Origin of the sequence: Rhizorhabdus argentea, from assembly GCF_037861105.1 — a bacterium.
GTDB classification, from domain to species: Bacteria; Pseudomonadota; Alphaproteobacteria; order Sphingomonadales; family Sphingomonadaceae; genus Rhizorhabdus; species Rhizorhabdus argentea.
On record NZ_JBANFK010000010.1, the window covers coordinates 56,805 to 114,475 of the forward strand.

Annotated in this window: 52 protein-coding genes (1 of these 52 only partly in view); 34 read left to right on the top strand and 18 right to left on the bottom strand. The window is 63.3% G+C overall.

What is annotated here, in order from left to right; translation table 11 throughout:
• Positions 1–44, top strand: partial view of a peptidylprolyl isomerase gene (locus tag AAC645_RS11260; protein ID WP_340316065.1) — the end only. 598 nt of this gene lie to the left of the window's left edge; only the last 44 of its 642 coding nucleotides appear in the window; the start codon falls outside the window, past its left edge; it ends in the stop codon at positions 42–44.
• A gap of 20 nt (positions 45–64) precedes the next feature.
• Here the strand turns inward: AAC645_RS11260 and AAC645_RS11265 are convergent, their stop codons facing one another.
• Complete coding sequence (locus tag AAC645_RS11265) at positions 65–1,558, bottom strand: malonate--CoA ligase (protein ID WP_340316067.1); 1,494 nt, start codon at positions 1,556–1,558, stop codon at positions 65–67.
• A gap of 314 nt (positions 1,559–1,872) precedes the next feature.
• On the opposite strand from AAC645_RS11265, the gene AAC645_RS11270 reads away from it, so the two are divergent.
• The 18 genes from AAC645_RS11270 to cobA all read left to right on the top strand — a co-directional run bounded on the left by AAC645_RS11270 (position 1,873) and on the right by cobA (position 21,900).
• A complete protein-coding gene (locus tag AAC645_RS11270; RefSeq protein ID WP_340316069.1) occupies positions 1,873–3,051 on the top strand; it encodes a zinc-dependent alcohol dehydrogenase in 1,179 nt (392 codons plus the stop codon).
• 11 nt (positions 3,052–3,062) lie between these two features.
• On the top strand, positions 3,063–3,692 hold the full coding sequence (locus AAC645_RS11275) for a hypothetical protein (protein WP_340316071.1): 630 nt from the start codon (positions 3,063–3,065) through the stop codon (positions 3,690–3,692).
• 35 nt (positions 3,693–3,727) lie between these two features.
• Positions 3,728–4,381 (top strand): hypothetical protein, encoded by a 654-nt coding sequence (locus tag AAC645_RS11280; protein WP_340316073.1) that lies wholly within the window; start codon positions 3,728–3,730, stop codon positions 4,379–4,381.
• Positions 4,368–4,763 carry a phage holin family protein gene (locus tag AAC645_RS11285; RefSeq protein WP_340316074.1) on the top strand — a complete coding sequence of 132 codons (396 nt, stop codon included), beginning with the start codon at positions 4,368–4,370 and terminating at the stop codon, positions 4,761–4,763. Before AAC645_RS11280 ends, AAC645_RS11285 begins: the two co-directional genes overlap by 14 nt.
• A gap of 8 nt (positions 4,764–4,771) precedes the next feature.
• Positions 4,772–5,533 carry a DUF3618 domain-containing protein gene (locus tag AAC645_RS11290; RefSeq protein WP_340316075.1) on the top strand — a complete coding sequence of 254 codons (762 nt, stop codon included), beginning with the start codon at positions 4,772–4,774 and terminating at the stop codon, positions 5,531–5,533.
• Between the two features lie 62 nt (positions 5,534–5,595).
• Complete coding sequence (locus tag AAC645_RS11295) at positions 5,596–6,075, top strand: DUF2231 domain-containing protein (RefSeq protein ID WP_340316076.1); 480 nt, start codon at positions 5,596–5,598, stop codon at positions 6,073–6,075.
• Positions 6,072–7,391 (top strand): PQQ-dependent sugar dehydrogenase, encoded by a 1,320-nt coding sequence (locus tag AAC645_RS11300; protein ID WP_340316078.1) that lies wholly within the window; start codon positions 6,072–6,074, stop codon positions 7,389–7,391. Before AAC645_RS11295 ends, AAC645_RS11300 begins: the two co-directional genes overlap by 4 nt.
• 92 nt (positions 7,392–7,483) lie before the next feature.
• Positions 7,484–8,065, top strand: a complete 582-nt coding sequence (locus AAC645_RS11305; RefSeq protein ID WP_340316079.1) for an ANTAR domain-containing response regulator — start codon at positions 7,484–7,486, stop codon at positions 8,063–8,065.
• On the top strand, positions 8,062–9,267 hold the full coding sequence (locus tag AAC645_RS11310) for a CmpA/NrtA family ABC transporter substrate-binding protein (RefSeq protein WP_340316080.1): 1,206 nt from the start codon (positions 8,062–8,064) through the stop codon (positions 9,265–9,267). The genes AAC645_RS11305 and AAC645_RS11310 overlap by 4 nt, the downstream gene beginning before the upstream one ends.
• Before the next feature lie 219 nt (positions 9,268–9,486).
• On the top strand, positions 9,487–10,791 hold the full coding sequence (locus AAC645_RS11315; protein WP_340316082.1) for a CmpA/NrtA family ABC transporter substrate-binding protein: 1,305 nt from the start codon (positions 9,487–9,489) through the stop codon (positions 10,789–10,791).
• A 23-nt stretch (positions 10,792–10,814) separates the two neighbouring features.
• The gene (gene ntrB / locus AAC645_RS11320) at positions 10,815–11,768 is read left to right on the top strand and encodes a nitrate ABC transporter permease (RefSeq protein WP_340316084.1); all 954 of its coding nucleotides are present in this window, start codon (positions 10,815–10,817) and stop codon (positions 11,766–11,768) included.
• A 13-nt stretch (positions 11,769–11,781) separates the two neighbouring features.
• Complete coding sequence (locus tag AAC645_RS11325; protein WP_340316085.1) at positions 11,782–12,585, top strand: ABC transporter ATP-binding protein; 804 nt, start codon at positions 11,782–11,784, stop codon at positions 12,583–12,585.
• Between the two features lie 83 nt (positions 12,586–12,668).
• Positions 12,669–13,955 carry an alginate export family protein gene (locus tag AAC645_RS11330; RefSeq protein WP_340316087.1) on the top strand — a complete coding sequence of 429 codons (1,287 nt, stop codon included), beginning with the start codon at positions 12,669–12,671 and terminating at the stop codon, positions 13,953–13,955.
• Positions 13,956–14,377: 422 nt separating this feature from the next.
• Positions 14,378–15,586 carry a nitrate/nitrite transporter gene (locus AAC645_RS11335; protein ID WP_340316089.1) on the top strand — a complete coding sequence of 403 codons (1,209 nt, stop codon included), beginning with the start codon at positions 14,378–14,380 and terminating at the stop codon, positions 15,584–15,586.
• Positions 15,587–15,634: 48 nt separating this feature from the next.
• A complete protein-coding gene (gene nirB, locus AAC645_RS11340) occupies positions 15,635–18,106 on the top strand; it encodes a nitrite reductase large subunit NirB (protein ID WP_340316091.1) in 2,472 nt (823 codons plus the stop codon).
• A gap of 5 nt (positions 18,107–18,111) precedes the next feature.
• Positions 18,112–18,468: a nitrite reductase small subunit NirD gene (gene nirD / locus AAC645_RS11345; RefSeq protein ID WP_340316093.1), complete on the top strand. Its 357-nt coding sequence runs from the start codon at positions 18,112–18,114 to the stop codon at positions 18,466–18,468.
• The gene (locus tag AAC645_RS11350) at positions 18,465–21,086 is read left to right on the top strand and encodes a molybdopterin-dependent oxidoreductase (protein WP_340316094.1); all 2,622 of its coding nucleotides are present in this window, start codon (positions 18,465–18,467) and stop codon (positions 21,084–21,086) included. Before nirD ends, AAC645_RS11350 begins: the two co-directional genes overlap by 4 nt.
• Positions 21,073–21,900, top strand: coding sequence for a uroporphyrinogen-III C-methyltransferase (gene cobA, locus AAC645_RS11355; protein ID WP_340316095.1), 828 nt, complete (start codon positions 21,073–21,075; stop codon positions 21,898–21,900). Before AAC645_RS11350 ends, cobA begins: the two co-directional genes overlap by 14 nt.
• 48 nt (positions 21,901–21,948) lie before the next feature.
• Here cobA and AAC645_RS11360 read toward each other — a convergent pair whose 3' ends face one another.
• Both AAC645_RS11360 and AAC645_RS11365 read right to left on the bottom strand, forming a co-directional pair.
• A complete protein-coding gene (locus AAC645_RS11360; protein WP_340316097.1) occupies positions 21,949–23,592 on the bottom strand; it encodes an AMP-binding protein in 1,644 nt (547 codons plus the stop codon).
• A gap of 79 nt (positions 23,593–23,671) precedes the next feature.
• Positions 23,672–26,014 carry a TonB-dependent receptor gene (locus AAC645_RS11365; RefSeq protein ID WP_340316099.1) on the bottom strand — a complete coding sequence of 781 codons (2,343 nt, stop codon included), beginning with the start codon at positions 26,012–26,014 and terminating at the stop codon, positions 23,672–23,674.
• A 352-nt stretch (positions 26,015–26,366) separates the two neighbouring features.
• Here AAC645_RS11365 and AAC645_RS11370 point away from each other — a divergent pair, with 352 nt between their 5' ends.
• From AAC645_RS11370 to AAC645_RS11400, 7 genes are all read left to right on the top strand, one after another.
• Positions 26,367–27,227, top strand: a complete 861-nt coding sequence (locus AAC645_RS11370; RefSeq protein ID WP_340316101.1) for a MurR/RpiR family transcriptional regulator — start codon at positions 26,367–26,369, stop codon at positions 27,225–27,227.
• Positions 27,228–27,414: 187 nt separating this feature from the next.
• The gene (locus tag AAC645_RS11375) at positions 27,415–28,611 is read left to right on the top strand and encodes a serine hydrolase domain-containing protein (protein ID WP_340316103.1); all 1,197 of its coding nucleotides are present in this window, start codon (positions 27,415–27,417) and stop codon (positions 28,609–28,611) included.
• Positions 28,612–28,926: 315 nt separating this feature from the next.
• On the top strand, positions 28,927–30,858 hold the full coding sequence (locus AAC645_RS11380; RefSeq protein ID WP_340316105.1) for a bifunctional 5-dehydro-2-deoxygluconokinase/5-dehydro-2-deoxyphosphogluconate aldolase: 1,932 nt from the start codon (positions 28,927–28,929) through the stop codon (positions 30,856–30,858).
• Entirely contained in the window at positions 30,855–32,690 is a 1,836-nt protein-coding gene (gene iolD, locus AAC645_RS11385) for a 3D-(3,5/4)-trihydroxycyclohexane-1,2-dione acylhydrolase (decyclizing) (protein WP_340316107.1), read from the top strand. The genes AAC645_RS11380 and iolD overlap by 4 nt, the downstream gene beginning before the upstream one ends.
• On the top strand, positions 32,687–33,580 hold the full coding sequence (gene iolE / locus AAC645_RS11390; RefSeq protein ID WP_340316109.1) for a myo-inosose-2 dehydratase: 894 nt from the start codon (positions 32,687–32,689) through the stop codon (positions 33,578–33,580). The genes iolD and iolE overlap by 4 nt, the downstream gene beginning before the upstream one ends.
• Positions 33,577–34,389 carry a 5-deoxy-glucuronate isomerase gene (iolB, locus tag AAC645_RS11395; RefSeq protein WP_340316111.1) on the top strand — a complete coding sequence of 271 codons (813 nt, stop codon included), beginning with the start codon at positions 33,577–33,579 and terminating at the stop codon, positions 34,387–34,389. The genes iolE and iolB overlap by 4 nt, the downstream gene beginning before the upstream one ends.
• Before the next feature lie 100 nt (positions 34,390–34,489).
• A complete protein-coding gene (locus tag AAC645_RS11400; RefSeq protein ID WP_340316114.1) occupies positions 34,490–35,338 on the top strand; it encodes an alpha/beta hydrolase in 849 nt (282 codons plus the stop codon).
• Positions 35,339–35,445: 107 nt separating this feature from the next.
• Here AAC645_RS11400 and AAC645_RS11405 read toward each other — a convergent pair whose 3' ends face one another.
• Complete coding sequence (locus AAC645_RS11405; RefSeq protein WP_340316115.1) at positions 35,446–36,714, bottom strand: MFS transporter; 1,269 nt, start codon at positions 36,712–36,714, stop codon at positions 35,446–35,448.
• A 572-nt stretch (positions 36,715–37,286) separates the two neighbouring features.
• On the opposite strand from AAC645_RS11405, the gene AAC645_RS11410 reads away from it, so the two are divergent.
• Both AAC645_RS11410 and AAC645_RS11415 read left to right on the top strand, forming a co-directional pair.
• The gene (locus AAC645_RS11410; protein WP_340316116.1) at positions 37,287–38,963 is read left to right on the top strand and encodes an AMP-binding protein; all 1,677 of its coding nucleotides are present in this window, start codon (positions 37,287–37,289) and stop codon (positions 38,961–38,963) included.
• Between the two features lie 147 nt (positions 38,964–39,110).
• Entirely contained in the window at positions 39,111–39,746 is a 636-nt protein-coding gene (locus AAC645_RS11415; protein ID WP_340316117.1) for a glutathione S-transferase family protein, read from the top strand.
• A gap of 144 nt (positions 39,747–39,890) precedes the next feature.
• On the opposite strand, the gene AAC645_RS11420 is transcribed toward AAC645_RS11415, so the two are convergent.
• From AAC645_RS11420 to AAC645_RS11450, 7 genes are all read right to left on the bottom strand, one after another.
• On the bottom strand, positions 39,891–40,760 hold the full coding sequence (locus AAC645_RS11420) for a TIM barrel protein (RefSeq protein WP_340316178.1): 870 nt from the start codon (positions 40,758–40,760) through the stop codon (positions 39,891–39,893).
• Positions 40,760–41,761, bottom strand: a complete 1,002-nt coding sequence (iolG, locus tag AAC645_RS11425) for an inositol 2-dehydrogenase (RefSeq protein ID WP_340316118.1) — start codon at positions 41,759–41,761, stop codon at positions 40,760–40,762. The genes AAC645_RS11420 and iolG overlap by 1 nt, the downstream gene beginning before the upstream one ends.
• 235 nt (positions 41,762–41,996) lie before the next feature.
• On the bottom strand, positions 41,997–42,377 hold the full coding sequence (locus tag AAC645_RS11430) for an SDR family oxidoreductase (RefSeq protein WP_340316119.1): 381 nt from the start codon (positions 42,375–42,377) through the stop codon (positions 41,997–41,999).
• Complete coding sequence (locus AAC645_RS11435) at positions 42,332–42,610, bottom strand: SDR family oxidoreductase (RefSeq protein WP_340316121.1); 279 nt, start codon at positions 42,608–42,610, stop codon at positions 42,332–42,334. Before AAC645_RS11435 ends, AAC645_RS11430 begins: the two co-directional genes overlap by 46 nt.
• A gap of 138 nt (positions 42,611–42,748) precedes the next feature.
• Positions 42,749–43,546: a crotonase/enoyl-CoA hydratase family protein gene (locus tag AAC645_RS11440; RefSeq protein WP_340316123.1), complete on the bottom strand. Its 798-nt coding sequence runs from the start codon at positions 43,544–43,546 to the stop codon at positions 42,749–42,751.
• Positions 43,547–43,556: 10 nt separating this feature from the next.
• On the bottom strand, positions 43,557–43,895 hold the full coding sequence (locus tag AAC645_RS11445; RefSeq protein WP_340316124.1) for a hypothetical protein: 339 nt from the start codon (positions 43,893–43,895) through the stop codon (positions 43,557–43,559).
• Positions 43,867–44,472: a TIGR03619 family F420-dependent LLM class oxidoreductase gene (locus AAC645_RS11450; RefSeq protein ID WP_340316179.1), complete on the bottom strand. Its 606-nt coding sequence runs from the start codon at positions 44,470–44,472 to the stop codon at positions 43,867–43,869. Before AAC645_RS11450 ends, AAC645_RS11445 begins: the two co-directional genes overlap by 29 nt.
• A 263-nt stretch (positions 44,473–44,735) precedes the next feature.
• Between AAC645_RS11450 and AAC645_RS11455 the strand changes: the two genes are divergently transcribed.
• Complete coding sequence (locus AAC645_RS11455) at positions 44,736–44,942, top strand: hypothetical protein (RefSeq protein ID WP_340316125.1); 207 nt, start codon at positions 44,736–44,738, stop codon at positions 44,940–44,942.
• A 543-nt stretch (positions 44,943–45,485) separates the two neighbouring features.
• Here the strand turns inward: AAC645_RS11455 and AAC645_RS11460 are convergent.
• Positions 45,486–45,944, bottom strand: coding sequence for a DUF6869 domain-containing protein (locus AAC645_RS11460; RefSeq protein ID WP_340316126.1), 459 nt, complete (start codon positions 45,942–45,944; stop codon positions 45,486–45,488).
• A gap of 423 nt (positions 45,945–46,367) precedes the next feature.
• The gene (locus tag AAC645_RS11465; protein WP_340316127.1) at positions 46,368–46,835 is read right to left on the bottom strand and encodes a hypothetical protein; all 468 of its coding nucleotides are present in this window, start codon (positions 46,833–46,835) and stop codon (positions 46,368–46,370) included.
• A 293-nt stretch (positions 46,836–47,128) separates the two neighbouring features.
• On the opposite strand from AAC645_RS11465, the gene AAC645_RS11470 reads away from it, so the two are divergent.
• On the top strand, positions 47,129–47,638 hold the full coding sequence (locus tag AAC645_RS11470; RefSeq protein WP_340316128.1) for a hypothetical protein: 510 nt from the start codon (positions 47,129–47,131) through the stop codon (positions 47,636–47,638).
• A gap of 117 nt (positions 47,639–47,755) precedes the next feature.
• On the opposite strand, the gene AAC645_RS11475 is transcribed toward AAC645_RS11470, so the two are convergent.
• Positions 47,756–48,172 carry a DUF4279 domain-containing protein gene (locus AAC645_RS11475; RefSeq protein ID WP_340316130.1) on the bottom strand — a complete coding sequence of 139 codons (417 nt, stop codon included), beginning with the start codon at positions 48,170–48,172 and terminating at the stop codon, positions 47,756–47,758.
• A gap of 577 nt (positions 48,173–48,749) precedes the next feature.
• Positions 48,750–49,076 carry a hypothetical protein gene (locus AAC645_RS11480; RefSeq protein ID WP_340316131.1) on the bottom strand — a complete coding sequence of 109 codons (327 nt, stop codon included), beginning with the start codon at positions 49,074–49,076 and terminating at the stop codon, positions 48,750–48,752.
• 239 nt (positions 49,077–49,315) lie between these two features.
• Here AAC645_RS11480 and AAC645_RS20450 point away from each other — a divergent pair, with 239 nt between their 5' ends.
• Both AAC645_RS20450 and AAC645_RS11485 read left to right on the top strand, forming a co-directional pair.
• Positions 49,316–49,609: an NTF2 fold immunity protein gene (locus tag AAC645_RS20450; protein ID WP_422785824.1), complete on the top strand. Its 294-nt coding sequence runs from the start codon at positions 49,316–49,318 to the stop codon at positions 49,607–49,609.
• A 100-nt stretch (positions 49,610–49,709) separates the two neighbouring features.
• The gene (locus AAC645_RS11485) at positions 49,710–50,006 is read left to right on the top strand and encodes a hypothetical protein (protein ID WP_340316132.1); all 297 of its coding nucleotides are present in this window, start codon (positions 49,710–49,712) and stop codon (positions 50,004–50,006) included.
• Positions 50,007–50,197: 191 nt separating this feature from the next.
• Here AAC645_RS11485 and AAC645_RS11490 read toward each other — a convergent pair whose 3' ends face one another.
• Positions 50,198–52,972: a hypothetical protein gene (locus tag AAC645_RS11490; RefSeq protein WP_340316134.1), complete on the bottom strand. Its 2,775-nt coding sequence runs from the start codon at positions 52,970–52,972 to the stop codon at positions 50,198–50,200.
• 467 nt (positions 52,973–53,439) lie between these two features.
• Positions 53,440–54,429 (bottom strand): restriction endonuclease, encoded by a 990-nt coding sequence (locus tag AAC645_RS11495; RefSeq protein WP_340316135.1) that lies wholly within the window; start codon positions 54,427–54,429, stop codon positions 53,440–53,442.
• Positions 54,430–55,095: 666 nt separating this feature from the next.
• Between AAC645_RS11495 and AAC645_RS20455 the strand changes: the two genes are divergently transcribed.
• Positions 55,096–55,242, top strand: coding sequence for a hypothetical protein (locus AAC645_RS20455; RefSeq protein WP_422785825.1), 147 nt, complete (start codon positions 55,096–55,098; stop codon positions 55,240–55,242).
• A gap of 163 nt (positions 55,243–55,405) precedes the next feature.
• The gene (locus tag AAC645_RS11500) at positions 55,406–55,879 is read left to right on the top strand and encodes a hypothetical protein (protein ID WP_340316136.1); all 474 of its coding nucleotides are present in this window, start codon (positions 55,406–55,408) and stop codon (positions 55,877–55,879) included.
• 215 nt (positions 55,880–56,094) lie between these two features.
• Here AAC645_RS11500 and AAC645_RS11505 read toward each other — a convergent pair whose 3' ends face one another.
• Positions 56,095–57,093, bottom strand: coding sequence for a hypothetical protein (locus AAC645_RS11505; protein WP_340316138.1), 999 nt, complete (start codon positions 57,091–57,093; stop codon positions 56,095–56,097).
• Positions 57,094–57,671: the final 578 nt, after the last annotated feature.

Below are 57,671 nucleotides of genomic sequence, written 5' to 3' on the forward strand. Positions count from 1 at the left end.
CCCCGGTCAAGATCATCAGCGCGCGGCGGGTCGTTACGAAGTAGCGGCCGGCGACGGACGCGCCCTATTGCAGCAGCGCCTTGTGCTGCTCGCGGAGTGCCGCCTTCTGCACCTTGCCCATCGCGTTCTTCGGCAGCGCGTCGACGAAGACGATCGCGCGTGGCTGCTTGAAGCGGGCCAGCCGGTCGGCCAGACTCGCCTTGATCTGCTCGCCATCGTTGAGGTCGCGATCACGCGGCACCACCACCGCCACCACCCCCTCGCCAAGATCGCGCTGGGGGACGCCGATCACCGCCGACTCATGGACCTGCGGCAGCTCGTCGAGGGCGGCCTCGACCTCGGCCGGATAGACGTTGTAGCCGCCCGAGATGATCAGGTCCTTTGCTCGGCCGACGATCGAGACATAGCCGCGCCCATCGACCAGGCCGAGGTCGCCCGAGATGAAATAGCCGTTGCGGAACTCCGCCTCGGTCTTCTCGGGCATCCGCCAATAGCCCTTGAACACATTCGGCCCGGCGATCTCGATCACCCCGACCTGTCCCTGCGGCATCTCCTTGCCGCTGTCGGGATCGGCAATGCGGATCGCCACGCCCGGCAGCGGCAGGCCGACCGTGCCGGCAATGCGGTCGCCGTCATAGGGGTTGGAGATGTTCATGTTGGTCTCGGTCATGCCGTAGCGCTCAAGGATGGCATGGCCGGTGCGCTCGCGGAATTCGCGGTGGATCTCGGCCGAGAGCGGCGCTGAGCCGGAGACGAACAGCCGCATGTGGCGGACGAGATCGGCGGTGAAGCCCGGCTCGTCGAGCAGCCGGATATAGAAGGTCGGCACGCCCATCATCGTCGTCGCGCGCGGCAGCTGCCGCAGAACCTCGGCGGCGTCGAAGCGCGGCAGGAAGATCATCGACGCGCCGGCCGCGAGGATCGCGTTGGTTGCGACGAACAGCCCATGGGTATGGAAGATCGGCAGCGCGTGGAGCAGCACATCATCGTCGGTGAAACGCCAGGCATTGCGGATCATGAAGGCGTTCGAGCCGAGATTGTCATGGCTCAGCATCGCGCCCTTCGAGCGCCCGGTGGTGCCCGAGGTGTAGAGGATCGCCGCGAGATCGTCGCCGCCGCGCTCCACCGTGTCGAAGCCCGCCGGGGCCGCCGCCGCGCCCTCTGCGAGCGCCGCAAGCGCCGCCACGCGCGGCACCCCCGCCGTCGCTGCCAGAGGAGCGATCCTGTCGACCGCGGCAGGATCGCAGACGAACAGCGCCGGCTCGGCATCGCGCATGAAATAGTCAAGCTCGCCCGGCGTATAGGCGGGGTTGAGCGGCAGGAAGACCGCCCCCGCGCGCAGGCAGCCCAGATAGAGCATCAGCATGTCGATGCTCTTCTCGGCCTGCACCGCGACCCGGTCGCCAATGCCGACGCCATGATCGCGCAGCACATGCGCGAAGCCGGCGGAGCGGGCCTCGACCTCGCCATAGCGGACGACGCTGCCATCGGGCAGGTGGGCGAAAGGACGATCCGGCTCCGGAAAGCCGCTGGCGAGACGTGCGTAGAGATTGGTCAATGCTGCCGCCTCCCGAACCGGCGGCGCAGCTTTACGATGCGGCCGCCGTCACGCCAAGCTTTGGCCGGCGCTTTCGCGTGATCGGATTGATCCGTTCCCGCGGTCTCTCCCGGCATCCCCGCGCCGTCGTTACGGGCGCAAGTGATTATTCTTAAAGGTGAACTTCGTCCGCTCACCAGCCGATTCCGCCACCCGTTGCGGCGTGGCGATGGAAGGAGCGCCGTGCGCAAAGCTGGCTAACCTAGTTGGTGGAGCCGCCACAGCGACTGCGCAAGATGCCGTGCAAGGGAGGGCGGCGAGTCAGGAGAAGGTGCATGAAAGCGTTGGTCTGGCACGGCAAGGAAGACATCCGGTGCGACACCGTATCGGATCCGGGTATCGAGCATCCCCGCGATGCGATCATCAAGGTGACGAGCTGCGCGATCTGCGGCTCCGATCTCCACCTCTTCCACAATCTCATCCCCGGCGGGATGCTGCCCGGCGACATCGTCGGTCATGAATCGATGGGCGAGGTCGTCGAAGTCGGCGACGAAGCCAAAAGCGCGCTGAAGAAAGGTGACCGGGTCGTCATCCCGTTCACCATCGTCTGCGGCGAATGCGAGCAATGCCGGCGCGGCAATTTCTCGGTCTGCGAAACCACCAACCGCAAGAAAGGCTTAGGCGACAAGGTTTTCGGCCACAGCACGGCGGGCCTGTTCGGCTATACCCACCTTACCGGCGGTTATGCGGGCGGGCAGGCCGAATATCTGCGGGTGCCCTTCGCCGACGCCACCCACGTCAAGGTGCCCGACGGCATTCCCGACGAGAAGCTGCTGTTCCTGAGCGACATCCTGCCGACCGGCTGGCAGGCGGCAGTGCAGTGCGACATCGAGCCCGACGACACCGTCGCGATCTGGGGCGCGGGGCCAGTCGGCCAGATGGCGATCCGCAGCGCGATCCTGCTTGGCGCGGAGCAGGTGGTTGCAATCGACTGCCTGCCCGAGCGCCTGTCGATGGCGCGGGCGGCCGGCGCGATCACGATCGATTTCACCAGCGAAAGCGTAATCGAGCGGCTGAACGAACTGACCGGCGGCAAAGGGCCGCAAAAGTGCATCGACGCCATCGGCACCGAAAGCCACATCAGCCTGTCGCAGCCGGACACCCTGCTCGACCGCGCCAAACAGATGACCTTGATGGCCAGTGACCGCCCCCACGCGCTGCGCGAGATGATCTATGCCGGCCGGCCGGCCGGCGTGATTTCGGTCATCGGCGTCTATACCGGCCTGATCGACAAGGTGCCGATGGGCCAGGCGATGAACAAGGGGCTGACCTTCCGCATGGCGCAGGCCCATGTCCCGCGCTGGACCGGTGATTTGCTGCGACGGATCGAAGAGGACCAGATCGATCCTTCGTTCGTTATCACCCACACCGCCGATTTGACGCAAGGACCTGAGATGTACCGGAAATTCCGCGACAAGGCGGACAGCTGCATCAAGGTCGTTCTCAAGCCCTGAAGGTATCCATCATGGCAACACTTGCAAATATCACCCATAAAATCGCCCGCTCTCCCGGAGACCCCCGGGTCCAAGCCAAGGGGCCCGGCTCGCTCACCACCTGGGATCAGCTGGCCCGCGGGCTCGGCTGGTTCAGCTTCGGCCTCGGCGCTGCCGAACTGGTGGCGCCGGGACGGCTTGCCAGATCGCTCGGCCTCGACGGCAAGGAAAGACTCCTCCGCGCCTACGGCGCACGCGAGATAGCGGCCGGCATCCCGACATTGTCGATGGACAAGCAGGTCGGGCTTGCGTCGCGTATCGCCGGCGATGCTATCGACCTCGCGACCCTGGCGCCGGCGCTGAGGCGCGACAATCCGAAGCGCAGGAACGCGATGATCGCAACCGCCGCGGTGGCGGCGGTCACCGCGCTCGACATAGCCGCCTTTGCCGGGGTGGTGTCGAGCCGTCGCCGCACCGGCCAGCCGCGCGACTATAGCGACCGGAGCGGCCTGCCCAAGGGCGTGGAAGGCTCGCGCGGCATCGCCCGCCGGGACTTCGAGACGCCGCCCGACATGCGCGCCGAGCCGGTCAATATGCCGCCTGCGCGCAACGCCGCGACGCGCGACCGCAGGACAGCACCGGAAACCGTGGGCACCGCTTGAGACACGACGGCTAACGAGAATGATGGAGGTCGAGGATGAACGAACCGGTGAACAATGGCGGCGGCACGGAGCAGAGCGGCGCCAACCAGACCAGTAGCCCCGGGGCAGGCAGCTCGCAGGCCTTCGGCGGGGGAACGGCCCCGATGCAGGCGGACCCGCTGCAGCCTCGCCAGACGCAGCTCGACCAGTCGGCTGGCACTGCGTCGCAGTTCGGCGGCAGCGATGCCGGCGCTGGTGGCGGCCCGCAACCGGGCGGCGGGCAAGCGGGCACGAACGGCGGCGGACGCGGCAACCTCGGCGGGTCGGTCAACCGGCTCGTCGGCGAACTGCGCGACAAGGCTATGTCGGCTGCCGATCAGCAGAAACAGGGTTTCGCCAGCCGCCTCGAAGGCATGGCGCAGGCCGTGCACCGCTCCGGAGAGCAACTGCGCGGGCAACAGGACTGGGCCGCGGAAGCGATCGAGCGCGGCGCGGACGAACTCCAGTCGATCGCCGGCAGGCTGCGCAATGCCGATGCCCGCGACCTGCTGGCCCAGTTGCGCGGCTTTGCGGATCGGCAGCCGGCGATGTTCGCCGCCGCATCGCTGGTGGCGGGGCTTGCGCTGGGCCGGCTCATAAAGCTTGCGGCGGCGGGCGGCTCGGGCGGCAACGCGCCGAGAGCCCCGGAGATAAGCTATGTCGGAAGCTGACGCGACGCCCTCGCCCGGACTGGGCGAAATCGCGAGCGGCCTCGTCGGCGATATGCAGGATCTGGTGCGTGGCGAGCTGGCGCTCGCCCGCGTCGAGCTGGACAAGAAGTCCCGGGCGCTACTCGCCGGATCGATCTCGCTGGTGGGGAGCGCACTGCTCGCCTTTGCGGGGCTGGTCGTGCTGCTCGAAGGTGTCGCGGCGGTACTGGCGCGGTGGATGCCCGCCTGGGGGGCGCTGCTGATCGTCGGCGCCGCCATCCTGCTGATCGGCGGACTGATCGCCCGGGCCGCTCTTTCCCGGCTATCGCTGAAGGCGCTGACTCCGGAACGAACGATCGAGAATGTTGAACGCGACGCTCGCATGATCAAGGAACATGCATGATGGCCGATATGCCCGAAGATCCAGAGAACATAGAGCGCAATCTCGCCGAGACCCGCGCCCGCATGGAACAGCGCCTCGACGAATTGCAGGACAAGCTGGCGCCCGCGAGGCTGGCGGACGACATCGCCCGCAACGTCTTGTCCGACGCCAAGGCCAACCCGATACCGCTCGCCCTGATCGGCATCGGCCTGGGCTGGCTGGCGCTGGGCCGTTCCGATCAGGCAAGGGCGGCACCGGCTGCTGACGAGAGGGCATCGGACGGCTGGATATGGACCCGTATTCGCGAAGCCGAGGCGCGCATCACCCGTGGCGAAGGCGAAAGCGACGCCGATTATCGCAGCCGGCTCGATCACGCCCGCGGCGAGATGCTGGGGGTCGCGCGCTCGCCTGAAGACAGCAATGGCTCCTACGCCTGGCAGGTTCGCAAGGCGATGGCCAAGGCGACATCAGGGCTCCAGGATGCCCGCCACCGCGTCGGCGACGCTTTGGGCAAGGTAGGCGAGAAGGTGGGGCTCAGCGCCTCGTTGAACGGCCGGGGCAGCCTGCGCAGCGGCGCCATGTCGATGCCGGCCGGCCTGGCCATGGGCGGGGTGGCCGTGGCGGTCGGCGCGCTGGCCGGCGGCCTGCTCCCGATCAGCCGTCAGGAAGAGGCGATGCTCGGCTCGACCGCGACCCGGATCCGCTCCGCCGGACATGACGCCACTCAGCACCTGCTCGACCGCAGTAGCGAGGTGGCGCAGGAGGCGCTCGGTGCGGTCCATCTGACCTGAACACCGCCGCGGAACCGTCCGCTGCCATGGGGGTTCGTCGCTCGATAAAGGAAGCGTACGCCATGTCCATCGACAGACACCGGCCAATCGAGGGAGACCGGACGCACCCCCGCTCGACCGCCAGCATCTTCGGTCATCCGATCCACCCGATGCTGGTGCCCTTTCCAATCACCTGCTTCATCGGCGCTCTGGTGACGGACATCGTTTATGCCAGCACCGCCAACCTGATGTGGCAATATTTTTCAATCTGGCTGATCACCGCGGGCCTGGTAATGGGCGCGCTCGCCGCCGTGGCCGGCCTGACCGACTATTTCGGCGATCGCCGCGTACGCGCCAAGCGGCCGGCGACATGGCACATGCTGCTCAACATCCTCGCGATGATCCTGTCGCTGCTGAACGCCTTCGTGCACAGCCGCGACGGATGGACGGCGGTGGTGCCGCAGGGGCTGATCCTGTCCGCCGTGGTCGTTGCGATCCTCGGCGTCAGCGGCTGGCTTGGCGGATCGCTGGTCTATCGGCATAGCGTAGGCGTAGCGGAATGAGGCGCAGCGCGGCGTTCGCCGCCACGCTGGTCTTGCTGAGCCTCGCGGCATGCGGCGATCCGCCGTTCGACGAGACGAAGCAGATCGGCCCCGATCCGCTGCTGCCGGAACCCAAGCAATATCTGCTGCCGCCCATCAACGTCTCGCCAGGCGAGGGCTGGAAAGCGGGACAGACGCCGGTCGTGGCGGCGGGGCTCAGGATCCAGCCGCTGGCGACCGGGCTGCTCCACCCGCGGATGGTCTATGTGCTGCCGAACGGCGACATCCTGGCGGTGCAGGCGAAGTCGCCGCCGCCGGAGCCGGTCAAGCGCCCCAAGGATCCGATCGTCGCGCTCGTCAAGAACAAGGCGACATCCTTCCCGGGCGGCCCTGAGGCCGCCAATCGCATCACCCTGATCCGCGACGCCGACGGCGATGGCCGGCCCGAGCTGCAGGTCACCCTGCTCGACAATCTCAACTCGCCGTTCGGCGTGGTCTGGGTCGACAATGCACTCTATGTCGCCAACACCGATGCGGTAGTCCGCTACCCGTTCGTGCCCGGCCAGACGCGGATGACCGCACCGGGCCAAGTCCTCACCGAACTGCCGGCTGGTCCGATCAACCATCACTGGACCAAGAGCCTGACCGTCAGCCCCGATGGCCAGCGTCTCTATGCGACCGTCGGATCGAACAGCAACATCACCGAAAATAGCATCGAGGCGGAAAAGGGCCGCGCGAGCGTCTGGGAGATCGATCGTGCCAGCGGCCGGGCGCGCGAGTTCGCGACCGGCCTGCGCAATCCCAACAGCCCGAATTTCTATCCCGGCACGAACACATTATGGGTGGTGGTGAACGAACGCGACGAACTCGGCCCCCATCTCGTCCCGGATTACCTCACATCGGTGCGCGACGGCGGCTTCTATGGATGGCCCTACAGCTATTACGGCCGGCATCTCGACCCGCGCGTCCGGCCGCAGCGCCCCGATCTCGTCGCCCGCGCGATCAAGCCCGATTATGCGCTGGGCAGCCATGTCGCCGCCCTCGGCCTGGTCTTCTACACCGGGATGGCCCTGCCCCCGCGCTATCGCGGCGGCGCCTTCATCGGCGAACATGGCAGCTGGGACCGCTATACGCCGTCCGGCTACAAGGTGACGTTCGTGCCGTTCCGCGACGGCCGCCCATCGGGCATGGCCGAGGATGTCGTCACCGGCTTCGTCGACCGGGAGCGCGGCAAGAGCTTTGGCCGGCCGGTCGGATTGGCGGTCGACCGCACCGGCGCGCTGCTGATCGCCGACGATGTCGGCAACACCATCTGGCGGGTCACCGCAGCGCGCTAGGCGATCGCCGAGAAGCCGCCGTACCGCATTGCAACGTAAACGCCGCTGTCGCATAGGCAGCGCTCGGCCTTCGGCGGCATGGAAGCGCAGTTTTGCGGATTGTGATCATCGACGACAGCGGACTGCGCGCCACCGTCCTGGAGGACGGGCTGCGCGAGGCTGGCTATGACGATATCCATGTCGTCCCGCCGCATGGCGCGTTCGTCGCCAAGCTCGAGCGCATGGCCCCGGATGTCGTGCTGATGGACCTGGGCAGCCCGAGCCGCGATACGCTGGAGGAAATGCTGGCGGTCAGCCGCGCGCTGGCGCGGCCGATCGCCATGTTCGTCGACCGCTCCGACGACCAGATGATCGGGGCGGCGATCGATGCCGGCGTGTCGGCCTATGTCGTCGATGGCCTGCGAAAGGAGCGGGTAAAGCCGATCCTCGACCTCGCCATCCGCCGCTTCAACGCTTTCGCCAAGATGCAGACGGAGCTGGACGAGGCGCGGTCCGCCCTGGCCGACCGCAAGACGATCGACCGCGCCAAGACGCTGCTGATGAAAAGCCGAAACCTGCCGGAGCCCGAAGCCTATGCGCTGCTGCGATCGACCGCGATGAACCAGGGCCGCAAGATCATCGAGGTCGCCGAGGCGCTGATCACGGCGCACAGCCTGCTCGGAGGCGGCGAATGACTCCGATCTCCATCGCCTTTCTTCCCCTGACCGACAGCGCGCCGCTGGTCGTCGCGCGCGAGAAGGGGTTTGCGGCCGAGGCCGGCATCGACCTGACCCTTCACAGGAACACGTCCTGGGCGACGGTGCGCGACCGGCTGGTCTATGGCCAGGTGCAGGCCGCCCATATGCTCGCGCCACTGGCAATCGCCGTAACGCTCGGTCTCAGCCAGCACCCTGCCGCACTGTCGGCGCCGTTCAAGCTGAACGTCAACGGCAACGCGCTGTCGATGTCGATCGAGTTCGCGGCGGCGCTCGACCCCGATCTCGCCAAGCGGATCGCCGATCCGGTGGCGGCGGCCCACGACTTCGCCGCGGCGATTGGCCTTCATCGCCGCAAGCCGATAATCGGCATCGTCCATCGCTACTCCAGCCATGCGCTGATGCTGCGCTACTGGTTGAGTTTCGCCGGGGTCGATCCCGACCGCGATCTTGCCCTGCGGGTGCTGCCGCCCTCGCTGATGGCGGAGGCGATGCGCAGCGGCGAAATCGACGGCTTCATTGCGGGCGAGCCCTGGAGCAGCGTCGCCGTCGCCGAAGGGCTGGCCGAGATCGTCGCGATCGGGTCGCGCATCTGGCAGCGCGGCGTCGAGAAGGTGCTCGCCTTCCGGACCGACTGGATGGAAGACAATGCCGAGACCACCGACCGGCTGCTCATCGCCATGGCGCGCGCCGCCGCCTGGTGCGACGACCCGGGCAACGCCGAGGAGCTCGCCGCGCTGCTAGGCCGTCCCGGCTATGTCGGCCAGCCGGCCTCGACGATTCTTCCGGCGCTGAGCGGACGCTTCGTGCTGCGTGCGGGCAGCCTACCGGTCGCGCTCGACGATTTCATGCTGTTCGCGCGCGAGGTCGCCAACTTTCCGTGGCGCAGCCAGGCGCTGTGGATCTATTCGCAGCTCGTCCGGTGGGGAATGGCAGAGGCAAGCCCCGCCAACGAACGACTCGCGGCGGACGTGTTCCGCTCCGACATCTTCCGCCGAGCCCTCGCAGACGCAGCATTGCCGATGCCCGGCGCCAGCATGAAGGTGGAAGGCGCGCTGTCGACTCCACTTGCGGTCGGTTCAAAGACCGGAACGCTGACTTTGGGGCCGGACAGATTCTTCGACGGGCGGATTTTCGACCCCTCGAAAATTCAGGAATATCTTTCCGGTTTCGATAGTTAGGAGCTTCTGGCGGCCGCAACATTCGCGATTGCAAAAATACTACTTGCGCCGCCGCCTCGAATCGCTTGTTATGTGTGCAGCGCACAACGAATGTGCGCCAAATATCCGGCAGCCTCCCCAATGACGGGTGAGACGCCTACATCGAACAGCAAAGCCGCTGTCGGCCCTCATCGGGGGTCCGATCGCGGCTTTTTTCATTTTTGCGCTTTGGGGGAAAACATGGCCGACGACATCGAAGACCGTAACGACGCAGCCATCACGATGGCGCGCCGCTCTTTCCTGAAGACCGGCGCCGCCGCAGCCGCCGGCATGGCCGCCGCCGGCCTGTCCAGCCCGCTGCTCGCCGCCGCGCCGGGCAAGCCCGAAGTGACCGGTGCGAAGCTCGGTTTCATCGCCCTGACCGACGCATCGCCGCTGATCATCGCCAAGGAACTCGGCCTGTTCGCCAAATATGGCATGCCGGACGTCGTGGTTGCCAAGCAGGCGAGCTGGGCGGGCACGCGCGACAATCTGGTGCTCGGCGCGGGCGGCGGCGGGATCGACGGCGCGCATATCCTGTCGCCGATGCCCTATCTGCTGACGCTCGGCGCCATCGGCAAGGCTACGCCGATGAGCATTCTTGCCCGGCTCAACGTCAATGGCCAGGCGATTTCGGTCGAGAAAGCCTATCTCGGCGCGCGCGCCGATATCAATTCGGCGCGAATGAAGCCGCTGATCGCGCAGCGCAAGGCCGCTGGGCGCAAGATCACCATGGCGATGACCTTCCCAGGCGGCACCCACGACCTTTGGATTCGCTACTGGCTGGCCGCGCAGGGCATCAATCCCGAGGTCGACGTCGAATTGATCACGATCCCGCCGGCTCAGATGGTCGCCAACATGAAGGCGAACACGATGGAGGCGTTCTGCGTCGGCGAGCCCTGGAACGACCAGCTGGTGGCGCAGGGGCTCGGCTACACCGCCGTGTCGACCGGCCAGATCTGGATGAACCACCCCGAAAAAGCCTTTGCGATGCGCTCGGACTGGGTCGCGGCCCACCCCAATGCGGCGATCGCGCTGACCGCCGCGATCATCGAGGCGCAGCGCTGGTGCGACGTCCCCGCCAACAATGCGAAGCTGGCCGAGATCGTCGGCGGACGCGATTGGCTCAAGGTGCCGGTCACCGACATCCAGGATCGTCTGCTCGGCAATTTCACCATGGGTGATGGTCGCGTCTTCAAGAACGCGCCGTTCAAGATGAAGTTCTGGGCGGCAAATGCCTCCTTCCCCTATAAAAGCCACGATCTCTGGTTCCTCACCGAGGATCAGCGCTGGGGCAAGCTGCCGGCCGACCTCAACACCAAGGCGGTGATCGCGAAGGTCAACCGCGCCGACATCTGGCGCAAGGCCGCGGGCCTCGCCAAGGTGCCAGCCGCGCAGATCCCGAAGTCGGACAGCCGCGGCGTCGAGCACTTCTTCGACGGCAAGGTCTTCGACCCCGCCAATCCGGCGGCCTATCTCGCCAGCCTGAAGATCAAGAAGGCCTGATCGGCCGCAAAGGAGCCTAGCGCATGTCGTCTCCTGTCCGCCTCGTCACTCCTTCGTCGGGCGCCTCCGAAAGCGGGGTTGCCCGCCCGGAGGCCGAGATCATCCCCTATCCGGGAGCCAGCCCCGCCGTGACAGACGCAAGCAAGCGCTTCGATTTCACGCCGCTGCTCGACAAGCTGCGCGGTGTCGCCCTCACCATCCTGCCGACGCTGCTGATGCTCGCCGCGCTGCTGATGGTGTGGGAAATCGCCTGCAGCGGCGAGGGCGCCACGCTGCCGAGCCCGTCCAAGGTGTGGACCGAGAGCCACGACGTCATCATGCACCCGCTCAAGGGCGTGGAGCTCGACGGCTTCGGGATCAAGATCCAGGACGGCGGCGACGTCGGCATCGCCGGGCATATCCTGACCAGCCTCGGCCGGGTCGCGATCGGTTTCAGTCTGTCGGCGACCTTCGGTATCGCGCTCGGCATCCTGATCGGCCAGAGCAAGTTCGCCTATCGCGCACTCGATCCGCTGTTCCAGATTTTGCGGACCGTGCCGCCGCTAGCCTGGCTGCCGATCAGCCTCGCCATCTTCCAGCAGGCGCAACCTTCGGCGATCTTCCTGATCTTCATCACCGCGATCTGGCCGGTGATCCTGAACACCGCCGCCGGCGTGCAGAACATTCCCGCCACCTACCGCAATGTCGGCCGGGTGCTGTCGCTCAACCCCTTCGAGTACTTTACCAAGATCATGCTGCCGGCCACCGTACCGCACATGTTCACCGGCCTGCGCATTGGCGTCGGCATGAGCTGGCTGGCAATCGTCGCGGCCGAGATGGTCCAAGGCGGCACCGGCATCGGCTTCTTCATCTGGGACAGCTACAACAGCTCGCTCCTCACCGACACGATCGTCGCACTCGTCTGGATCGGCCTGATCGGCTTCGCGCTCGACCGGATCGTCGGCTGGATCGGTCGCCGCATCGCGCGCGCCGCCTGAAGGAGGACATGGCATGAAGCATCGCAGCTATCTCGCGCTCGAGGGCATCGGCGTCACCTTTCCGACGCCCAAGGGTGCCTTCACCGCGCTCCGCGACATCGACCTGTCGATCGAGAAGGGCGAGTTCGTCGCGCTGATCGGCCATTCCGGCTGCGGCAAGTCGACCCTGCTCAACATCATTGCCGGACTGACCCGGCCAAGTCGCGGCGTCATCTTCCTCGATGGCGACGTGATCGACCAGCCGGGGCCCGATCGCGCGGTGATCTTCCAGGATCATTCGCTGCTGCCGTGGCTGACGGTGGAGGAGAATGTCCGCCTCGCCGTCGACAAGGTGATGGCGGGCAAGCCCCGCGCCGAGCGCCGCGACTGGGTAATGCACAACCTCGACCTGGTGCAGATGGCGCATGCCGCCGCGAAGCGCCCGGGCGAACTTTCGGGCGGCATGAAGCAGCGCGTCGGCATCGCCCGCGCCATTGCGATGAGCCCGCGCGTTCTGCTGATGGACGAGCCGTTCGGCGCGCTCGATGCGCTGACGCGCGCCAGCCTTCAGGACGCGGTGATGGCGATCCAGGCCAAGCTCAATAACACCGTGGTGATGATCACCCACGACGTCGACGAAGCCGTGCTGCTCGCCGACCGGGTGGTGATGATGACCAACGGCCCGGCCGCGACGATCGGCGAGGACCTGTCCGTCACGCTGGCGCGGCCGCGCAACCGGATCGCGATGGCCGACACGCCCGACTACAACCATGCCCGGCAGGAAATCCTGCAGTTCCTGCACCAGCGTTATTCCAATCCAGCCGACAAGGCAGCCTGAGTTGGCCGGGTAACAGCCCGGCCGGGGAGAGGATGCCTGCACCGGCATCGAACCAGATTACGATCTTATACGGGGGAAAGATCATGCGATTCCTGACATGCTGCCTGCTGTCTTCAGCAGTGCTGTTTCCGGCCGCCGCGCAAGCGGTCAAGCTGAAGCCGATCATCGATACGCGGCTTCGCTACGAGAATGTCGACCAGACCGGGTTTGGCAACAAGGCCGATGCGCTGACCGCACGCGCCCGGCTCGGCGTCGAAGCCGTCCAAGGTCCGTTCTCCTTCCTGGTCGAGGCCGAAGCGACGCTGGCGCTGGACGAGAACTATTCGAGCGGCGTCAACCGGAAGACTGCCCTTCCGGCCGCGATCGGTTATCCGGTCGTCGCCGATCCGGAAAATGTCGAGCTCAACCGCATCCAGGTGCAATATAAAGGACTGCCCGGCACCGTGCTGACTGCTGGCCGGCAACGTATCAACCTCGACGACCAGCGTTTCGTCGGATCGGTCGGCTGGCGCCAGAACGAACAGACCTTCGACGCCGTCCGCGCCGAATGGAGCGGCATCAAGAACCTCAAGGTCGATGTGACCTATAGCTGGTCGGATCGCACCATCTGGGGCATCGACGGCGGCCGCCACGCCTATTCGCTCGGCCGGCCCCAGGCGATCGGCGGCGACAATATCTTCGCCAATGTCTCCTACAAGACGCCCTATGGCAGCTTGACCGGCTTCTATTACCGGGTTGACGAGGACAAGCCGGTCGCGGCGCTTCTGCGCAACAGCTCGAGCAGCTTCGGGGGCCGCTTCTCTGGCAGCCGGCCGCTGACCAAGTCGGTCAAATGGACGTACACGCTGAGCTACGCACATCAGCAGGATATCGGCACCAACCCGATCAACTATTCGGCGGATTATTTCCTGGCCGAGGGCTCGCTGGATATCGCCGCGTTCAAGCTCGGCGCCGGCGTCGAGCAGCTCGGCGCCGACCGCAGCGTCACCACCAAGGCGACCGGCCTGCCCTTCCCCGGCGGCTTCGCCTTCCAGACGCCGTTCGCGACGCTCCACAAATTCCAGGGATGGGCGGACAAGTTCCTCACCACACCTGCACAGGGCATCACCGATTATTATGCCTCTGCCGGCTATGGCTGGAAGAAGGTCGGCCTATTCGACGTGATCTCGGCGACCGCGGTCTACCACCGTTTCGACAGCGACGTCGCCAGCATCCATTATGGCGACGAAATCGATGTCCAGCTCCAGGCGAAGGTGAAGAAATACACCTTCACCGCCAAATATGCCGATTATCAGCGCCAGGGCATCGCCAGCTTCGCCGGCGACGCCGACACCAAGAAGATCTGGCTACAGGTCGAATGGGCGCTGTAACGGTTGTGTAATGGCTCGCATCAATGTGCGTAGTCGACACGTTGCCTGATTCTTAGCCGTCATTCCCGCGAAAGCGGGAGTCCATAGACGCGGTGCATTCCACCTTTTGCACTCCGTGTCCGTGGATCCCCGCTTTCGCGGGGATGACGAGCGAAGGTTTACGCCCGCTTGCAAATGCTGCACCGCGCAAAAAGTCTCTTGCCATCGCGCGTGATCCGTGGGAATTCGTGCCTACCGAGGCAAGGACGCCTCGATTCCATAAAGCGGACCGATCCGACGTAGGAAAGGTCCACCGCCAAGGCCGCAAGGCCGAGGCCCAGGCAATGACGCCGCCCGAACCGATCGATTCGATCGTGCTTCGAGGCGGCTTTTTTCATGCCTGCGCCACTTCGGACGAAACTGGTTTGAGTTGAGGTTGAGCAATGAACAAGGGTTTCTGGGCAGCGGGCCACCGGCCGACACTGATCGCCGCCTTCCTCTATTTCGATGTCGCTTTCATGGTGTGGGTCCTGCTTGGTCCCCTGGCCCCGAGCATCGCGGCCGACCTGGGCCTGAGCCCCGCGCAGAAGGGCTTCATGGTCGCAGTGCCGACCTTGGCCGGGGCGATCCTGCGCCTCGTCAATGGCGTGCTGGTCGATCGGATCGGGCCGAAAATGACAGGCGCGCTGGGCCAGCTGGTCGTGATGGGAGGATTGCTCACCGCCTGGCTGGTGGGCGTCGACAGCTTCGCCGGCACGATTGCCGTCGGCGTGATCCTCGGCTTTGCCGGCGCGAGCTTCGCGGTGGCGCTGCCGCTCGCCAGCCGCTGGTATCCTGCCGAGCATCAGGGCACCGCACTGGGCATTGCCGGCATGGGCAATAGCGGTACCGTGCTCGCCGCGCTGTTCGCGCCCACCCTGGCCAAGCTGTTCGGCTGGAACAGCGTGTTCGGCATGGTGCTCGTTCCGCTGGCGGCTGTGTTCGTCATCTATATGATCTTCGCGAAGAACGCGCCCAATCCGCCGGCGCCCAAGCCGGTGACCGCCTATCTCGAGCCGCTGAAGAAGGCCGATGCCTGGTGGTTCATGCTGTTCTACGGCGTCAGCTTCGGCGGGTTCGTCGGCCTGAGCGCCTCGCTGACGATCTACTTCACCGACCAGTTCGCGCTGACCCCGGTCGTTGCCGGCTATTGCACCGCCGCCTGCGTGTTCGCCGGCTCGATGATCCGCCCATTCGGGGGCGCGGTGGCCGATCGCATCGGCGGCACCAAGGCGCTGACCATCGCCTATCTGCTCGCCGCGATCACGCTCAGCGCGATCAGCACCGGCCCGTCGACCGTCCCGCTGGCGCTCGGCCTGTTCCTGGTGGCGATGCTGGCGCTGGGCTTCGGCAATGGCGCGGTGTTCCAGCTAGTGCCGCAGCGCTTCAAGGAGGAGATCGGCGTGATGACCGGCCTGGTCGGTTTCGCGGGCGGCCTCGGCGGCTTCTATCTGGCCTCGTCGCTCGGCCTCGCCAAGCAGCTCACCGGCAGCCCGCAGTTCGGCTTCCTGATCTTCGCCGGTTTGGCGGTGATCGCGCTCGGCGGCATCAGCCTGGTCAAGGGCCGCTGGCGCTCGACCTGGCCGACCGCGCTGGCCGGCGCGCGCATCTGATGCGCGCCGGATCCGTCCCCTCCGCTATCGCAAATTGAAGGAAGCGCGATGCTGTCCCCCATCACCCGCGAACATCTGGTCGTCATCGGCAACGGCATGGCCGGCTGCCGGGCGGTCGAGGAGATCCTCGAGCGCGATCCGGCCCGATACTCGGTCACCATCTTCGGAGCCGAGCCCTATGTGAACTATAATCGCATCATGCTCTCGCCGGTGCTGGCCGGCGAGAAGAGCTTCGAAGACATCGTCATCAACGGCACCAAATGGTACCGCGACAATGGCATCGAGCTGGTCAGCGGCGATCCGGTGACGGCGATCGATCGTGCCGCGCGCACCATCACCTCGCAGTCCGGCCGCACCGTCGGCTACGACAAGCTGCTGATCGCGACCGGCTCGGATCCGTTCATCATCCCGGTGCCGGGCAAGGACCTGCCCGGCGTGATCAGCTTCCGCGACATGAAGGATGTCGATCATATGCTCGCGGCGGCCGAGGGCGGCGGCGATGCGGTGGTGATCGGCGGCGGCCTGCTCGGCCTCGAAGCGGCCCACGGGCTGACGCTGCGCGGCATGAAGGTCACCGTCATCCACCTGATGCCGACCCTGATGGAGCGCCAGCTCGACGAGGCAGCCGGCTGGCTGCTCAAGACCGAGCTCGAACGCCGCGGCCAGACGATCCTGCTCGGCGCGGACACCGCCGAGATCGTCGGCGACGGCAAGGTCGAGGGCGTCCTGCTCAAGGATGGACGGACCATCCCCGCCAGCCTGGTGGTGATGGCGGTCGGCATCCGCCCCTCCGTCGCGCTGGCCCGCGAGGCCGGCCTTGCGGTCGGGCGCGGCATTCAGGTCGACGATCACATGGTCACCAGCGATCCCGCGGTCCTGGCGGTGGGCGAATGCGTCGAGCATGACGGCATGGTCTATGGCCTCGTCGCGCCGCTGTGGGAGATGTGCCGCGCGCTGGCCGACGGGCTGGTCGAGCAGCATAGCGGCTATCGCGGTTCGGTGACCTCGACCAAGCTCAAGGTCTCCGGCATCGATGTCTTCTCGGCGGGCGATTTCGCCGGCGGCGAGGGCGCCGAGGACATCGTGCTGCGCGACGCCTCGCGCGGCGTGTATAAGCGCGTCGTAGTCCGCGACGATCGCATCGTCGGCGCGGTGCTCTATGGCGACACCGCCGATGGCGGCTGGTATTTCGATCTGCTCCGGAAGAGCGAGGACATCGCATCGATCCGCGACGTGCTGATCTTCGGCCAGGCCTTCGCCTCCGGAGGGGGGCAGACGGACCCTAAGGCGGCCGTTGCGGCGCTCTCGGACGATGCCGAGATCTGCGGCTGCAACGGCGTTTCAAAGGGCAAGGTCGTCGCGTCGATCACCGCGGGCGCCTGCACGCTCGATGCGGTGCGCGCGACCTGCAAGGCGTCGGCATCGTGCGGGTCCTGCACCGGGCTGGTCGAGCAGATCCTCGCCGTCACGCTGGGTGAAGACTATCATGGCGAGCGCACGGCGAAGACGATCTGCAAGTGCAGCAGCTTCACCCATGACGATGTCCGCCGCGAGATCGTCGCACAGGACATGAAATCGATCCCCGAAGTCATGCAGCAGCTCAGCTGGTCGACACCTGACGGCTGCTCGTCCTGCCGCCCGGCGCTCAACTATTATCTGCTGTGCGCGCATCCCGGCGACTATGTCGACGATCAGCAAAGCCGTTTCGTCAACGAGCGGCTCCACGCCAACATCCAGAAGGACGGCACCTATTCGGTGGTGCCGCGGATGTGGGGCGGCCTGACCAACCCGCGCGAGCTGCGCGCGATCGCCGACGTCGTCGAGAAGTACGACGCGCCGATGGTCAAGGTGACCGGCGGCCAGCGGCTCGACATCTTCGGCATCAAGAAGGAGGATCTGCCCGCCGTATGGGCCGATCTCAACGCCGCGGGGATGGTCTCGGGCCATGCCTATGGCAAGGCGCTGCGCACGGTGAAGACCTGCGTCGGATCCGAATGGTGCCGCTTCGGGACACAGGATTCGACCGGGCTGGGCGTCCAGCTCGAGCAAATGAGCTGGGGCTCATGGATGCCGCACAAGTTCAAGATCGCGGTGTCGGGCTGCCCGCGCAACTGCGCCGAAGCGACCATCAAGGACTTCGGCGTGATCTGCGTCGACTCGGGCTATGAACTCCATGTCGGCGGCAATGGCGGGATCAAGCTGCGCGGCACCGATCTCCTCTGCAAGGTTTCGACCGAGCAGCAGGCGATGGATTATTGCGCGGCCTTCATCCAGCTTTACCGCGAAGAAGCCTGGTATCTCGAGCGCACCGCGCCGTGGATCGAGCGGGTCGGCGTCGACTATGTCCGCCAGCGCATCGCCGACGACGAGGTCGGCCGCGAGGCGCTGACCAGCCGCTTCCTCTACTCGCAGAACTTCTCGCAGGACGATCCGTGGGCGGCGCGCGCCGCGGGAGCCGAGCGCGAGCAGCATGCGCATCTGGGCGAATTCCGCCCGCTCGCCCTCGAAGCCGCGGAGTAAGCGCGATGATTGGAGACTGGATCGACGTTGGCCCGATCGGGGAGATCCCCGTCCGCGGCGCCCGCACCATAAAGATGGGCATCAATGGTGCGGGGGGCGAGGAGATCGCCATCTTCCGCACCAGCGCAAACCGGGTCTATGCCCTCGTCAACCGCTGCCCGCACAAACATGGCCCACTCAGCCAGGGCATCGTCCATGGCGATGCGGTCGCCTGCCCGCTGCACAATTGGCGGATATCGCTGTCGACCGGCGAGGCGCTCGGCGAGGACAAGGGCTGCGTGCCGACCATCCCGGTGCGGATCGATGCGGGGCGCGTACTGATCTCGCGGCTCGCAATGCTGGCGAACGCGGCGGCGGCATGAACGAGGCGGCGCCCGTCAGGACGACCTGCCCCTATTGCGGCGTGGGATGCGGCGTCGTCGCCACCCCGGTCGACGGGCGCACCGTCCGGATCGCCGGCGATCCCGACCATCCCGCCAATCGCGGCAGGCTCTGCTCGAAGGGCACCCAGCTGGGCGAGACGGTCGGGCTGGAAGGGCGGCTGCTGCACCCGATGATCGGGGACCGGCGCGCCAGCTGGGACAAGGCGCTGGACCTCGTCGCCCGCCGCTTTCGCGACACCATTGCCAAACATGGCCCGGACAGCGTCGCCTTCTATGTTTCGGGCCAGTTGCTGACCGAAGATTATTATGTCGCCAACAAGCTGATGAAGGGATTCATCGGATCGGCGAATATCGACACCAATTCGCGGCTGTGCATGTCGAGCGCCGTCGCCGGCCATGTCCGCGCCTTTGGCGAGGATGTCGTTCCCGCCGGCTATGACGATCTCGACGAAGCCGACCTGATCGTGCTGGTCGGCTCGAACACCGCCTGGTGCCACCCGATCGTCTATCAGCGTATCCAGGCGGCCCGCGCGGCTCGCGGCACCAAGCTGGTCGTGGTCGATCCGCGCCGCACCGAAACCTGCGAGGACGCCGATCTCCACCTCGCTATCCGCCCGGGCAGCGATGTGGCGCTGATGAACGGGCTGCTCGCCTATTGTCGCCGCGAAGGGCTGCTCGACGAGGCATTTCTGGCGGCAAGCGTCGCCACGCCGGACGGCTTTTGGGACAATGTCGAGCATGACAACGACCTGTGGACGGTGGCGAAGACCTGCGATGTCGCGCCCGACCGGCTGCTGCGCTTCTTCGAGCTGTTCGCCGCCCATCCGCGCACCGTCACGATGTTCAGCCAAGGCATCAACCAGGCGCTGCGCGGCACCGACCAGGTCAACGCGATCGTCAACCTCCACCTCGCCACCGGACGGATCGGCAAGCCGGGCGCGGCGCCCTTCTCGATCACCGGCCAGCCAAATGCGATGGGCGGCCGCGAGGTGGGCGGACTGGCCTCGACGCTGGCCGCGCACATGGACTTCGCACCCGACAATGTCGCCCGGGTCGGCCGCTTCTGGGCGGCACCGAAGATGGCCGCCAAGCCCGGCCTCAAGGCGGTCGAGATGTTCCGCGCCGTCGGCGAGGGCCGGATCAAGGCGATCTGGGTGATGGGCACCAATCCGGCGGTGAGCATGCCCGACGCTGGCCGGGTCCGCGAGGCGCTCGCCGCCTGCCCATTCGTCGTCGTCTCGGACGTGATCGCCGATACCGATACCACCCGCTTCGCCCATGTCCGTCTTCCCGCCGCCGGCTGGGGCGAGAAGAGCGGCACCGTCACCAACAGCGAGCGCCTCGTCAGCCGCCAGCGGCAGTTCCTGCCCTTCGTGGAGGAGGCACGCCCCGACTGGTGGATCATGACCCAGGTCGCCCGCCGGATGGGATGGGCCAGCGCGTTCAGCTATGATCGGCCCGCAGACATCTATCGCGAGCATGCGCGGCTCACCAGCTATGGGAATGATGGCGCGCGGGTGCTCGATCTGCGCCATCACGCCGCGATCGGCAATCCTGGCTATGACGCGATGGAGCCCTATCGCTGGGGCGGAACGCCCTTCGCGGATGGCCGCTTCCCGAGCGCAGACGGCAAGGCGCGGATGGTTCCCACCGTCCAGGCGCCGCTGGCCGATCCGCTGCGCGACTGGCCGCTGACCCTCAACACCGGCCGCTATCGCGACCAGTGGCACACGATGACGCGCACCGGCCTGTCGCCCCGGCTAGCGCGCCACCGCGAGGAACCCCTCGTCGACATCAACCCGGAGGATTGCGATCGGCTCGGTCTGGCCGATGGTGACATCGCGCGGGTATCGACGCCGCAGGGCGCGAGCCTGTTCCGCGTGCGCTCCACCGAGGACCAGCGGCGCGGCGACATCTTCACGCCGATCCACTGGACCGATCGCCAGTCGACCGGCGGCCGCACCGGCCTGCTGCCGCGCCCGCTGACCGATCCGCATTCGGGACAACCCGGCTTCAAGTCGACGCCGGCCCAGGTCGAGAAGGTTGCGATCGAGTGGCGCGGGTTCCTGATCGTGCGCGGTGAGGCGAAGGCGCCGCCGCCCAGCCTCTGGGCGACGAGGATCACCGTGCCCGGTGGCGCGCTCTACGAACTCGCCGGCATAGGACCTTATGAGGCGCTCGAAGCCGGCTTGCCGGCCGGCGCCCGGATCGAGGCGGCCGATGCCGCGCTCGGCTCGCGCCGGATCGCGGTGCTGAACGACCGGCGTCTGTCGGCGGTGCTGTTCGTCACCCGGACCGGCCAGCTGCCGAGCCGCGACTGGCTGATCGCGCAGCTCGACGCGCCGGATGTCGCGCCCACGCTGCTCGCCGGCCGCGCGCCAGGCGCGCAGCCCGATCGCGGCGCGCTGATCTGCTCCTGTTTCGATGTCGGCCTCAAGACGATCGTCGCGGCGATCAGCGAGCAGCAGCTCGCCGATGTCGCAGCGATCGGCAAGGCGCTCGGCGCCGGCACCAATTGCGGATCCTGCCGCCCTGCCCTGGCCCGTATCCTGGCCGATATCGCACCTGCTCGGGAGACCATCTATGCAGCGGAATGACCCGATCGCGCGTGGAATCGAACCGGGCACGGTCTGGCTGGTCGGAGCCGGCCCCGGCGATCCCGACCTGCTGACCCGCAAGGCCGAGCGGCTGATTGCGGCGGCCGACATCGTCTTCTACGATGCGCTGGTGGGGCCGGGCGTTCTCGAGCTGGCGCGGCCGGATGCCGAGATGGTCAGCGTCGGCAAGCGCTCGGGGCGGCACAGCAAGGATCAGGGCTCGATCAACGACCTGCTGCTCGCAGCCGCGCGCGAAGGCCGGCGCGTCGTCCGGCTCAAGGGCGGCGACCCGTCGATCTTCGGCCGCTCGACCGAGGAGATCGACCATCTCGCCGCGCACGGCATCGCCGTGCAAGTCTGCCCGGGCATCACCGCCGCCAGCGCGGCCGCCGCCAGCGGAATGGCGTCGCTCACCCTGCGCGGACTTGCGCGCCGGCTGACCTTTGTCACCGCGCATGCGCGCGCCGGCGAGGCGATCGATCTAGACTGGCCTGCGCTCGCCGCGACCGACACGACGCTCGCCGTCTATATGGGCCGCGCCGCCGCGCCGCAGATCATGCGCAACCTGATCGCAGCCGGCCGTGCAGCAGACACGCCAGTGATGATCGCGGTGAACATCTCGCTGCCCGGCGAACGGCTGATCCGCGGCAAGCTCTCGGCGCTGCCGTTTCTCACCTCGACGATCAGCGACGACGATCCGACGCTGCTGATCATCGGCGAGGCAGTGCGGCGCGAACTGCCCGCTGTGGCGCGAGAGGCGGACCGCACGCGCTTCGCCGACCATGGCGCAGAGGACGCTGCTCTCCGATCATAACGGCTGATCAGGAACACCCCGTCCCAGTCAGACGCACCGCCCGCACATTCACCGAGCCGCCTCCAATTCCTGCCGCCGCTGCTCCTTCAGGACGAATCGCTGGATCTTGCCACTCGGCGTCTTGGGCAGCGCATCGACAAAATGCACCGCGCGTGGGTAGGCATCGGCGGCATAGCGGGTCTTTACCCATTGCTGGATGTCGCGCTCGAGCTCTGCCGCGGGGGAATGGCCTTCGCGCAGCACGACATAGGCCTCGATCACCTCGCCGCGGACTTCGTCCGGAACGGCGATAACCGCCGACTCCGCCACGGCCGGGTGGGTTGCCATTGCCGATTCCACCTCGAACGGGCCGATCCGGTATCCGGCCATGATGATCACGTCGTCGTCGCGCGCCGAGAAGTGGAAATAGCCGTCGTCGTCGACCAGCCCCGTATCGCCGGTCAGGTACCAGCGGCCGCCGGCGGCGAACTTCTCGGCTGTTTTGCGCGGATCGCCATCATAGCCCTTGAACCAGGCGAGCGGGCTTTCGGCGACCACCATCGCTACACGACCGATCTGGTTCGGCCCAACCTCCTGGTCATGCTCCCCATGGAGGATGACAGCCCTCCAGCCGGGCATCGCGTGACCCATCGATCCCGGCTTGACTGGGCGCCGGACTGCCTGGTGATGGTGGTTGTTGATCAGCATCCCGGCTTCGGTCTGACCGTAATGATCGTACACCGTGATTCCGAGCTGCTGTTCGGCCCAGCCGTTCACTTCCGGGGTCAGCGGCTCACCCGCGCTCGACGCGCACCGAAGGCGCAGCGGTGCCTGCGGTGCCAGGCCCGAGCTGCGCAGCGCGCGATACACGGTCGGAGCCGCGGCGAAGTTGGTCACGCCCTCGCTCGCCAGCACCGCCATCGTCGTTTCCGGAGAGAAGCCGCCCTCCAGCAGGATGCCGGGCGTGCCGGTGGCGAAGGTCGCGAGGACGCCGAAATAGAGGCCATAGGCCCAGCCTGGGTCCGCGGCGCACCAGAAGACGTCGTCCGATCTGAGGTCGAAGCCGAATTCGGCATAGGTGCGGAACGCGGCAAGCGCACGCATCGGCACGACCACGCCCTTCGGACTTCCGGTCGTGCCCGAGGTGTAGATGTGGATGAAAGGTGCATCGCCGCCCATCATAGCGGCGGGAAAACCCGGCTCTGCTTGAGCCATCAGCGCATCGAACGACAGCGCTCCATCGTCGGCCAATCCGGTGGTGATCACGCGCCACCGGGGATCGGCCGGCATCTCGTCGCCGGGTGCGAGCTTCGCCCGCTGTGCTGAATCGCAGACCACTGCCCGGGCATCGCTGCCGGTCAGGCGCAGCGCGATCGCCGAGGGAGCGAAGGCGGTGAACAGCGGCACATGCACCGCGCCCAGCCGCCAGATGCCCATCAGCGTGATGAGATACCGCCGACTCTTGCCCATCAACGTTCCCACCCGGTCGCCGGGTCCGATGCCGAGCGACCGCAGGGCAGCTGCGAATTTTTCAGACTCGTGCCGCAGTTCCCCGTAGCTCAGATCCTGCGCCGAAAGATCAGGGGCGATGATTCGATATGCGAGCGCGCCGGACTCATGCCGGTCGCACAGCAGCGCCGCCGCGCACGCATCTTCAGCGCGATAGAGTGCAAGAAGCTCTTCGACGCGCTGCCATGCCGATATTGCAGTCATGTGCCCATCCCAAATGACGCAGGCTCATCCCGTTCCGCCGGGGCGAGTATAGGGGCTCGCCCCGGCGTTGGTGGATGCTTTACATGCGGTAGTTCAGCGTCACACCTATCGTACGATAGGAGTTTGGGCCAAAATTATGCCAATAAACTCCCCCAAGCGCAGCGTCGGGAACACCCGCCGGGCCAGTGTAAACAGTCGCAACCGGATCTGCGATAATGTAAGTAGGAACGCGCTTATCGAAGAGGTTCCTCACAAAGGCAGTGAGGGTCAGATTATCATCGGCGGTGTGAGCTCCTAATGAGAGGCCTACAATCGCGTTGCCCTTGACCCGCGTTTGCGGATCGCGTGTCTGAGTAAAATATGCAGACGTGCGGTAATAGATATCGCCCTGGGCAAAGCCAACCCAATTTCCAGAGACGGGCCTTTCGTAGCGAACCGTGCTGTTCATTGACCAACGTGGCGCATTTGCGAGCTGATTTCCGCTCACATCGGTAGTGCCGCCTGGTCTGCAGACATTCGTCCCGCTCGTTCCCGTCGGTTGGCTATAGTAGCATGGCACGTTGGTGAGGTTTTTATATTCGGTATTGTTGTAGGTTACGCCACCGGACAGTTTTAGTCCTTCAGCCAGCAAAGCGCTGTATTCGACTTCAACACCCCGTGTCTTCAATTGGCCCGCATTGAGGGTAACGAAGCCAGCTGACAGGCCCGGCGCCTGAGCAAGGGTCTGGAAGCCGTCGTATTTGGTATCGAACAGCGCAATGTTCAATCGGAGGCGCCGGTCGAACAGAGTAGATTTTAAACCAACTTCGATGCTCTTTGGGATTTCGGGAGCGACCCGCGCGCCACTAAGCTGATCGAAGGTTGGGCCTTTGTATCCACGTGAGTAGGTTGCATATGCCAGCACGTCAGCCGCAACGTCGTAGTCAATACCGAACCGATACGAAAGGTTGTTTTCTTTCGTTGAAACATCGAAGTCGATGTTGGGATACAGCGGTAAGAGTGCCGACGGGTTGGTGATCTTGTCGCGCAAGGAAATGTCGTCATGGGTGTAACGAGCCCCGGCCGTGAGTCTTAGCGCGTCCGAAATTTCGAACTGCCCCTCAAAGAATCCGGCATAGCTCTTCGTCCCGGCTGTTTGGTCGAGAAAGCCGCCCGCAAAGGAGGAGAAGCCGGGCGGGACGGGAAGGCCGAGGTTCGCGCCCTGAAGCAGATTCTGATTGGCGCGAAGATCAAGGTAGAACAAGCCTACCTGGAAGCTGAAACGACCGGTCGCAGGCGAGGACAACCTAAGCTCTTCGGTCGTCTGGCGATAGTTGTAACCACCATGATTGGTATTAAAGATATCTGCCGTGGTTATGTCAATTGGTGACGCCATTCTTTGGCGATACTTTCGATGCGCCAGGATGTTGGTCAAGGTGAACCCACTGCCGACGTCGACTTCGGCCTTAAGCTGCCCGCCGTAGACCCTGGAGACGAGATAGCCGAGACCATCGGTCGCAACAAGATTATTGGTTGGTGACGCCGTGATGCCATTTGCGGCATTGATAGTCGCAATGAGTCCGCCAGGTGCGGTATAGCTATGGACGAAAACGCCGTCACCGCGTCCCTTACTGTGTTGATAATCCCCAGCCAAAGTCAGCCGGACCGCCTCGGTTGGCTCCCAGAGATATTTGATACGTCCGCCGTAAGACGTGTTGCCAAGATCCTGATCCTGAGTGAGATCCTTAACGAAAGCATCCTGTCTGGTTACAAACGCCGACAACCGAAGCGCAGAGTTCGCGCTCACGGGCAAATTGGCGGCCGCCTGCAATGAGGCGAGGTTTCCGGACCCGGGCGCTGTCGTGTTCCCATACTCGGCATTGACGAGCATTTCCGTGCGACCGATCTTCGGTTGCGTGGTTACAATGTTAATGACGCCCGCAGAGGCATTCTTGCCGAACAGCATACCCTGCGGCCCCCGCAGGACTTCGACTCGATCAAGGTCGAAGAATTGGATGTTCCCAAACTGAGGCCGCGCCATCGCAACGTCGTCGATGACGATACCGACGCTGGACTCGGTCTGCGGCCCGACGGGCGTCGTTCCGATGCCGCGGATCGTGAAGTTGACAGCGCCAGCCTCGAGCAGTCCCGACTGAACCTGCAGGCTCGGCGTCAGGTTGACAAGCTGGTACGCGTTTAGGACTTGATGTTCCTGGAGGGTCGCAGCGCTCGCCACACTTACCGCCACGGGCACCGTCTGGATGCTCTCAGTGCGACGGCGTGCGGTGACAATGATGTCCTGAATACCGCGTTCCGAGCGATCGCCGGACTGTGCAGCCGCGGCGTTTGATGGCGATGGAGCCTGCGCGCGCGCTGACCCCGGAAATGCCGCAGTGGCCGCAGCAAGAGCCGCGCCACTCAGCAGAACTACCTTGACCTTCATCCGAATCCTCCCTGGATACGCTCGCGCGCCCGCCCATTGTCCGGGCGGTACCGCGCCGCGTGTCGCGCCCCTTTTGCATAGAACATAAATTCGGTCAATATGTTATGTAGAACACTTTTTGCGGGCGGCCCGCCGCCGGCCACGAAAAGGGCCGGGCCGCATGGTCAAAAAGGACGAGCCGCATGGCACGGCCGGCTCGGCTTGCCGTGGCACAGCCCGACACTATGCATAACCCGAAATTCCATGACTACGCTGTTGGGCACAGGGCTGCTTGGAACATCTTTCCGAACACGCTACTCATTGCGCCGCTAGCCGGAACAAATGTTTTGCAACATGCTGTGGGAGGAAGTGATTGAGTATCCCCGAAACAACATCGCCACCCCGTGCCTTGGACGAGTTCCTCACTGCGATTCGTGATCGCTACGACGAGCTCAGCGACAGGCTGCAGCGGATCGCGCGCCATATCCTGGACGAACCCAACGACATGGCATTCGAAACGCTCGCGGTCATCGCTGAGCGAAGCAACGTCCAGCCGTCGGCGATCGTCCGTTTCGCTCAAGCCTTTGGCTTTTCCGGAGCGAGCCCGATGCAGCGGCTGATCCGCGATGGCCTGCTGCGGGAGGACCGCTCGCTCGGCTACGCCGAACGCATCCGCCAGCACCGCTACTCGGTTGCCGACGATATGGAGGGACCACGGCAGCTGCTTTCCGAGTTCGTCGAGGGCAACATCCTTGCGCTCGAAAACCTTAACCACGCGCTCGGTCTGCGCGAGCTCTCCGAAGCGATCGATCTGCTCGACCGCGCCGGCACGGTGTTCATCGTCGGCTTCCGCCGATCCTTCCCGGTCGCGAGCTACCTGGCCTATCTGCTGGCGCAGACCAACAAGCGCACCGTGCTCGTCGACGGCCTCGCCGGGCTCCATCTCCAGCAGACCCGCGGCCTCGACGCAAGCGACGTGATCGTCGCGATCAGCTTCGCGCCCTACAGCCCGGAGGCCGTGGCCGTCGTCGAAGCGGCCAAGGGACGCTGCCCCGTCGTCTCGATCACCGACAGCGTCATTGGGCCGATCGCCAAGGACGCGACCCTTGTGCTTCAGGTTCGGGAGTCGGAGGTACGCGGATTCCGTTCGCTCGCCGCCTCGATGTGCCTGGCGCAATCGCTCGCCATTGGCCTGGCAGCCCGCAAGGCCGAGCCGGCGTCGCCGGCCAGCTAGCGGCGGCTGGAAGCAGCGCAACCGCGCCACTTGCATCCTGCGTTCTGACGTTCTATAGAATGGAAAATACATTCCATTCGAGGAGCGTCTCGTGACATCAGCGATGGCCCATGGTCCCGAATCAGCCTTGCGGGAACGAGCTCGGTCAGCGCCACGGTGGCCTGCTGTTGACGCGCCAATTCAGGACGTGGTCGACCGCCGGCTGCTGAGCGGCGCGGTCACGGTCGCGTGGCATAAAGGCACGGTCGCACACGCCTCGGCGATCGGTCGGCGCGACGTAGCGATCGCCGAGCCGATGCAGACGAATAATATCTTCCGGCTCTTCTCGATGACCAAGCCGGTCACCGCGGTCGCGATGATGATATTGTGGGACGAGGGCAAATGGTCGCCCGCGGACCCGATCGCCAAGCACCTCCCCGAACTGGCCGACCTCCAGGTGCTGCGCGGGATCGGGCCCGACTGCGCCCCTCTGCTCGCCGCCCCGGAAGAGCCGCCGACGCTCGAGCATCTGATGACGCACCAGTCGGGCTTCTCCTATGGCTTTACGGACGAACCGGTCGACCGCGCCTTCCAAGCGGCCGGCGTTCCGGTCATCCCGCACGATATCACCGCTGAGGAGTATCTGGGACGGCTGGCCAAGGTTCCGCTGGCGTTCGAGCCGGGCGCAGGCTGGCGCTACAGCGTGGCCATGGACGTGCAGGGGATTATCGTCGAGCGCCTGAGCGGCATGCGCCTGCGCGACTTCATGCGGGAGCGCATCTTTGCGCCACTCGGCATGGGCGACACCGACTTCTTTGTACCGGCGGCCAAGCGCGACCGCTTCGCCGCCCTCTACGCGCTTGCGGACGACGCGCTGGTCGAAATGACCGCCCAATCCGACAGCCTCCACTATGACAACGTCGCCGCGCTGTCGCCGAGCGATCTGGTGCTTCCCTATGACCAGCCCCCCATCCTCGCCTCGGGCGGTGGCGGGCTGGTGTCGACTGCGCCCGATTATCTTCGCTTCGGCCGGATGCTGCTCGGGCGCGGCGAGCTTGATGGCCGGCGCATCCTCAGCCCCGAGGCCGTCTCGCTGATGACGCGCAGCCACACGCCACCCCATCTGCTGACAGGCGGCTTCGGCACGGCGCCACACTGGCTGCGCCCCGGCTACGAATATGCCTACAACGGCATTGCCGTCACCGACCCGCAAACCGCCGGCGTCGCCCTCGGTCGAGACACCTATTTCTGGGACGGCGCGGCGGGGTGCTGGTTTTGGGTCGACCCTACCAACGAACTGGTGTTCGTCTGCATGGTCCAACTCCTCGCCGATGCAGAAAGGCTTTCGCTACAGGCCCGCAGCTGGAGCGTGGTGGCTGATATCCTGGCCGGATCGGCGGACTGACGACGTGAGCGACGTCGAGTTAATCAAATGCGGATGTAACGCGGAGGCTATATGATGAACGCGTATATAACGCCACGATCGGAAAACGCCGACCCCCTGCGCAGCTATGTGCGGAATCTTCGAAATGCGGTGGCGACCACGACATGTGACAAGACGGTCACTGCCCTGCAGCAAATGCTGCGCGAGGCCGAAGCACGCCTCCAGAGCAGCACAGCATCGGATCGCGTCTAACTTGAAGCTGCTTGAGACGCGTGAACGTCCGCGGGCTGTGGCCCGCGGGCTAGGCTCGGGGACGGACATGAAAAGGGAAATGAAGTGACCAACAGGCATGGCGGCGAACATGCGCTGGATCTCATCACGCTCGGGCGGTCGAGCGTCGACCTGTATGGCGAGCAGACCGGCGGTCGGCTCGAGCGCATGGGGTCGTTTGCGAAATATGTTGGCGGCAGCCCGACGAATACCGCGATCGGAGCCGCGCGTCTCGGTCTGAAGGCCGGACTCGTCACGCGCGTCGGCGCTGATCACATGGGGCGCTTCATCCGCGAAGAGCTGATCCGTGAGGGTGTCGACGTGTCTGGCGTCATCAGCGATCCTGATCGGCTGACGGCGCTCGTCGTCCTCGGCATCCGCGATCCCGACAGCTTTCCCCTGATCTTCTACCGGGAAAACTGTGCGGACATGGCGCTGTGCGAAGACGATATCGACACGGAGTTCGTCGCTTCGGCTGGCGCGCTTCTCATCAATGGTACGCATTTGTCGCGTTCCGACGTCCATGCGGCGAGCCTCAAGGCCGCGCGGGCGATGAAGGCGGCTGGCGGGCAGGTCATCTTCGATATCGATTATCGGCCAGTCCTGTGGGGCTTGGCACAAAAGGAAAATGGCGAGGACCGCTTCATCGCGAGCGCGATCGTGACCGACCAGCTGCAAAGCGTGCTGCCGCTCTGCGATCTCATCGTCGGCACGGAGGAGGAGATCCACATCCTCGGCGGCACGACCGATACCATCGCGGCGCTCCGCACGATCCGCGCCGCGAGCGACGCGTTGCTGGTGTGCAAGCGTGGGGCCGAGGGCTGTGTCGCCTTTCCGGGCGCGGTGCCGGACAGCCTCGATGAGGGCGTCATCGGCCAAGGCTTCCCGATCGAAGTGTTCAACGTCCTCGGGGCGGGTGACGCATTCATGGCGGGCTTCCTGCGCGGCTGGCTCCGGGGCGAGTCGATCAAGCTTTGCTGCACCTACGCCAACGCGTGCGGCGCCATTGTCGTGTCACGGCACGGCTGCGCGCCTGCTGAGCCAAGCTGGGACGAGCTCCGGCAATTCCTGTCGCGCAGCGACTGGCCGCGGCGACTGCGGGACAGCGCAGCGCTCAAGCAGACGCACTGGGCGACGAACCGCAAGCCGGACTACAGCGAGTTGACCGTGCTCGCGATCGACCACCGCAGCCAGTTCGAGGACCTTGTGGCAACACTGGAAACGGCTGATCTCGACCGAGTGCCGCGCTTCAAGGAGTTGGCGCTACAAGCTATCGCGCGGGTGGCGGGCGATGATCCGAGCTTCGGACTCCTCGCCGATGGACGCTACGGCATGCGCGCGCTCGAGGCGGCAGCCGACACGCCGTACTGGATCGGCCGCCCGATCGAGCAGCCCGGATCGCGACCGCTCATGTTCGAGCAAGGGCTTGAGGCGGCGACGATTCTCGCTGATTGGCCGCTCGATCATGTTGTCAAATGCCTCGTTTTCTACCATCCCGACGATCCCGCCGAGCTGCGAGCGCAGCAGGACCGCCAGATCCTCCGCCTGTTCGAGGCCTGCCGGCACACGCGCCACGAGCTGCTGCTCGAGATCATCGCCTCGAATCACGGTCCGGTCGCCAACGACACGGTGGCGCGCGTCGTCGAGCACATCTATGATCTCGGGGTGTATCCGGACTGGTGGAAGCTCGAGCCCGCCGGCGAGCCCGCAGCTTGGGCGGCAATCGAGCGCGTAATCGACGCGCGCGACCCGCATTGCCGCGGCATCGTGCTGCTCGGCCTGGCGGCGACCGAATCCGCGCTGCTGGCAAGCTTCGCCGCCGCAGTGACGAGCCCGCTTGTCAAAGGCTTCGCGGTCGGGCGGACCATCTGGTCCGGGCCGGCCGCCCGCTGGCTCAAAGGCGAGATAGACGACGAAGACGCGATCACCGAGATGGCGGGCAATTTCGGCGTGCTCGTCGAAGGATGGCGCGCGGCGCGGCGGGAGCAGGCGGCATGAGCGGGCCAACCGTCCGGCTGACCATGGCGCAGGCCCTCGTCCGCTGGATGGCGGCACAGCGCGTCGTGGTCGATGGCCAGGAGCTACAATATTTCGCCGGCGTCTGGGCGATCTTTGGCCACGGCAATGTCGCGGGGCTGGGCGAGGCGCTCGCCGGCATCGGCGACACGATGCCGACCTTCCGTGCCCACAACGAGCAGGGCATGGCGCACGCAGCAATTGCCTTCGCCAAGGCCAACCGCCGCGAGCGCGCCATGGCGTGCACAACTTCAATCGGGCCCGGCGCGACGAACATGGTGACCGCCGCAGCGCTGGCTCACGTGAACCGATTGCCGGTGCTGTTCCTGCCCGGGGACATCTATGCCAGCCGGCGGCCAGATCCCGTTCTCCAGCAGATCGAGGACTTCGGTGATGCGACGGTGAGCGCCAACGACTGTTTCCGGCCAGTGAGCCGCTACTTCGATCGCATCACCCGGCCAGAACAGATCCTCGACGCCGCGCCGCGCGCCATGGCGGTTCTGACGGACCCGGCCACATGCGGCCCGGTAACGCTCGCTCTCTGCCAGGACGTGCAAGCAGAGGCGTTCGACTATCCGGCGAGCTTCTTCGAGCCGCGGCTCTGGCGGCAGCGGCGCATAGGCGCCGACGAAGCGGAGTTCGACGCGCTTGTCGAAGCGATCCGCGCCTCCCGGCGCCCGTTGATAATCGCTGGCGGCGGCGTACTCTACTCGCGTGCCGAGACAGCGCTGGCGTCATTCGCCGGTGCGGCAGGCATTCCGGTCGCCGAGACCCAGGCAGGAAAGGGCGCGCTCGTCTGGGATCACCCACAGGCACTCGGCTCGATCGGCGTCACCGGCACCAGCGCCGCCAATCGCGCAGCGCGCGAAGCCGATCTTGTCATCGGCATCGGCACACGGCTGCAGGACTTTACCACCGGCTCGCGCACGCTGTTCGGCGGGACATTGTTCCAGGTCAATGTCGCCTCTGCCGATGCTGCGAAGCATGGCGCGCGCTGCGTTGTCGGCGACGCCCGCAACGTGGTGACAGCGCTGGCGGAGAAGCTGCCCGGCTGGCAGGCGCCCCAGGCATGGCAGGAGGCCAATGCGGTGGCCGTCGCAGAGTGGAACCGGGCGTTCGACGCTGCGACGGCTCCAGGCGACGCGCCTCCCTCCGACGCGCAAGTGATAGGCGCCGTGTGGCGGCAGGCGGCCGACGATGCGGTGGTTGTCTGCGCCGCCGGCGGCCTTCCGGGTGAACTGCACAAGCTGTGGCGCACGAAGATGCCTGGCGGCTACCATGTCGAATATGGCTATTCGTGCATGGGCTACGAGATCGCCGGCGGACTCGGCGTCAAAATGGCCAACCCGGAGCGCGACGTGTTCGTCATGGTCGGCGATGGCAGTTACCTGATGCTCAATTCGGAGCTCGCCACCTCGGTGATGCTGGGCGCCAAGATCACCGTCGTGCTGCTTGATAATGGCGGCTATGGCTGCATCAACCGGCTGCAGCAGGCCACTGGCGGGCAGCCGTTCAACAACCTGCTCGCCGATACCCGGCACGAGGCGCTGCCTGCGATCGACTTCGCCGCCCACGCCCGCAGCCTTGGCGCCGACGCCGAGAAGGTCGCCGGCATCGCCGACCTGGAGGAGGCACTCGCCCGCGCTGCAGCTTCGACGAAGAGCTATGTCATCGTGATCGACACCGATCCGATGATCACGACCGCGGCTGGCGGCCACTGGTGGGACGTCGCAGTGCCCGAGGTCTCGACGCGAGCCGAGGTCGCGGCCGCCCGTGCCAGCTATGAAAAGATGAAGAAGGGACAATCGCGATGACAATCCGCTGGGGCGCCAGTCCGATCGCCTGGGCCAATGACGACCTGCCCGAGCTCGGCGGCGACACGACTCTCGACGCCCTGCTGACCGACGTGAAGGAGATCGGCTTCGACGGTGTCGAGCTCGGCAACAAATTCCCCCGCGATCCAGCCACGCTGAAGCCAATCATGGCGGGATACGGCCTCGACATCGTCGGTGGCTGGTACTCCTCGAACCTGTTGGTCCGCGACGCCGACGCCGAGATCGAAGCGATGGCGGATCATCTGGCACTCCTCGAAGCGATGGGGTCGAGCGTGTTCATCCTCGCCGAAACCTCCAACGCAGTGCATGGCGATCGATCAAGCCGGCTCGACACGCACCCGCACCTCGTCGACGACGACTGGGTGCGTTTCGGCAAGCGGCTGGACGCAGTGGCAGCCTATGTCAACAAACGCGGCTTGCGCTTCGCCTATCACCACCATCTCGGCACCGTCGTCGAAACCGGCGCAGAACTCCGCCGTTTCTTCGAGGTGACCGAAGACCATGTCGGGCTGGTGCTCGACACCGGTCACGCGCTCTACGGCGGCATCGACCCGCTCACGGTCGTCCACGAGCGGTTGGAACGCGTGAACCACATCCACTGCAAGGATGTGCGCGCCGCGCGCCACAAGGGCTTCCTTGCCGACGGCACCAGCTTTCTCGATGGGGTGGTCGGCGGCATGTTCACGACGCCCGGAGATGGCGACTATGACTATGCGCCGTTCATGCAAGCGCTTGCCCGAGCCGACTATACGGGCTGGATCGTCATCGAGGCGGAGCAGGATCCTGCGGTCGCCAACCCGCGTTCATATCAGCAACTCGGACTGGACACGCTAAAGCGTCTCGGCCGAGATGCTGGCCTGGTAGCATGAGCCTCCGCGTCCGCAGCCAAACGCCTGACGCAAGCGGCGTCGTGCTGGACATCACGCCGGAGAGTGCGGGCTGGCGTTACGTCGGTTTTCGAGTCGTAGGGCTGATGCCGGGCCAGACCTACGAGGGCATCGAGCATGACCGCGAGGCTTGTCTCGTCATTCTCTCGGGCACGATCAACCTGATCGGCGGCAATGAGCGCTTCACCGGGGTCGGTGGGCGCGCCGATGTTTTCGATGGTCCGGCCACCTCAATCTATGTGCCGGCTGGAACAGCCTATCGGATCGAGGCGGGAAGCGTTGCCGAGATCGCTATCTGCACCGCCCCCGCCACGGGCAAAAGCCAGCTGCGCCTGATCCCGCCAGAGGAGGTTGGCCTCGAAACGCGGGGGCAAGGCACAAACACACGCTTCGTACGCAACATCCTCGACGACAAGGCGGAGGCCGAGAGCTTGCTGGTTGTCGAGGTGATCACGCCCGGCGGTCACTGGTCGAGCTACCCGCCGCACAAGCATGATCGCGACGCCTATCCCGAGGAGACCTTCCTCGAGGAGACCTACTACCACCGGCTGTCGCCGTCGCAGGGGTTCGCATTCCAGCGCGTCTACACCGACGATCGCTCCATCGACGAGACGATCGCGGTCGAAGACGGCGATGTCGTCATGGTGCCGCGTGGCTACCATCCGGTCGGTGCCCCGCACGGCTACGATCTCTACTATTTGAACGTGATGGCAGGCCCTCGTCGGAACTGGGTTTTCGCAAATGATCCCGCGCACGACTGGATTGTGCGCCCGCAAACCTCAGGAGAGTGACGCCATGGCCCTTGATCCGGTCCTCCAGCAGATTCTTGACCAGCTTCCGATCGCTTCCGGGGAGATCGACTTCGCAGCGATGAGAAAGGAAACAGCGCCTATGGCACTGCTTCTTCATGGTCCGGAGGGGCCAATCGATGTCGGCGCCGTCGAGAACAGCGCGCTTTCCGGCGTAGGTGGCAGCGTGCCGATCCGCATCTTCCGTCCGGCCAGCCCGCCCCGGGGCACACTGCACTTGCTCCATGGTGGTGGTTGGGCAGTCGGCGACATCGATTTCATCGAACCGCTGGCTCGCCGCCTGACGCGCGATCTCTCGATGGTCGTCGTCGCGAGCGGGTATCGGCTGGCACCCGAGCATCCATTCCCGGCCGGCTTGGAGGATTCACTCACCGCCGCGCGCTGGGTCCTGGACCATGTCGGCGAACTGGGCGGCGCGGCGCACCCGGTCGTCATCGGAGGCGAGAGCGCCGGCGGCAATCTGGCCGCCGCCATCGCGCTGGAACTGCGCGATACCGCCAGCAGGAACTTCGACGCGCAGTTGCTCTTCAACCCTGCCGTCGATCTTCGCAGCGATGCGGATGGCTATCCGTCTCGCCTCGCCAACGCAGACCCGAGCTTGCGCACCGAGGCTTTCCCGCAGATCATGGGAGGATATTGCGGCGGGCAGGACCCTGCCGACCCGCGCATCTCGCCCCTTGCCGCGGAACGCCTCGACAACTTGCCGCCGGCTGTCGTCGTCGTGCTGGCGGTCGATCCGTTGCGCGACGAGGCTGTCGCCTATGCCGATCGGCTGCGGCAGGCGGGCGTGCCGGTCGACCTCGTCGAGTTCGACCACCTGACCCACGGCTTCCCCAATCTGTCGGCGCTCGTGCCGGCGGCGGCTGAAGCAACCGCTACGGTCGTCGATCGCCTCAAGGCGCTTCTCGCGAGGGAAGCGGCGAACGCATAGGCCGTCCGAGAGAAACGAGGGAGTATTAGAGCAAAGTCCGATCCGATCGCATCGGTTCGGCTGCTCTAATCTTTTGATCAAGTGATTACAGCGGCTTAGGAAATGCTCTAGCCGCGCACCCGGATGAAGATAGCGCACAGGCCCCCCGCGACGGCAACGATAGCCCCGAAAACGAACAGTACCGGATAGCCGCTGAACGCGATGAGCGAAGCCGCTACCGCGAACGAAAATACGCCCGGCGCAGAGCCGGCTGCCAGTAACAGCCCGAGATCTCGCCCTGCGGTGTCGGGAGATGGTAGAACAAGCGTCGCGAGTTTCAGGTCGAGGACGAAGTATGTGCCGAACATCAGGCCGGTGCCGAGACCGAACAGCAGCATGGCCGTCCAATCGTTCGACGCCGCCGGAAGCAGGGTCACCACACCGGCTCCGAAGGCCACTGTCGCCACTATGAATGCGGTTCGGCGGAACCGATCCGCGACGAAGCCGATAACTGGCGTGATCGCGAGCCAGGAGAGCGTCATGAGGCTCATGACGGTACTGACGCCGACGTTGACGCTGTGTGCAGGCAGTTGCGCTGCCCCCACATAATCTTGAAGCACGTAGAAGACGTAACCGTTGACGCTGAAGTAGCACAGGAACATCAGGAAGCGCGACACCAGGGCCAAGGCAAAATTGCGATCATTGAGGCTTGAGAACTGCTCGCGCATGCTTCGAAGCACAAGGCTCCGCCTGGGCGGCAGCGGCTCGCCGAACGACGACGGCTCGGGCTCCAGCAGAATGAGGCAAAAGGTGAGGATGGTGAACGGAACCGCAAGGAAAACATAGCCCAGCATGATGGTGGGGGCGAAGGCGCCGATGTTCACCCCGCCGAAAATGCCGACCGGCGCGCCGAGGCCGATCGCCGCCGAGGCGAAGCCGAGTTCATGTTTGGGGATGCGATCGGGCAACGCTGCCAGCAGAACCGACTGATAATAGTTCAGCGCAAACCACAGAATCGGCATCACGACGAGGAGTTGGGTGACCGACCCGGCCATGCCCATCAGCGGCAACAGCGTGACACTCGCCAGCCATGACAGGACCAGGGAAGGAGTCCGGCGGCCCCACCGGCTCCGTGTGCGGTCCGAGATCGCTCCTCCGGCGAACAGCGCTACAACGGTGGTGACGGAGGCGAGTGTCGCGAGAAGGGCGAGCGTACTGATCTTGGCGTCCGGTGCCAGCTTCTGCACCACCGGCGGCAACAGGATATTCTGAATGCCTTGGAAGATGGTAATGAGCGAGGCGTAGGCGAGGAACAGGAGGAGCGCCAAGCGCCGCGTCCTCTGCGGGCAACCTTGTTTCTCCAAGATTTCTGGCCCGACGATTGCCTGATCGGCCATTCCTAGCCTCCTCTTTCCATTGGCGCGGTATCTATCCAAAGATAAGTTCTGTCAATAATTCATATGGAATAAATATTCCACCGCCCCTCGGAGGAGCGCAGGCCTGCCAGAAAAAACGGCATAAGGTTTTCCGGCGAACTTGGGTCAACTGACGGGATGGTCCTCGACATCCACTATGGACACTTATAGAACCTATATTCTATGGATATGGAGTATCGGAACGGCACGTGAACGTGTGCGCCAGTATAATGCCCGCTTCCAGGTGAGGAAAAAAAGATGAACATGACGCGGTGCATGGCGCGCCTGCTTGTTGGCAACGCAATCTCGGTGTGTGCTTCGAGCTTCGGTGAAGTCCGCCGGTAGGCACATGGGTCAAGCGCCGATTCCGAGCCCGCCGTCAAGGCGGCGTTCCACCTGCTGGTGGACGCGCCGCCGGACAGCGACTGAATTCCATAAAAAGTTTGCCTTGGCCACCCGCGCGCTCCAGTTGCTGGCTGCTGTGGCTATCCGGGCCGCCCTGTTTTCGGAGCAAATCCTTTGCGACTTACGGTCCTTGAAACAACTGGTGCGCTATGAGCATCGATGAACTCAGCCATGTCGGCGGCGCCCCTGAGCCGCCGCTGCTCGAGCATACGATCGGCGAAGCGCTGGAGCTGGCGACACAGCGCTGGCCCGAAGTCGAGGCGCTCGTGTCGCGCCACCAGAATGTCCGCCTGTCCTGGGCTGGGCTCAAGGCGGCGGCCGATGCATTCGCGGCAGGACTGCTGTCGCTCGGACTTCGTCCCGGTGACCGGGTTGCTGTCTGGGCGCCGAACTGTGCCGAGTGGACCATCGCCCAGTTCGCCACCGCCCGCGCCGGCCTGGTCCAGGTCAACATCAATCCAGCCTACCGCCCCTCCGAGCTCGAATACACGCTGCGGAAAGTCGGCGCGAAGGCGCTCGTTTGCGCGGCTTCCTTCAAGACGAGCGACTATATCGCCATGGTGGAGGCGCTGGTCCCGGAGGTCGCGGGCGCGGCGGGCGCGGTTATGTCCGATCGCCTGCCGGCGCTTGCCCATATCATCAAGATCGGCGGCGATCATCGCCCCGGCTGGCTCGAGTTCGATGAGGTGTCAGCGCTTCGGACGGATGCGTCCGAGCAGGAACTCGCCACCATCGCCGCGGGTCTTCAGCCGAACGACCCGATCAATATCCAGTTCACCAGCGGGACCACCGGTTCACCCAAGGGCGCGACACTGTCGCACAGGAATGTGCTCAACAACGCCTATTTCTGCGGTCTTGCAATGGGCTTGCAGGAAGGCGATCGGCTGTGCATTCCGGTCCCGCTCTACCACTGCTTCGGCATGGTGATGAGCAACCTGGCCTGCCTCGTTCACGGCGCGACGATGGTCTACCCGTCGGCCGGCTTCGAGCCGCTCGCCGTCCTCAAGGCGGTTGAGGCCGAACGCTGCACCGCGCTGCACGGCGTGCCTACCATGTTCATCGCCGCCCTCGAGCACCCTGAGTTCGCCCGCTTCGACCTGTCGAGCCTGCGCACCGGGCTCATGGCCGGCTCGCCCTGCCCAGTCGAGGTGATGCGCAAGGTCATGACCCGCATGCACATGCGCGATGTCGGAATTGCCTACGGCATGACGGAAACCAGCCCGGTCAGCTTCCAGACCGCACTTGATGATCCGCTGGAGCGACGCGTCGGCACGATCGGGCGGGTCCAGAACCATCTCGAGGTCAAGATCGTCCATCCAGACACGGGCGAGACCGTGCCGCGCGGTCACTCGGGCGAGCTGTGCACGCGCGGCTATTCGGTCATGCTCGGCTACTGGGACGACCCCGAGAAGACCGCCGACGCGGTACGCGACGGCTGGATGCACACCGGCGACCTCGCCGTCATCGACGAGGCGGGGTACGGCCGCATTGTTGGGCGCATCAAGGACATGATCATCCGCGGTGGCGAGAACATCTACCCACGCGAGATCGAGGAGTTCATCTACACCCACCCGGCCGTCGAGGACGTGCAGGTGATCGGCGTCCCCGACGCAAAATTCGGCGAGGAGGTGCTCGCCTGCATCAAGCTCCGCGCCGGCGTGTCGGCTGATGCCGACGAGATCATTGCCTTCTGCCGTGGACAGATCGCCCACTACAAGGTGCCCCGCTACGTCCGTTTCGTCGAGGCCTTCCCGATGACCGTCTCCGGCAAGGTCCAGAAATACCTGCTGCGCGAGGCAATGATCGCCGATCTCGGGGAGAGATGACAGCTGCCCGTCACTAGGAGAGGGTGTTCGCCAGACCTGCGAACTCATCTCCAGCGGTCGCAGATCGGCCGGCAAAGTCGCCCCGGCCCATAGGCGGCTGCCTGCACACACCTGATTGACCCCAGCTTCCACGCTGAAAGGCTGTTCATGCTCAAGCTTTATCATTGCCGTGAGACGCGTTCGCTGCGGCCGCTTTGGGCACTGGAGGAGATGGGAATCCCGTATGAGCCGGTCATGCTTCCTTTCCCACCCCGAGCCTTGGCGAGGGAGTATCTCGACATAAATCCGATCGGCACCATTCCGTTTTTGGTGGACGGCGAGGTCCGGATGACGGAGTCGACTGCTATCTGCCTATACCTGACCACGCGCTACGGTCCGACACCTCTGGCATTATCTCCGGATGAAAGAGACTATCCGCTGTTCCTGAACTGGTTGTTCTACAGCGACGCGACGCTAACTTTCCCGCAGACCATCGTGTTGAGATACCGACAGCTCGAAGCGCCTGAGAACCGGGCCGAGCGGCCGGCCGCAGATTACGAAAAGTGGTTCAATGGCCGGCTCAGGGCCGTCGAGTCAGCACTGGCGGATCGGGAGTGGCTGTGCGCCGGGCGGTTCACAATCGCGGACATCGCGATTGCCTACGCATTGTATCTCGCGGACCGCGTTGTTGGTCTTGGCGCGAATTTCGGACCCAACGTCCGCGCCTACCTCGACAGGGCGTGCGCGCGAGCAGGTTTCAAGCGCGCGAGCATTGTGGACTCGCAGGCGCCCGCCTGGCGCTAAAGCGGCCGATCCATCGCACCGATCGGCCGCTCCAGGCGGTTGTTTTTGCGCGATCTCCGAGCAGTCAGATGGTTCATCTGACTGCAGATAGCTAAGCTTGGGCGATCCCCGATCCGGCGCCGCGCCCCTTGCCGGGCGACCGCGTCAGCACTGCGGAACGCGAAATGCCGTCCGGAATGCCTCGAGCGCCAAGGCGCTATCGCTTGTCGCCCATCCTTCGAGCCCCACCGGCCCACAATAGCCCATTGCCGACAATGCCTGCGCGACACGCGGATAATTGATTTCTCCTGTCCCGGGTTCACATCGGCCCGGCACGTCGGCTACCTGAATCTCCCCTATGTAGGGAAGTGCCTGACGGCACAACTCGATCAGGTTACCTTCGCCGATCTGCGCGTGGTAAAGGTCGAGCATGAGCCGGACCGCGGGCCGATCGACCGATGCCACCAACTCTATGCAGTCGATTGCTCGCCCGAACGGCACGCCCGGATGGTCGACCGCCGCGTTGAGGTTCTCAAGCACGAACATAACCCCTGCTTGTTCGCCTAGGTCGGCCAGACGCCGCAAAGTATCACGGGCGTGCAGCCACATGGCACCGGTCACCTCGGCGGCCGGCATCAGCGGCAACCCGTCGGGGCCAAGGCCCGTGCCGTGGAGGTTCAGGCGAGGCACGCCGAGCCTCTTGGCGACGGCGATCGACTCTTTTGCGGTCGCGATGAGCTCCTCGGAGCCGTCCCGATCCGCAAGTCGACCCCGCACATATCCGGTCATCGAGGAGAAGGTGACACCGCTGGCCGCCAAAACCTCGATATCGTGGCGCGTCCAATCCCAGATCTCCACTAAGAAGCCCTCCGCATCGATACGCTTCACACGCTCAAGCAGCGGGAGCTCGAGGAAAAGCATTTCACTCGAGGCGGCGAGCCGGAACGGCACGCCAGGAAAAATGCCCTTCGCGGCCGCCGACCGGGGCTCCGCCCGTTGCGCGGCCTGCGTCATCGTCTCCGACACCTGTTGCATCACGCCACATCACCTCGCAGCACGTTAACGACCTGGTTGCTTCGTGCGGATCGCTCGGCAGCCTCGGCTAGCACCAAGGCAGCGATTCCGTCACGTTGATCGGCAAGGGGCATCGCCTTGCGTTCGATAACATCGGCGAAATGGTCCATCTCGATAGCGTAGGCTTCGGCGTAGCGCTCCAGAAAGAAGTTCTGGAAAGAGTCCGCCGCTGCACCGCCTTCCGTCCATTTCTGTACGGTCGTCTCGATCTTGTTGTCGGCGCGGATCATCCCTCCGGACCCGAACGCTTCGATCCGCTGGTCATAGCCGTACCCGCTCCGACGGCTGTTAGAGATGATGCAAAGCTTACCGCTGATCGTGCGGAGCACGACCTTGGCTGTGTCGAAGTCGCCGGCTTCGCCGATCGCCGGGTCGATCAACACGGACGCGGATGCGAAAACGCTTTCGATCTCTTCGGCCAGCAGCCAGCGGGCCATGTCGAAATCGTGGATCGACATATCCTTGAAGATGCCACCCGAACTCTTGATGTACGTCGCCGGGGGCGGCGCGGGATCATGGCTTATGATATGAAGCGTCTCCAGCCGGCCGACCTCCCCCTGCGCCAGGCGGCGCTGGAGAGCCGCGAAGTTCGGATCAAAGCGCCTGTTAAAGCCCAACAGAACGCGCTGATCGCTACCGACGAGTGCCTCATTGACGCGGGCGGCGCGCGCGACATCCTGATCCAGCGGCTTTTCGCAGAAGACGTGCTTGCCCGCACGGATTGCCTCCAGCGTATAGTCGAGGTGGGTATCGGTCGAGCTTGCAATCACGACGCCGCTTATAGCGGGATCGGACCATACTCGCTCCACGTTCGCAGCCGTCGTATCAAAAGCGCGAGCCAAGTCCTCCGCACCACTGAACGGGTCGATGACGCAGGCCAGCGACAGGCGCCGGTTTGCGGCGATATTGGCAGCGTGGATCTTACCAATTCGACCCGCGCCGATCAAAGCAATCTGAAACATCAGCAAACCTCGTATATGGAATGTAAATTCCATTTCCTCCTATCATGGCACATATCGTTCGGGAAGAGGATTCGCGTCGAAGTACGCCGCTGGCTCTCAATGAGACCGGCGCGGTATGCCGCGACGCAAGCGGCCCACGCGGCGTGTGCCGAGTGGGCTATGTGTAATTGGTTCGATTTGGTTGCGGAAACATGCACAAGCCGAGCCCGACTCTGAACTTGCCCACCCAATGCCCTCAGTGCGAGGTGAAGCCGCCATCTATCACGAGCTCTGCGCCGGTCACAAAACTCGCGGCCGGGGAACAGAGATAGACGATCCCGCCAGCGATCTCTTCCGGCTTGCCCCAGCGGCCGAGCGGGTGCTGCGCCTCGACGCGCGTGCGCGCCGTCAGTTCATCAGGTGCGAGACCCAGCGAGACATAACGGCTGACGATCTCGTCCATCATCCACGTCTCTACCCCGCCGGGGTGAACCGAGTTCACGCGAATATTATATTTGAGCGCCGCAAACTCGCAGGCCGCGCTCTTGGAGAAGAGCCGTACTGCTCCTTTGCTGCTGCAATAGGCAGTCATCAATGGCGCGCCACCGATCCCGCCGACGGACGAGATATCGACCACCGACGCGCCTCCCGACCTGTCTCGCCGGATGTCCGGAGCAGCTGCAGTAAAGCACGCAGGCTGAGTAGCATGCTGTCGACATTGACTGCCATCAACCGTCGCCAATCTTCGAGGCTATTATCCTCGATCGTCGATACGCGCGCGACGCCGGCATTATTGACCAGGCAGTCGAGCCGGCCATAGCGGCCGCCAATTTGCTCGGCGAGCTTCCCTTCCATCCCGAGCGCGAACACCAATTTCCCGGTTTACATGACGGCGGAAAAGATCGCCGCGGCCATCGACGCCGAGGGTCACTGAGGCCTGCTGCCTAATCGGCGGCGCGAGCGGCCTTGCCTGGACAAGGCGTTGTTGTTGCTGTTGAATCGCGCCGATCAGCGGCCTTCGAAGCTGGCTGATCGGCGATCGCGGAACGCCGCCACGGCCTCGTCATGGTCGGCGGTCTGGTGCGCGAGCGCCTGCATGGCCGCCGACATTTCGAGCACCGCCGACAGGCTCGCCTCCTGCCCCTGACGCAGCAGGCGCTTGGTCATGCGCACGGCATGGGGCGGATTGACAGCGATGGCTTCAGCGATCGTCATCGCCACCGCGAGGAGTTCGTCCGCCGGCACGACACGCGATACCAGTTGGCATGCCAGCGCTTCGGCCGCGTCGATCGGCAGGCCGGTCAGCGCCATTTCCGTGGCCTTTGAAAACCCGACGATGCGCGGCAACAGCCACGCGCCGCCATCGCCCGGTACGATCCCCAGTTTGACGAAGCTCTCCGCAAAGCGCGCCTTGTCGGAGGCGATACGGATGTCGCACATGCACGCCAAATCACAGCCGGCACCGATTGCCGGCCCGTTGACCGCCGCAATCACTGGAACTTCGAGCGCCTGGAACAGCAACGGCAGGCGCTGGATACCCGTACGATAGTTGCGCCGTGTCTGCGCCGGCAGGGCATCCCGCAGTCCCCCGCCTGGCACCATCTTCGCGACGTCGCCTCCAGACGAGAATGCGCTCCCTGCGCCGGTCAAGATGACCACGCGAACCGCAATATCCTCGTCGGCGGCAATGAGCGCGCCGGTCAGGGCGTCGATCATGTCGGGGTCGGAAATCGGATTGCGCTTTTCGGGCCGGTTCAGCGTCAGGGTCAGGATCGAACCTACGCGCGCTTGCAGGATCAACGTCATGCTTCGTCCTTCACTTGCGGCCGGCGAGATAGTCGTCGCGGATGGCTGCGAACTCGCGCAGGCCGGCGATCTGCGCGTCAAGCGCGGTGGCTGGGAACCGCACATGAATATGCGTGGCCCCGATCGACTCGAGATAGGCAATGTCCTGCTTCACGCGGGTGGCATCCTTGTCTTCGGGATATACCGCGATCTCCAGGCCCATCGCATGCGGATAACGACCGTGGTCGCGCGCAACACGCGCGATCTCTTGCAAGGAGGCGATCGCATCGTCCTCCAGCCGTCCGCTGTCGTCATTGATGCAGAACAGGGGCATGAAGCCGTCAGCATAATTGGCGATCCGCTCGATCACCTTGGGCGGGGGCACCGGCTGGCCGGCCCGCCCCCATGCAGATCGGGATTGGCCGCTGCACCGGCAGAGGATTGACATTCACATGATCAAGCTGGTGCCACTTGCCTTCGAACGACACGATCGGCCGCGTCCAGAGCGCGCGCAAGACAGCGATCTGTTCCTCGACCCGCGCGCCGCGCGTCTTGAAGTGCTCGCCCATCGCGCCAGATTCAACGGCGTTATAGCCGATGCCCACACCCAGGATCAGGCGGCCATTCGACATGCAGTCGACCTGGGCGGCCTGCTTCGCCACCAGCGCCGTCTGCCGCTGCGGAAGACCCAGCACGCCGGTGATGAACCCGATCTTCAACGTCACCGCAGAGAGATAGGCCATGAAAGTGAACACCTCCTGGAACTCGCTCTTGCTGGTATAAGGCGTCGGCGGCAGTTCTGGATGGGCTTCCATCGCGATGCCGACGACATGATCGACGAGGCGAATATAGTCATAGCCAGCCCTTCCGCAGCCTGCGTGAACTGAAGCAGCGACTGGAAACCGCCATTTTGCGTGAAATGATTCCCGTTTACGGTGAAGTGTAATTTTCGTGGCATGATCACTCCTGCCCCAACGGCATCGGCGCGGTGCGCGGTTTCAGACAGCAGTGATCCGGATGCCGGCGATGATCGGCTGGTCGATCACGCAAATCCCCTCTTTTGCCATTATCGGATGTCTATACAACTCTTGCCTGGCCGCGCTGACTTTCGCGATCAGAACCCGGATCCATGCGCTCAGGCAATGCGGCTGGCAACGTTCGGAAAGCCTCCAATCATCTCCTGCGCGGAGGTATCGACGATCTTCTACGGTTGTTCGGCGAAGTCGGCGTCGCGCCACCGCTGCGCGATGAACGCGAGTCGGAAACATCGGTCGCGACAAGCTTCCTGGGCGAGCTGACGGCGGAAGGGGAGGCGGCTGTTGCAAACCTCCTCGAGCGCGGCAGAAACGGCAAAAGCCCCAGCCCGGGTTCCGGGTGGGGCTTTTATGCGTTCGTTGGTTGCGGGGACAGGATTTGAACCTGTGACCTTCAGGTTATGAGACCAAACGATGGTGTGCTATCTAGCTGTTCTTACATGATAATAACGTGCTCTTTCAGAAAACGTGTTAATTTATGTGCTAAGTTGCCGCAGTTTTGAAGGCCATTAAGAAGGCTGTTAAAGTGTGAAGCGGCAGGCATTTCGGCTCAAATGCGATGGACGGCTGCGAGGAGCCGGCGAAGGCCGCTGAATTATCGTGGCATGCCTCATCTAGGGTGCCTCGCGCACGCCGGACTTGGAGTAGATCGCGATGACTGTTTCGTGGACGTCTGACGGCTCATCGCCGGCTCTCGGCCAGCCCGGTCGGGGACTATGCGTCATGAAGCGACTGCACCTGGGCGCTTGGCCGGCCGGCAGCCTGTGCCGGAAAGTAGTCCAGCAGTTCGTGGGCTGTGTCCGGTCAGGGGGCTTTCGAGGTGCCCAGTGATATATCTGCCATTTCCTCAAGATCGTTTGAACGGCAGCTCACGACGCATTGTCAGTCATTCGACGACCTTTCGCGACATTCCCTGAAAGCAGCCGTTAGACGGACCTTGGCGGCATGGGATCAGCCTCAGTTATCGACCCAATGGCTTCTATGATGTGGGGTCGCGCATCATCCGAGATCGCGTGGAGAAACATGCCCGTCAGCATCCAGCGGAAGCGAGCATTTTTTCGTGCCTCAGCGACGACCCGGTCTATGATGTCGCGGCTTGGCTTGCGGAGTACATCTTCCAAAGACCCGGCAGCGACCAAAAAGAGAAAGTCTGCGTCGTCAGACATTGATGCGGACAATACCACTAAGGCGATGCCGCGTTCTGGGTCATCGTCTGTGAAATGGAAGGCTTCGATCGCGTCCGCGTGTTCGTTGAGGAAAGCCTCCTTCGCCTTCCCATAAGTGCGGTAATATTCGTGGTAGATTTCGACCGCCTTTCGGAGGTCGTCGGCATCTGGACGTGCTAAGGCGCGCATTAGCTCATCGTTATAGCTGGCACGTTTCATCGTTGGCCGTCCCACGGTTCAATTATTCGCGATCTAACACACTAGCTCTAACGGCCGCTTTCGCTGCCTTATTCGGCTTCTCCCACCCCTATGGCATAATCGGTTCGATCCGGAGGCCCACCAGATCGGGATAATAGATCAACCCCGCCTGATCGTCTTCCACCACAATGCCCGTGGGCCAATGCGCGCGTAGCGGGGATGGCGACGACGGTGGCGGGGTATCCGTCAACGAGATACTTCTCGCCAACCTTTAATTCCGTCATCATCTTCATTCTCCAGCGTGACAGCACGAAACAAAGTCCGCCATCGTAGCAATGACAACACTAAGCTGTCAGTCCGCAACCCACCCACCTCAGCCATACCTCACCAGAATGGATGGAACGGCAGGAGGCGACCAACTGCGGACATCCGGCGTCGATGAGCTTATCTAATATCGCGATCTGCTAAATACTGAACTAGCTGGGTGGTGCCTTTCATCCAGGTTGGAATGCGTAGCTTTTCGGCATCGTCAAAGACGATCACATATTCTGCTGTGAAAGCATTCGTGGTGCAGGAGCGGATTGCGGACCATGGCCATGACCTTGTCCGGCCCAGGCGGCGTTGAACGACAATCTGATCTGCGTTCCATTTTATGACACGGCCATATGCCGTCCATCCCGTCCAGACCGCGCCTGCGCCGAACCCGACAATCAAAAGGATGAGGGGGACAATCTGTTCACGCCAGTCGGATCGGCTTGTTATGTTCGCCAATGCGACGGAAAATAAGATGACGAAGATAGTGCACGCCCAAAACAGGGTATTGAGGACCCAGCCGGGCCGCAGGGTCCACCCGCCGTCATCGTCAGGCTGAACCGGCTTCATGCGACCGACGAGATATGAGACGACCAACACGGAGACGGCTCCGGCTAGAGCGGAAACAAAAGGGTTTGATCCCGCCACTGGCACCACCTTCGTCCAACTTATCGATCAGTGATGTTAGCGGCGGGCAAGTCGGCTTTCCATCACCGATCTCCGCGATATCGCACCAGAATGGATGAAACGGCAGGAGTCGATCCCATGGCAGCCGCGGCGGGCCGCGACGGACGTTACACCACCGTTAACCCGATGCTCATACGGTCCTACTGCTGGAATGGGGACAAGCGATGGTTTTCGAGGCACGGTTTAAGGCGAGCAGGGCGGCGGAGATGGCAGCCATCAACATGGTGCTAATCGCCGGCTGCTACTGGGCATTAGGACGGCCCATAGGTGATCCTCAGCATATGCATGGGGCGACTACTTTGGCTGCTCGGCTTGGTGTCAGCAGCGATACTATTGGTCGCACTGTCGCTTGGATATTTCTTTTTCTCGGCCTGGTTCGAGTTCCAATCGTGACGCGAAGGGCGTTCTTTAAGCGGCCTGCCCTCCGCATCGACCAGGACGGAGTCTATTGGCATAAGTGGTCACGCAGCCCGATACCATGGAGCAGTATAGTCGGATACCGTCCTTTTCACGTATCTCGTCACATCACCGTGATCCTTACTGTTGCCAAGCTTCGCCGCGGCCTCATCGAAAGCCGGCGAATTAACTTCAGATCTTGGGGCAAAGGCGCTGCCGCCAATCACGTTATGCTGTCGGCTGATGGAACCGACAAGACCGGCCAGGAAATGTTGGCCGCAATCCGTTATTATGCCGGAGCCGCTAAGGGGAAGGTCTGACCTCGACGCTGCGTGCCGATTCCCCCTTTCAGCCATACCGCGTCAGAATGATCGAACGGCCGGAGTCGACCATTGCGGTCGTAAGGCAAAGGTGTGTAATTTCCCGTTTGCGGACGTTCAGTCGGGCAGTGTCCAGCCGTAAATATCAAGGTCGAGAGGAAGGTTACGAAGCCCCAATTCCTTCATGGTTTCCGCCGACAGAGTCGTCCCCTCGTTACTTTCTTCCATGAACAGGCCACAGAAGATGTCTACCGTAAACCGGGCTGTCAAATCCGCCCATGCAGAAAGATCGTCGCTGCAAAGCGCAAGCAATTCTGCGACTTGAACATCAAGATCGCCCGGCTGTTGATCCTTAACCTCTAGTCGCCAAAATCCAGTGCGGGCTACTTTTTCGGTGCCGCCTGTCGTGAGCCATCCACCGCCCTTCTTAGCGCCCACTGTAGGTACGCAACGGAGCCGAGCGGTAATTTCATCCGGATCAAGGTCATCACCGAAGAGCCGAAGGGTCGTTACCGTTTTATGAAGTTCCGCCATTCGCATGTCCTATCTCGTTGAATGACCGATTACCATCGGATCGCAGCCGGAAGCTGACGGACCGCTTCCCACCTCCGAACAGACCCGCCGCACGCGAACGTTCACGACCCAGGCGTCGGCCAGCACATAAACCGGGCATTCTCGATGGAGTTCATTCCCCGAACTTGAAAGCTGGGGAGTAAACGCAGCCGTTCTAAAACCGCCTCCTCGCCGATGGCCATCTGCGGAAAGGTTGCCTTTGTCTGTCCGACCTTCTCGTTCAGCAGCCACCAAACGTCCGCGCCCTAAGTCCCACCGTGGCCTGTCTCGATATAGACTTCCTCAAGATCAGTCATCCTGATCCGTTGCTGTGCCCGTTTCGGCGCTCGGCAGACAATGTCATCATCCGCCGCTACTTCTACGACGTACCGGGCATCCAGGTGCTTCATTCCGCGAAGCTGCCGCTGGAGGGGCCCCGATGCAACGTCTCCTTGCCCCCCTTTCTGCCTAACTGATCCAAATTGGATGGAACGGCAGGAGCCGTCACAATGGCAGCCGATGCGGGTCGCGGCGGACGTTCCCGAAAGCCGCCGCTGGGCTATCGAAGCACCAGTTGCGGCGCAGACTGTGATGAGATCGCGATATGTCCCTCTATCAAGTAGATATGCGAGGTGCCTCCGCCTTCCGCCATGTGCCAGTGGTTTACGTTTCCTGCTGAGCGGTTGTTCGCCAGCGAAGTTAGGTCAGCGTTCAACGCTAACGACAGCACGCCCTCGAAAAGAATGGTAATAGGCACCCGCTGCGGTGCGTCAGTCTCTGGGTATGCCAGCAGGTGAACTGATGCCATTCTTTTCTCGGCATCGAACTCAACGCTGTCGAGGCGAGCATCGTGGCCTTGTTTATCGTCATAGAGCATCACGTTCATCCTTGCAGCTCGCCAGTCCGTCTCGCGACAACGCCGCTCCTGTCAACCTCCACATGGCCATCGCATCGATCGAAAGCGGACAGAGAGCTATCCCCCCCTTGCTGCCGCCATGCACCAGAATGGATCGAACGACAGCTCGCGACCCGTTGCAGACACATCGTAAATCGTGCAGCTTTCCCAAAGGGGACGGAGAAGTCATGCGCCGAGGTCGATTGGCAATTTTGGCGTGCGGGCTGGGAATGGCATCCTTAGCGCAAGCTCACAATCAGCGATGCAGCAGCGCGGTCGATTTGGTGCAGCCCGAACGCGGGGTCATCAGCAACGCACAGACTGCCAGTGCAGTCGCTTTCGCTTATCTCGTTCCGATTTATGGCGAAGCCCAAATCCGTCGCGAACTACCACTTCGCGCCACACTCCGTGACGAAGTTTGGACCGTCGAGGGTGTGCTGCCGCCCCGCTCAATCGGCGGCACCGCGTTCATAGCCCTCTGCCAACGTAACGGGACTGTGCTGCGGATTATCCATTCAAAGTAGCTCATGGCAGCTACCGACCCACGAGTCGTCTTTTGTTGGTCGGCAAAGCCCGCCTCAAAGCAGACATTGATCGCACGAGCCAAGCCCTTAGTGTGATCTGATGGACACGCCGATCGACCGCCGCCTTGGTGCAATAGTATCAAAATCGGCGGATCAGCCGCTCCTGTTTGGCGAGCGTTCTGATCCGGTCGAGGAAATGGATAGCGGATGGCAGTTCAGTTCCATGCCCTCTGGTGGTGGCGAGCAGGAGGCCGCCGAGATTTGGACACTGGAAGCAATCTTGAAGGATGATCCGTCGCTCAGCTTTTTTGTCGGGATGCCTCCCGGAACTATGATCAGAAGGGCATCCAATATCGACCGCTGGTCGATCGCCATCAATGATAGCGATGGCCAATAGAGCCTCCTTGCCGCCGAAAGCCGACCGTCGCAAAGCCACCCCACCTCAGCCATACCTCACCAGAATGGACGTAACGGCAGGAGGCGACCAAATCACGCCATTCCACATCGGCCAACGAAAGGTCCGCTTCCCCCGAAAGCAGCCCCAATCTTCGCATCATTAGCGGTGGATTTGCATTGAGTGCCGGGTCCCTAGCGAGCAGCCCGAAGGGCTCCCAATGGTTTCTGAAGCCCCGGTGGGAGTGTTTTTGCCAGCGCATTCACCTCATGCACTGTCAGGGCTTTGGCAACGCTGATGGCAATGGCAAAGAGGTATCCTGTGTGGTGGCTCCGCGGCCCCGCGAGCAACTCCAGCGCGCGCCGCAGAGCAGCTATCTCAAAGTGCGGATGGGTCAGCAGTGCGCCGATTACCGAATAGCGCCCGGGGTCGTAAGGATGCGAATCAAACCAAGCCTGCACGAGCGGGTCTAAATCGTAGTCTGGCTGCATCTCGATCAGCCTGGCAAGCAGGTCATGGCTACCGGCAAGCTCGATATTCTGTTCCAGCCATGCGAGCGCCCGATCGAGGTAGCGCCGCGCGCCTTGGACCTTGAGAAGCTGGGCATAGACACTGCTCAGCGCGGGCGATGGATGAGCCTGACCGAGCCAGCGATCGATTAGTCCGACCTCGTTCCCCTCTATCGGCTGGAGGGCCAAAGTCCGGACGAGGTCGCTCAGTCCAGAGTCCCTAGGATGGGCGCCGGCCAGACGCGCCGCCATCGATCGATACTCGGCGGCGTGCGGTCCGCCCGTGCGGATCGCACTCGCCAGAACGGGTGCAATCTGAAGCGAGCGCTGGTGCCGCCTTAGCCAATTGCGAACGAACACCTGATCCCCGGAATTGCCTCGGCCCGCGAGCTTCTTGTAATATTCGACGACCGCAGGTTCATCGACGACGCCAGCCAAATAGCCGCGCGCTACTTCACGAGTACTGGTGTCCGCCTCCCGCTCGGGCGGCCCGCTGGCAAGCTGCAGCGCGATCTGTGCCTTGTAGATTGACGCTACGACGTCTTCCTTGAGCAGTGAGATCGCGCGGGCTTCGAGGTTATGCATGAACGCCCCGTTGGCCGCGCGCTGTGCGGCAAGCCATAACCGCATCAGTGGTGCCATCGCCGAGTCGTCGTTCTCCGCACTGACCACAGAAAAGGCCGCGTTGAGGAGGTCCGGGGCCAAGTGAGGGTCCCTATATCCCAAGTGGTCCAGGCGCTTGCGCAGGGCGCGCATATCGATCACCTGACCGAGCAGTGTCCGTGCCAGTCTTACGTCGCCGTTTCGAAGGGCGACGGATATGATGGCGCCGATGTCACGCCCCCATATTTGCGGAAAATCCGAGCCGCCGGCCCATCGAAGATAGAGCGGTTCGAGATATTCGGCGTGGCCAAGCTCGATGCCGCCGTCGCGCTGGTTGGCGCGCAGAGTCACGCCGGCACCTTCGAAGGTGAAAGTCTCCAAGTCGACAGCTTGGTCTGGCAATACGGCAGCGGGAACGCCGAACAGATTGGCCGCTATGACATGGCGGGCTAATGGCCAGAGGCCATCACGGCGCAATTTCTGTTGGAATTGATCCGCCAACGGCGCTTCGCGTGCAACAGTGCGCCCCAGGTCGACGAGCATCGTCGTGAGCGATTGGCGCGGCTCGAACGGTGGGGCAGCGCTGGTGCCGGCCCAGTGGCTGAACAATTTCTGATCCTTTGCCGTGGGCGGTGGCATGGCGAAAAAGTCAAACTGGATGTTGGATGCTTTCGGCAGACTTTCCGTGATCCCGCACGTGAGCAAGGCAGCGGGCCGTGAAGCGAACGCATAACATTCTTCAATCAGCCGATCGAACGAACTAGCGTCGACGCGACGCGGAAGATCGTCGATATAGGCAAGTTCAACCCCACGGATCGGTTCGCCAGGCTGGATTTTCGGACGCGATTGCAGCCAGACCTGCAAATCGCTGAACGAGGCGAGACCCGTCACCGCGGATACGGCGCGGCGCTCAATTAACGCTGCCACCAGTTGTAGGAGCAGGACCGACTTGCCGTCACCGGATCGCCCGCGGATACAGAATACCGGTATCTTCTGCAGGTGAGCCGCCACGTGGGCGTCCAGCCCGGTATCCCAGTCCAGGGCCGCCGTGACGACCTCGTCGAGCAGACGTGTGCGTTCGAGGAACCGCCCCAGCTTCAGGTCGAGCATGCGCGGGCTGGCGTCGACAAGGATTGTGCCGCTTGCAGGACCTGCGGCTTTTGCAAGATCACCTGGCACGAAGACATGCCCAGCTTGCGGACGGATGATTCGGATATCGTTTTTAGCGCGGTCGAGCGCCTGGATAAGCGCGACCTGGACGCCAGCCCGATTTCTACCATCAAAAGCAGCAAAGATACCGCCCAGCATGGCGTCCATCGTCGCGCCGGGATTCTCGACGCCCGCGTTCCACAGCACCAACCGAAGCGCTTGTGCCGGATCAGCTGTGGTGCGGATCGGCGCCTTGCTGTCAAACATCGCCAGCGTGCGTTGCAGAAGTCCTTCGTCAATGGCGGTTCGTTCCCGCAGCGCATGTCGGGCAAGGGCGATATCAAGCGTCGCTCCGGTCTCCCGCTTCATCGTAACAATCTGGAATTGCAGCTGGTCCTGCAGCGCGGTCGAGCAGAGCGACGCGATGTCGTAGGCTTCGGCAAAGGCGGCTGCGAGCGTCGATTTGGTAAGGGTTCGCTTGATCTGGACGAGGGATATCTTGTCTTCGTTGAGGATGGCGTCGCTGACCGCTTCGATATCGACCTCGCCTCGAGGCTTTTTATCGATCAGCTCGCTTTTGAGCATTCGCGCCAGCGCCGCCATAGTCTGCAACGAAAAGCCGCTGAGAGCCCACCAGCCACCATGCGCGCGCTTGGTGAAGGCGGTAGCCCATGCCGCTTTCAGTTCTACAAGGGTGTTGGCGGGCATAGTCTGTTCCTGTCGAGCGCCCGCTCTGCAACCGCGCATCGAGCCATGATCGAAATATTCAATAGACCTACCGCTCCGCTTCGGACAACCGACGTCAACTCCAGACCGCAGTAGCCGGAATACCTTATAAAGCTCGCGACAAAGCGCGCACGCTCGACCAAGTTCGACAGCTCTCGACCACTTTCCGTCATTAAGGACGAGGCCATGAAGGACCGCTAATGCCGTAATCCGCTACTCGCACTATGCTAAACCGCCCGACCCCCGCTTTATTTTGCTAAGGGGTCGTTATGGTCGTGCCCGCATCGAGAATTGGAAAACTTCGAGGTTTACGGACCAAATTGTCGAAACTCCTATCGGCAGCCGACGATATCGTATTTTTGCGCATGCTCTGGACATTGAACGCGCTGCAAACCGGTCGAGCTGCCGAGGCCGAGCGCTTCCTCAACGGCTATCCCGCGCCGAGGAAGTCAGGTTCCGCGCAAGGTCCGATCGATCCATAGATCGAGATCATCGCGGTCGACCTTGCCGAGAACGTGGCGATCGCGCTCGACGCGATCGAGCGCGCCGCGAGTCAGGTAGGAAGTCGTCACGATGAAAGCCTTGGTGGCATCGTGCTCCAGGCGCGTATCGGCTAGTTCGCGCACCAGCGACAGGCCGATCTTACGATCCACGCGGTTTCGCTTGGCCTGCCAAATCGCCTTGAACATGCCGGCGATGCCGAGATCCTTGACCGCGATTACGTCCACGCCGCCATCCTTGGAGCCGCGCGTCAACTCGACGTTGTATCCATCGGTCTCCAGCATGCGCGCGATGAGCACCTCAAGCTCACGCCAAGAAAGGTCGTCTAGACCGACGAGCCGCTGCTGAACGCGCTCGATAAGCCCGATGCTCGGCGAAAGCGTGAGGAGGCTCGACCGCGTCTCGGGCTTCGCGAGGACCTCGGCCGTGAAGAATTCCATCCCGAAGGCGAACTTTACATCGACCGCGAGCGGAGGCGGTTGGGATGCGATGAACAGCACACGCGAGCCTGGAAAACGCAGCAAGGCATCAGCCGCCAACGGTTCGACATCCATACCCAGCCAGTCGACATCTTCGAAGATCACCAGCCATCGCGCTCCCCGCGGTGCTTCGCGCCAAACCGCTTCGGGATCGTGGCTCAGCCGCGCATAGGTGATCGCCTGGGCGGCATTGGCCGGCAGAGGTTCGGCAATCTTGGCGGAAGTCGCTTGCGCAAAATATTCGCTCCACCGCTCGGTGGATGCCCGAGTGCCGGAGACCATCAAGACGCGATCGACCTGACCGTCGTCGTAGAGCCTGCGCGCTGCGAACAGCGCGACGGTCGACTTGCCAAGGCCGGGCGCAGCGACCAGTAGGCTACGCGCGTCGTTTCGTTCGGCGAAATGCTCCAGAAATTGGCGCTGTTCGGGATGCAGCGTGGAGATCGGGTCGGTCGGCATTGCACCGGACTAGCAGACGGCCGCCTCGTCGCGAACAGGCAGTGTCCACAGACGGACTCGCCGCTTGAACATGCCGCAGCCCTCTGGTGCAGAGCTTTGCACCGCGCGCTGCTCCATCAAACCATAACGCGGTTCTGTGGCAGTGGGTGGCGGACCTATCACTGAACTTCACAGTATATGATGCGAACGGACGGCTGCCAAAGAACCAGCTCTCGTGGTCCTAGTTGGGATCGCTACCACGCTCATCGTCCGAACAGATGCGCCTCAGATGCCGACCAACATACGTCTTTCCGACGCAGTCGCGGGAATGTCGGCTTGCGCGGGACCGCCTGTTCCGCGGCCTTCGTCCGCAGTAGGGCGCCCGGTCATTAGTTTTCGACCGTGCCGGTTCCAAAACCTGCCGCTCGATCGCTTCAGATCGGAACCAACAGGTTTTTTTGTTCTGCCGGAATCGGCTATCGTCGTTGAGGGTTAGGAGCTGGGATGCACGACTTAGAGGCGATGGCTGAACTATTGCGCGCGAGCGGTGAATACCGCGTTCAACGCCTCCTTCAACCGCGCTTCCGAATCCACGATTCTCGGGGCGCGCCAACCCGGTTGAGACTATTCGTTGACGTTGAAACGACGGGCCTCGATCCTCAAAGCCACGAGGTCATCGAGCTCGCGATGATCCCATTCAGCTATCTTCCTGATGGACTGATTTGCGATATCGGTCCGGCCTTGGAGCAGTTTAACGAACCATCTTCGCCGATCCCACCCGCGATAACGCGGTTGACCGGGATAACGGACGATGGTGGCAGGACATCAGATTGATCTTGATGAGGTGCGCGCACTTGTCGATCGAGCGGCGCTGTTGATTGCGCACCATGCTGGCTTTGACCGGCCGCTTCTTGAACGGCTCAGCGAGGCGTTCGTTTTGAAACCCTGGGCGTGCTCGATGTCGCAGGTCGATTGGGTCGAGGAGGGGCACGAAGGCGTGAAGCTCGCCTATCTCGCAGCGAGCGCCGGCTTCTTCTGCAGTCGGCATCGCGCCGCGCACGACTGCCGCGCGGCGATCGAACTGTTAGCGGCACCGTTGCCGACCAGCGGCGTTCCGGCGATGCGCCGCCTGCTCGAAAAGGCGCGCCGGCCGAGCTGGCGCATCTGGGCCGAAAATTCGCCGTTCGATCTGAAGGGCGTGGAAACATGGTCGGGGAGCATGACAGCCGCTCTAAGGGGTGTGAACCATAGCGGCGGAACCGTCGAATCCGCCGGCATGGGTATCTCTGAAAAAGCGAGGAAGGTCCTTCAGGCTGAGGATATCAGGGCAATCGGTGACGGTCGCCAAATCCTGAAGGTGGCCGCAATCCCGAGCCTGATCGTCGGTGAGAGGCTTCCTTATTTCGTTGTCGATCCGTGGAAGGATCAGCTCAAAGATGTGAGGAAGCTGCACACGGGAGAGGTAAAATGATGCAGGCGGCCTGAGGAAAGCTGTCGCTACTGTCGATCTCACCCCGTGCACCAAAAACGACCGTTTCTAGTGCAATGAGGCGAGGGGTCTCAAGCCACGAGGACTTTACCCGATGGGGGGCTCCTTCTCTAATCTTCGAAAGACTGAGGCCTCCGGTAAACCCGACGTACGTGGTCCACATTAGCGGAAACCTACAGCTGTCGAAGAGGGAAGTCCTAGAATGCGGCTGATATAACTCTTTTGTTCTTAATTCTAATGCGGCTTAAATACGATCTCGATCCTTCTGGAATATCAACAGCTGTTTGCAAGAGCCCTTGTTGGCTCGCACATCGAGATAGATCAACCGGCATCTCCAAGAGGTCTAGCTGCCCTTTCGACACGTCATTTGATATAAGTTCTCCAGATATAATGAATGTTCTATCTTGTTCCGATAACACCTCAGCCAATCGCTTTTTTGCACCATCGTTTGGCGAGAGATTTCCATCTACTATCACTGGAATCTTAAAGGGAGCAGAGGCTTGAACTTTATAGGAACTTAGCCTTGCTAAGATTCTTTTTCCTGCTGGAACCGCAAACGATCCTGACCCCGTTATTGTATATCCCCCAGAAGAACCCGAGGTTGTCGTTGTTGCTTGTGTTCTACCTTGCGAAAGCGTCAGCTGTGCAGAAATTTCCTGGCCAAACAGACTGGCTTTGGTAGAGACCATCCCAGTGATCGTGGTGGTAATAGAGTCGTTTATCGCGATGGACTGCGATTTGTTGGCTGTTAGCGTGAAGTTAACAGAGGCATTGATTACGCTTTGGCTACAATTGATATTGTCCAACGAGTTTTCAATAAGATCGTTAGGAAAGGAATGAGTGACTACGGCGGAAAACACGGCATCTTTATTCGACGATATTTCAGCATCTGAAACGGTTAGATTTCTCTGCTCTAATCTAGTTTTTGAAACAATGCGCTTTTTGTCATCGCATTGTACTGTGGGTTCACCGCCCCCCTCCCGTGAGTGTGATCCTATTGAAGGACGGCATTCCTTATACGTCTCTTCCACTTGAAAAGGCATTGTCACGCTGACCGGACCGAGAGCGGCAAGACGTTGGTTCAAGACCGTGATAGCATCAGTATAAGTTTCTGCCATTACGGCATGGCTCGGAACTAGCAAAGATGATGTGGCGAGCAGGGATGAAATTACCCTGTGGGCATTGACGTTCTTCATACGGTCACGCAGTGATCGAAATTCTCATGGTCTTCATCCCAAGATCGCAGGAGGTTTCCTCCGCTCCACTCCTCATAGTGGCGCGTTTCGATTTTGTACACGGCGCTATTAGGAACTCCGAGGTCATTAAACCCGCATTCGGGAGCAGAACGAACGTCATCTCTTGTTGATGTCACGGTATACTGAATGCCGTCACGAGGCCCTATCTTGTTCTCGCCCATGCTCATGTTCCCATAGAAGGCATATGATAAGGTGTTTTCCAAGGTTATCGCGTAGTCATTCTGGTTTCAACAGCTAAATCGGGAGGCAAGTTACCCCCTTTGATCGACCTCACTGCACCATAAATGTCCGTTTATGGTGCATAACCTCGGCTGCTACAAAATCAGAAGCTTGCCCGCACCAAAACTATGCACCAAAATGCCGGGATGAAAATCGTCGGATATGCCAGGGTCTCAGCACGCGATCAGAAGCTCGAAACGCAGCGCCATGCTCTTGCGGAGGGCATAGCGTGAAAAGTACGCCAAACAACGCTAAGGGCGAACAATCAGTGAACGCTTAGGCGACGCGGGCATTTTGCG

Excerpts from the sequence above, each read along its gene's own strand:
- AAC645_RS11310 (WP_340316080.1), top strand. The coding sequence starts at position 8,062 with ATGACTCCGATCTCCATCGCCTTTCTTCCCCTGACCGACAGCGCGCCG.
- iolG (WP_340316118.1), bottom strand. The coding sequence starts at position 41,761 with ATGTTTCAGATTGCTTTGATCGGCGCGGGTCGAATTGGTAAGATCCAC.
- AAC645_RS11470 (WP_340316128.1), top strand. The coding sequence starts at position 47,129 with ATGGCAGCCATCAACATGGTGCTAATCGCCGGCTGCTACTGGGCATTA.
- ntrB (WP_340316084.1), top strand. The coding sequence starts at position 10,815 with ATGTCGTCTCCTGTCCGCCTCGTCACTCCTTCGTCGGGCGCCTCCGAA.
- AAC645_RS11485 (WP_340316132.1), top strand. The coding sequence starts at position 49,710 with ATGGACACGCCGATCGACCGCCGCCTTGGTGCAATAGTATCAAAATCG.
- AAC645_RS11275 (WP_340316071.1), top strand. The coding sequence starts at position 3,063 with ATGGCAACACTTGCAAATATCACCCATAAAATCGCCCGCTCTCCCGGA.
- iolD (WP_340316107.1), top strand. The coding sequence starts at position 30,855 with ATGAGCGGGCCAACCGTCCGGCTGACCATGGCGCAGGCCCTCGTCCGC.
- AAC645_RS20455 (WP_422785825.1), top strand. The coding sequence starts at position 55,096 with ATGATCCCATTCAGCTATCTTCCTGATGGACTGATTTGCGATATCGGT.
- AAC645_RS11360 (WP_340316097.1), bottom strand. The coding sequence starts at position 23,592 with ATGACTGCAATATCGGCATGGCAGCGCGTCGAAGAGCTTCTTGCACTC.
- AAC645_RS11270 (WP_340316069.1), top strand. The coding sequence starts at position 1,873 with ATGAAAGCGTTGGTCTGGCACGGCAAGGAAGACATCCGGTGCGACACC.
- AAC645_RS20450 (WP_422785824.1), top strand. The coding sequence starts at position 49,316 with ATGGCATCCTTAGCGCAAGCTCACAATCAGCGATGCAGCAGCGCGGTC.
- AAC645_RS11350 (WP_340316094.1), top strand. The coding sequence starts at position 18,465 with ATGAACGAGGCGGCGCCCGTCAGGACGACCTGCCCCTATTGCGGCGTG.
- AAC645_RS11280 (WP_340316073.1), top strand. The coding sequence starts at position 3,728 with ATGAACGAACCGGTGAACAATGGCGGCGGCACGGAGCAGAGCGGCGCC.
- AAC645_RS11460 (WP_340316126.1), bottom strand. The coding sequence starts at position 45,944 with ATGAAACGTGCCAGCTATAACGATGAGCTAATGCGCGCCTTAGCACGT.
- AAC645_RS11490 (WP_340316134.1), bottom strand. The coding sequence starts at position 52,972 with ATGCCCGCCAACACCCTTGTAGAACTGAAAGCGGCATGGGCTACCGCC.
- AAC645_RS11330 (WP_340316087.1), top strand. The coding sequence starts at position 12,669 with ATGCGATTCCTGACATGCTGCCTGCTGTCTTCAGCAGTGCTGTTTCCG.
- AAC645_RS11420 (WP_340316178.1), bottom strand. The coding sequence starts at position 40,760 with ATGCAACAGGTGTCGGAGACGATGACGCAGGCCGCGCAACGGGCGGAG.
- AAC645_RS11480 (WP_340316131.1), bottom strand. The coding sequence starts at position 49,076 with ATGAACGTGATGCTCTATGACGATAAACAAGGCCACGATGCTCGCCTC.
- AAC645_RS11335 (WP_340316089.1), top strand. The coding sequence starts at position 14,378 with ATGAACAAGGGTTTCTGGGCAGCGGGCCACCGGCCGACACTGATCGCC.
- AAC645_RS11365 (WP_340316099.1), bottom strand. The coding sequence starts at position 26,014 with ATGAAGGTCAAGGTAGTTCTGCTGAGTGGCGCGGCTCTTGCTGCGGCC.
- AAC645_RS11290 (WP_340316075.1), top strand. The coding sequence starts at position 4,772 with ATGCCCGAAGATCCAGAGAACATAGAGCGCAATCTCGCCGAGACCCGC.
- iolB (WP_340316111.1), top strand. The coding sequence starts at position 33,577 with ATGAGCCTCCGCGTCCGCAGCCAAACGCCTGACGCAAGCGGCGTCGTG.
- nirD (WP_340316093.1), top strand. The coding sequence starts at position 18,112 with ATGATTGGAGACTGGATCGACGTTGGCCCGATCGGGGAGATCCCCGTC.
- nirB (WP_340316091.1), top strand. The coding sequence starts at position 15,635 with ATGCTGTCCCCCATCACCCGCGAACATCTGGTCGTCATCGGCAACGGC.
- AAC645_RS11410 (WP_340316116.1), top strand. The coding sequence starts at position 37,287 with ATGAGCATCGATGAACTCAGCCATGTCGGCGGCGCCCCTGAGCCGCCG.
- AAC645_RS11405 (WP_340316115.1), bottom strand. The coding sequence starts at position 36,714 with ATGGCCGATCAGGCAATCGTCGGGCCAGAAATCTTGGAGAAACAAGGT.
- AAC645_RS11300 (WP_340316078.1), top strand. The coding sequence starts at position 6,072 with ATGAGGCGCAGCGCGGCGTTCGCCGCCACGCTGGTCTTGCTGAGCCTC.
- AAC645_RS11285 (WP_340316074.1), top strand. The coding sequence starts at position 4,368 with ATGTCGGAAGCTGACGCGACGCCCTCGCCCGGACTGGGCGAAATCGCG.
- AAC645_RS11440 (WP_340316123.1), bottom strand. The coding sequence starts at position 43,546 with ATGACGTTGATCCTGCAAGCGCGCGTAGGTTCGATCCTGACCCTGACG.
- AAC645_RS11325 (WP_340316085.1), top strand. The coding sequence starts at position 11,782 with ATGAAGCATCGCAGCTATCTCGCGCTCGAGGGCATCGGCGTCACCTTT.
- AAC645_RS11475 (WP_340316130.1), bottom strand. The coding sequence starts at position 48,172 with ATGGCGGAACTTCATAAAACGGTAACGACCCTTCGGCTCTTCGGTGAT.
- AAC645_RS11315 (WP_340316082.1), top strand. The coding sequence starts at position 9,487 with ATGGCCGACGACATCGAAGACCGTAACGACGCAGCCATCACGATGGCG.
- iolE (WP_340316109.1), top strand. The coding sequence starts at position 32,687 with ATGACAATCCGCTGGGGCGCCAGTCCGATCGCCTGGGCCAATGACGAC.
- cobA (WP_340316095.1), top strand. The coding sequence starts at position 21,073 with ATGCAGCGGAATGACCCGATCGCGCGTGGAATCGAACCGGGCACGGTC.
- AAC645_RS11295 (WP_340316076.1), top strand. The coding sequence starts at position 5,596 with ATGTCCATCGACAGACACCGGCCAATCGAGGGAGACCGGACGCACCCC.
- AAC645_RS11415 (WP_340316117.1), top strand. The coding sequence starts at position 39,111 with ATGCTCAAGCTTTATCATTGCCGTGAGACGCGTTCGCTGCGGCCGCTT.
- AAC645_RS11505 (WP_340316138.1), bottom strand. The coding sequence starts at position 57,093 with ATGAAGAACGTCAATGCCCACAGGGTAATTTCATCCCTGCTCGCCACA.
- AAC645_RS11400 (WP_340316114.1), top strand. The coding sequence starts at position 34,490 with ATGGCACTGCTTCTTCATGGTCCGGAGGGGCCAATCGATGTCGGCGCC.
- AAC645_RS11495 (WP_340316135.1), bottom strand. The coding sequence starts at position 54,429 with ATGCCGACCGACCCGATCTCCACGCTGCATCCCGAACAGCGCCAATTT.